Origin of the sequence: Pseudomonas sp. N040 (assembly GCF_015637705.1) — a bacterium.
Classification (GTDB): domain Bacteria; phylum Pseudomonadota; class Gammaproteobacteria; order Pseudomonadales; family Pseudomonadaceae; genus Aquipseudomonas.
Genome location: NZ_JADOBE010000008.1, coordinates 108,430 through 165,493, shown reverse-complemented (window position 1 = coordinate 165,493; position 57,064 = coordinate 108,430). Strand labels below are relative to the sequence as shown.

The following is a 57,064-nucleotide window of genomic DNA, read 5'->3' as shown; positions in this document are numbered from 1 at the left end:
TCGACAAGCAGCTCAGCCTGCATGGCGTCATGCCGCTGTTCGGCTGGGGCAGCCGGATGAAAAGCGGCGCCATGATGCCGACCAGCTACCACCTCAACCTCGCCACCTGGCACACCATCAACGCCGTGTATGCGCAGAAGAGCCAGCTGGCGCTGCAGAACATGCGTTATGACATCCTCGATGACACCGGCATCGACCGCCTGCTACGCCTGATCGAGCAACGTGCCGGGCACTGGCTGGCGATACAGATGGAAGCCGCCAAGATCGACCTCACGCACACAGAACAGCAGACCATCGACCTTGGCCGGATCGAAGCAGAGCTGCGTGCCGATCTCAGCCGGACACTGTTCGACAACGCCATCGAGCCGCTGCTGGAGCGCATCCGCGCCAGCGTCAGTCAGCTGCTGGAAGACGCAGGCATCAGCGCCGGACAAGTGGATACGCTGTTCTTCACCGGCGGCTCCAGTTCCATTCCGGCACTGCGGCAAAGCATTGCGGCCATGCTGCCGCAGGCACGACTGGTCGAAGGCAATCTGTTTGGCAGTATCGGCAGCGGGTTGGCGATCGAGGCGAAGAAACGCTACGGCTGAGCCTGAGAGTCCGCCACGAAGGACTAAACCTGCACTTGCAATGCGGGCAATTGAACGGCATTTCTTCTTTTTCGCGCAACCTTCGCGGCTGCACCATTAAAGACTCTACCATCGTGTAACAGCACCAAAACAAAGCCACCCTGCAGGGTTTTGCACCGCCTTGTTGGGCTTCGCTGCGCTCAACCCAACCTACACAAGCCAAGCCCGCACACCCCCGTAGGTTGCGGTTGAACCGCGCAGCGGTGAAGCCCAACGCTGGCACATGCGGTTTGGCAAGCCTCTTGCTGTAGTCCATGGCACAACACCACGGACATTCACCATGCTGGTCATCCATCAACGCATTGCCCCGCGAGACAACTGGGACGCCGAACTGCTGCTCGACTACGCGGCGCGCAGCAAGAGCCGGCTGCACTGTTTCAGCACCAGCGGCGAAGAGACCGGCCTGTTTCTCGAACGCGGCCAGCCGGCGCTGGCGGAAGGTGACTGCCTGCTGGCCAAAGACGGACGCATCGTGCGGGTGTTTGCCCGGCCGGAAAATCTGCTGCAGGTGACCTGCACCACACCGTTCGAACTGATGCGCGCGGCCTACCATCTGGGCAACCGGCATGTCGCCCTGCAGCTCGGTGACGGCTGGCTGCGCCTGCCCGAGGACTACGTGCTGCAGGCCATGCTCGAACAGCTCGGTGCGCGAGTCGAAGCCATCGAAGCGCCGTTCCAGCCGGAGGCCGGTGCTTACGGCGGCGGCCATCACCACTCGCATCAGGGCGGCGACGAATTCAACTACGCTCCTCGCCTGCACCAGTTCGGGGTGCGCCGGTGAGCAACGCCTGGGCCTTGCTGCGCCTGGCCAGTCCGCAGCTACCGATTGGCGGCTACAGCTATTCGCAGGGGCTTGAGCTGGCCGTCGACCAGCAACAGGTGCATAACGTCGACACTGGACGCCGCTGGCTGGCTGACCAGTTGCTACTGAATTTGGCGCGTTTTGAGGCCCCCTTGCTGCTGGCTCACTGCACCGCAGCCGCCGCAGCCGACTGGAACGAACTGACGCGCCTCGCCGCATTGCACCGGGCCAGCCGTGAAACCCGCGAGCTGGCATTGGAAAGCCGGCAGATGGGCTATTCGCTGCGCCAGCTACTGCGGGACTTACCGGAGCTGGACAGCAACGCGCGCAATCTCCTGCTTGAACAGCACGAACCCGGCTTGCCGCTGGTCTGGGCGCTGACTGCACAAGCATGGAGCATCCGCCCGAACGAGGCACTGGCCGCCTGGCTGTGGAGCTGGCTGGAAAACCAGCTGGCCGTGCTGATGAAAAGCCTGCCGCTTGGCCAACAAGCCGCCCAGCGCCTGACCTCCGAGCTGCTGCCATTGCTGGATCAGGCGCAACGCGACGCTGAATCCATCAACGAGGCCGACTGGGGCAGTGCGCCCTTCGGCCTGATCCTGGCCAGCATGGCGCACGAGCGCCAGTACAGCCGTCTGTTTCGCTCATGAACAAAGGAAAGCCCCCATGAACAACTATCCCCTGCGCGTCGGCATTGGCGGTCCGGTCGGCTCCGGCAAGACCGCGCTGACGCTGGCGCTGTGTCAGGCGCTGCGCAACCGCTACAACATCGCCGTGGTGACCAACGACATCTACACACAGGAAGACGCCCAGTTTCTGGTGCGCAACGAGGCGCTGACGCCCGACCGCATCATCGGCGTGGAAACCGGCGGCTGCCCGCACACTGCCATCCGCGAGGACGCCTCGATCAATCTGGAGGCGGTCGACCAGCTCAACCGACGCTTTCCCGGTCTGGACCTGATCATCGTCGAGTCCGGCGGCGACAACCTGTCGGCCACCTTCAGCCCGGAACTGTCCGACCTGACCCTGTACGTGATCGACGTTTCGGCTGGCGACAAGCTGCCGCGCAAGGGCGGCCCGGGCATCTGCAAATCCGACCTGCTGGTGATCAACAAGATCGATCTGGCGCCGCTGGTCGGCGCCTCGCTGGAGGTGATGGAGCGCGACACGAAGAAGATGCGTGGCGACAAACCCTTCGTCTTCAGTAACCAGAAGATCGGTCTCGGCCTCGACCAGATCATCGCCTTCATCGAACGTCACGGCATGCTCAACGCCGCCTGAACCTGTTCCGTCACGAGGAGAAACGCCATGACCCTGCGCAACTGCCTGATCGCCCTTGCCCTGCTGCTCACCCCGGCGCTGGCCTTCGCCCATCCCGGCCATCCCGACGCCGGCCTGCTGGCCGGTATCAGCCATCCACTCGGCGGCCTTGATCATCTGTTGGCCATGCTTGCCGTTGGCTTGTGGGCCGCACAACAAAGCGGCAATGCACGCTGGGTGCTGCCGCTGACTTTTATGGGCAGCATGCTGCTCGGCGGACTGCTTGGGTTCGCCGGCATCAGTCTGCCTTTCGCTGAAACCGCAATTGCCGGATCGGTGCTCGCCTTGAGCCTGCTGGTGGTGGTTGCCGCACGCCTGCGGCTACTGGTTGCGGCAAGCCTGACGGCCGTGTTTGCCCTCAGCCACGGCGTAGCCCACGGGCTGGAACTGCCCGTGCTGAGCAATGCCTGGAACTATGCCTGCGGCTTCCTGCTGGCCACCGGCAGCCTGCATGCACTGGGTTACGCGCTGATCCGTTTTCTGCCGCAAGCAGCCGTCCGGTTGGGAGCCGCCGGTTCAGCGGCTGCCGGTGCGTGGTTGCTGGTCAGCTGAGATCGCTTGCGGGCATTGTGTTGGGCTTCGCTTTGCTCAACCCAACCTACAAAACCCATGCCCGGCACTCGCCAGTAGGTTGGGTTGAGCGCAGCGAAGCCCAACGGGTCGGCGCACGGACGTGACAGCGCTCAGTTGCCGCCGCTGACCACCAGATTGACGCCCAGTGCCGCCGCCAGTGACAGCGGCAGCAGCAGGGTATCGAGCAGCAGGCTGAACGGCAGATCGATGCCCGGATACGCCGGCGGCCGGGCGCCGAAGCGCTCCTGCGGGCAACAGCCGTCGTGCAGCGCATACCAGTCCAGACGGGTGCCGGCATACACCAGCGGCGGGTCGACCTTGTCCGAATTGAGCGTGTTGACGGTGGCGCAGCCGCTGCAGCTCAGCGCCAGCAGCAGACACAGTGCGCGCCGGCTATTACTCATCAGCACCCAGGTGATGCTCGCCCCAGCGCGGCAACATGTCCTGTGGAATGTTCAGGCAATTGAGGATGCGCGCGACGACGAAGTCGACCAGATCATCAATCGTCTGCGGCTGGTGATAGAAGCCCGGTGAAGCCGGCAGGATAGTCACGCCCAGATTCGACAGCTTGAGCATGTTCTCCAGGTGGATGCTGGAAAACGGTGATTCACGCGGCACCAGGATCAGCTGGCGGCGCTCCTTGAGTGCCACATCGGCGGCGCGCTCGATCAGGTTGTTGCAGGCACCGCTGGCAATCGCCGACAACGTGCCGGTGGAACAGGGCACCACCACCATCGCGGTCGGTGCGCCGGAACCGGAAGCCGCTGGCGCCATCCAGTCTTCCTTGCCGAACACGCGGATCTGCCCGGCGGCCGCACCGGTGTATTCACTGAGAAAGGCCTGCATCGCCTGCGGCTTGCCCGGCAGGATCACATCGGTCTCGGTGGCCATCACCAGTTGCGCCGCCTTGGAGATCAGAAAGTGCACCTCGCGGTCTTCCTGCACCAGGCAGTCGAGCAGGCGCAGGCCGTACTGGGCGCCGGAGGCACCGGTCATGGCCAGGGTAATGCGTTCGGGACCGCTCATTAATTCACTCTCACTGCTGTTACGCTTGGTTATGCTGCGTTGAAAACCTGCTCAAAGTGCTCATTTACGCGCAGTAAACTGCGCTTTCTCGCAGGTTTTCGCCTTGCCTAACCTGCGCTCACGACGCATTGAGAGCGAATTTCTACTTTTTAGGCTTCCAAAGCCTTGGCCAGCTTGCCATGCAGGCCGCCGAAGCCGCCATTGCTCATGATCACTACCTGCGTACCTTCTGCGGCATAGGCTTTGACCCCGGCGATAATTGCCTCCAGCGACTCGCAGACCTGCGTCGGCACCGGCGAACTGGCCACCGTAGCCGCCAGATCCCAGCCCAGGTTGGCCGGTGCGTACCAGAACACCCGGTCGGCTTGGACCACCGAGTCGGGCAGACCCTGACGGTGCGCGCCAAGCTTCATCGAGTTCGAGCGCGGCTCGATCACGGCTATCACCTGTGCCTTGCCAACATTCTTGCGCAGGCCGTCGAGGGTGGTGGCGATCGCCGTCGGGTGATGGGCGAAATCGTCATAGATGGTGATGCCGCGCACTTCGGCAACCTTCTCCATGCGCCGTTTGACGCTGTGGAACTGGCTCAGCGCAGCGATGCCCAACTCTGGCACCACACCAACATGCCGGGCTGCCGCCAGCGTCACCAGCGCATTGGCCACGCTGTGCTGGCCGGTCAGGCTCCAGCGCACTTCGCCCTGCTCGACACCATCGAACAGCACGGCAAAATGCGCGCCGTCATCACTGAGCAAACGGGCCTGCCACTGTCCACCGGCACCGGTGGTCTGCACCGGTGTCCAGCAGCCCATGCCGATCACCCGCTGCAGCGCCTCTTCAGCCTGCGGATAAATGATCAGGCCTTCGCCCGGCACGGTGCGCAGCAGATGATGAAACTGCCGCTCGATGGCCGCCAAGTCAGGAAAGATATCCGCGTGGTCAAACTCAAGGTTGTTCAGCACCGCCGTGCGCGGGCGGTAATGCACGAACTTGCTGCGCTTGTCGAAGAACGCGCTGTCGTATTCATCTGCTTCAACGACGAAGAACGGCGTACCACCGAGGCGTGCGGAAATACCGAAATTCTGCGGCACGCCACCAATCAGGAAACCCGGACTCATGCCGGCATGCTCCAGCACCCAGGCCAGCATGCTGCTGGTGGTGGTCTTGCCATGGGTGCCAGCCACCGCCAGTACCCAGCGCCCCTGCAGCACATGGTCGGCCAGCCACTGTGGGCCGGAGACATAGGGCAGGCCCTGATTGAGCACATATTCCACCGCCGGATTGCCGCGGCTCAGCGCATTGCCGATCACCACCAGATCAGGTGCCGGCTGCATATGCTCGGGGGCGTAGCCCTGCATCAGCTCAATACCCTGCGCTTCCAGCTGAGTGCTCATGGGTGGGTAGACATTGGCGTCGGAGCCGGTCACGCGATGGCCGAGCTCTTTCGCCAGCACCGCCAGCGAGCCCATGAAGGTGCCGCAGATGCCGAGAATATGGATATGCATGATTTACCTTGGAGGTGTCCTCGTAAGCGGGCCGGCAGCGGCCCCGAAACTGGCCGCAGATTATCATGCAGGCCGGGCGATTGCCTGCAGCGGCGCAGGCGTTTATCGTCGGCAGCCCATTCCTCCTCCGGCCTTGCCCATGTGGTCGTTTCGCGCCTGGCGCCGCCAGCGAATTCTCCAGCGCCACCCGGTCAGCCCCGCCGAGTGGGCCGCGGTGTGCCGGCAGTTGCCGATCCTCGACGGCCTCAATGAACACGACCTGCAGCGCCTGTGCGAGGCCAGTGTGCTGTTCCTTCACGGCAAGCACCTGACCTGCCTGCCCGGAGTCGAACCAGGCAAGCACGAGCGGCTGCGCCTGGCGGCACAGGCGCAACTGCCTCTGCTGCAGCTGGACGACCTCGACTGGTACCAGGGCTTTCACGAACTGGTGCTCTACCCCGACGACTTCCTCAGTCCGCAGCGCCATCGCGACGCCAGCGGCGTCGAGCACACCTGGGAGGCCGAGCACAGCGGCGAAGCCTGGCAGCAGGGGCCGGTCATTCTCGCCTGGCCGGGGGTGCAGGCCAGCGGCCACTGGGATGGCTACAACCTGGTGATCCACGAACTGGCGCACAAGCTGGACATGCTCAACGGCGACGCCAACGGCCAGCCGCCGCTGCACCGCGACATGCGCAGCAGCGACTGGGCCGCGGCCCTGCAGGGCGCCTACGACCACCTGAACCAGCAGCTCGACCGCCACCCGCACCAGCACAGCCCGATCGACCCCTATGCCGCGGAAAGCCCCGCCGAGTTCTTCGCCGTCTGCAGCGAGTACTTCTTCAGCGCGCCCGACCTGCTGCACGCCGCCTACCCGGCGGTTTACCAGCAATTGCAGCTGTTCTACCGGCAAGACCCGCTGGCGCGCCTGCAACGCCTGCAGCAGGCACACCCGGGTTATCGGCATCAGGAGTTTTAAGCGCCTTAGACCAATGGTCAGGTGGCCTTCCCCGCGCAACCTGCCTATAATCGCGTCCACTTTTCGCGCCCCTGGCCGATTTGATCGGCATCTACGGAGTAATCCCCCATGAGCTACAGCAAGGTTCCGGCCGGCAAAGACGTGCCGAACGACATCTACGTCGCCATCGAAATCCCGGCCAACCACGCGCCGATCAAGTACGAAATCGATCACGACACCGACTGCCTGTTCGTCGACCGCTTCATGGCCACCCCGATGTTCTACCCGGCCAACTACGGCTTCATCCCGCACACCCTGGCCGACGACGGTGACCCGCTCGACGTGCTGGTGGTGACGCCTTACCCGGTAGCGCCTGGCTCGGTGATCCGCGCCCGTCCGGTCGGCGTCCTGCACATGACCGACGAAGCCGGCGGCGACGCCAAGCTGATCGCCGTGCCGCACGACAAGCTGAGCCAGCTGTATGTCGACATCAAGGAATACACCGACCTGCCAGCCCTGCTGCTGGAACAGATCAAGCACTTCTTCGAGAACTACAAGGATCTGGAGAAGGGCAAGTGGGTAAAAGTTGAAGGCTGGGCCGGCGCTGATGCCGCCAAGGCTGAAATCGTAAAAGCGGTCGCGGCGTACCAAAAATAAGCCAAGACCAAAACCTGAAAGCCGGCCCACAAGGTCGGCTTTTTTATTGGCAACCTACTGATTCCATTGGCTGCACCTCTCAGATACAGCGCCAGCCCCACAGCCAGCCCCAGACTTATCTTTCGCGTGACCTTCTTTCAGGCATTAAAAAGCCCAGCACGGTGGCTGGGCTTGTAAGTGTCGCTGATGCGGGCGCGATTCTTACCGCGACTAGTTTTGAATGCTAAGTGGGCATATTTCGACAGCCCCAATAGTTATCGCTGCCTGACTACCCATGCAGTTGTAGAAACAGATTTTATTCATGCCGCTAACTTGTTCTCCAGACTTAAAGCATGTTGTCGCAGCCAAAAGTAGCGGTTCGGAACCTTGAGCAAAGTTTGCAGTGAATATCGAATCATTATTTTGGGCAGGTGTTGATAAAGTATAAAATGACGGGAGCTTGGCAGCATTAGCCATACAAACGGTAAATGCCAATAGTAAACCGATAAATCCAAGTTTTTTGCTCATTTTGCATTTTCCTTAAGTTATAAGAACTTCCTGCAATGTTGATGGTAGAAAGCCATCAGTTATTTCTTCGGCTGGTACTTCTCGAAGTATTGCTTAGCTGAAATCTGGGCACTCTTGAGATCGGCAGCATCTAACTTTTTGGCGGCATCATCTCGATCAATAACCGCCTCCTTTTCGCCGTTTGCTGCAGAAACTGAAAACCACGCATAGGCTTCACTAAAGTTTTTCGGCACTGTTTCACCCATGGCGTATAAAAATCCAAGCATACGCTGAGCTTTCGCATCACCCTGCTCAGCAGCTTTTCGAAACAAATTAGCCGCCTCTTTTTGGTTTTGCTCAATACCTCTGCCAGCTGAGTACATAGTCCCTAATTGGTACTGCCCTCGCGCATACCCCTGATCAGCGGCTAACCGATACCACCTAGCTGCCTCTGAGTATTCCTGAGGCACCCCTAAACCCACCTCGTAATGAACACCAAGGTTGTATTGCGCCCAAGCAACTCCCTGCTCAGCGGCCTTGCGGAACCACTTAACAGCTTCCTTGCTATCCTGCTCAACACCTCTGCCATTTGCATACATTTGTGCAAGACTTGCTTGTGCAGAAGCGTCACCAAGCCAAGCACCTCTTTGATAAAACTTAACCGCTTTATTAAAGTCCTGCTCAACACCAAAGCCATTCTCGTAGATAGCCCCGAGCAAAAATTGCGCTCTTGCATCGCTTGTCTCAGCAAAAGGCTGCAACTCAGATAAGGCTGTTTTGAAATCACCTCTATCCAATGCGGCGAGGCCTTCATCTACTCCTGCATTTGAAGTGCTGGCAATTGCCAATAAGCTGATCGCTGCTGTCCAAAGTTGAATTTTCATACCGCTACCTTAATCGTGATCGAAAGTTATACCCTCACCAATGTTCAAAAGCATAGAGCCTCCCGCTAGGCGGCAGAACTGAAAGTTAAGCATGGCAGGTATGCAGCGCGGGCAAGTGACACAGGGCAATAGTTCTGTGTGCGCGGCCTCTCATTCGCTCATCTGTTCTAGAGCGTTACGGTGTTCCTTCAGCAGCTTGGACAGTTCGCGCATTAATGACCGCTGCCCGCCCTTGTAGCCGCGCATTGCTGACTTCGCTTTACCTTCTGGTGTTGTTGGCCCCGTGGATTTCTCACACGGCTTCCACTGCTTCACCATCTCAGCCCACAAGGTCGGCTTTTTTATGCCCGACAGAAAGTAACAAACCGTAGGTTGAGTTGAAGCGCGCAGCGGTGAAGCCCAACGCATGCACCTGCAGCGGATTGTTTGGCTTCCATTTGCTCAACCTGCGAGGCCCGACCCAACCGACACAATCAAGACTGCACACAACACCAATCACTTCGGGTTGAGCTTGAGCAACGCTCTGCGAGCTTGAAGCAGATAGACTTAAAAGACCGATCATCGCAATGGAGCCCTAACATGAGTAACACCCACCCGCTGGCAGGCACTCAGGTTTTGCCGTCAATGCTGGTCAACGTACCGCTGCTGGTCAGTGCCTATTACACCGGCCAGCCGGATCCGGCGATCAGCAGCCAACGGGTAGCCTTCGGCACTTCAGGCCATCGTGGTTGCTCGTTTGATCTGGGTTTCAATGAGGGGCATGTGCTGGCCATCAGCCAGGCGATCTGCGAATACCGCCAGGCGCAGGGCATCAACGGCCCGTTGTTCCTCGGCATCGACACCCATGCGCTGTCCACCCCGGCCAGCGCCAGCGCGCTGGAAGTGCTGGCGGCCAATGGCGTCGAGGTGATGCTGGCGGCGGAGGATGAATACACCCCGACCCCGGCGGTTTCCCACGCCATCCTCTGCTACAACCGCGGGCGCAGTTTCAGTAATAAAAATAGCGGCCTGGCCGACGGCATCGTCATCACCCCGTCACACAATCCGCCGGAAAGCGGCGGCTTCAAGTACAACCCGCCCAACGGCGGGCCGGCCGACAGCGACATCACCCGCTGGATCGAGAACCGCGCCAATGAACTGCTCGCCGCCGGCCTGCAGGGCATCAAGCGCATCGGCTACGCCCAGGCGCTGCGCGCTGCAACAACGCACCGGCATGACTACCTGAACAGTTATGTGCGCGATCTGGGCAATGTCATCGACATGCAGGCGATTGCCGCTTCCGGCCTGCGCCTGGGCGTCGACCCGCTGGGCGGTGCCGGCGTGCGTTACTGGCCGGCGATTGCCGAGCATTACAAGCTCGATCTGGACGTGGTCAACACCCAGGTCGATCCGACTTTCCGCTTCATGAGCCTGGACTGGGACGGGCGGGTGCGCATGGACCCTTCCTCGGCTTACGCGATGCACGGCCTGATCGCCCTCAAGGACCGCTACCAGGTGGCCTTCGCCTGCGACCCAGACCACGACCGCCATGGCATCGTCACCCCTGGGATGGGTCTGATGCAGCCGAACAACTACCTGGCGGTGGCCATCGACTACCTGTTCCAGCAGCGGCCGCAATGGCGTGCCGATGCGGCGATTGGCAAGACCGTGGTCAGCAGCGGGCTGATCGACCGGGTCAGCCGTAAACTCGGCCGGCGGCTGTATGAAGTGCCGGTCGGCTTCAAGTATTTTGCCGCCGGACTGTTTGATGGTTCATTGGGCTTTGGTGGTGAAGAGAGCGCCGGCGCTTCCTTCCTGCGCCGTGACGGCACGGTGTGGAGCACCGACAAGGACGGTTTGATCCCGGCCCTGCTGGCCGCGGAGATGACCGCTGTCAGCGGCCGCGACCCGGGCGAACGTTATCAGGCGCTGGTGCAGGAGCTCGGCGAGCCGGTCTCCACGCGCATTGATGCAGCGGCGACACCCGCGCAGAAAAAGCAGCTGGGCAAACTGGCGCCGCAGCAGGTGCGCTCGACCGAACTGGCCGGCGAACCGATCCAGAGCATCCTCAGCCACGCGCCGGGCAACGACGAAGCCATCGGCGGCCTGAAGGTGATCACTGAAAACGGCTGGTTCGCCGCGCGCCCCTCCGGCACCGAGGACATCTACAAGATCTACGCCGAGAGTTTTATCGGCCAAGCGCATCTGCAACGGCTGGTGGCCGAGGCGCAGCAGATCGTCGATGCGGCCCTCGCCCCGAACGCCGGCTAAGGCAGCAACCGCGCCCGGGCTGGCGGTCGCCGCTCAGCCCAGGGTTTTCAGTCCGGCCGCCAGCAGCACCAGTGCCAGCGCCACCTGCAGCCAGCGGCCATTTAGGCGGCGGCTCAGCAGGCTGCCGGCGATGACCGCCGGAATCGAGCCGGCGAGCAGGCTGAGCAGCATGTTGCCGTCGACCCGGCCGGCGAACAGGTAACCCAGCCCGGCCACCAGCGCCAGCGGGATGGCGTGCATGATGTCGGTGGCCACCAGCCGATGCGGGGTCATGCGCAGCGGATACAGGTACAGCAGTATCACGCTGCCCAGCGCTCCGGCGCCGACCGAGGTCAGTGCCACGCACAGGCCCAGCACGGCACCGGCGACCACGGTCATGGCCGGCTGCCAGCGCATGAACTGTCGCGGATTGCCGATCCGGCTGCGCGTGGCCAGCGCCCGCAGCCATGGCGCCAGCAGCATGCCCGCGGCGGTCAGCAGCACCACACCGCCGATCGCCTGGCCCAGCCAGTCGACCTTCTGCACGCTGGCGCCGGCACTCACCAGCAGCACGATCAGCAGCGCCAGCGGCAGGCTGCCCAGCCACAGGCGACGGACCACGGTCCAGTCGACCTGTTCGGCGCGACTGTGAATGCCGGCCGCGACCAGCTTGGTCAGGGCGGCAAACCAGAGGTCGGTCGCCACTGCAGTGATCGGGTTCACGCCGAGCAGCAACAGGATCGGCATCATCAGTGCACCCCCGCCGACCCCGGTCAGGCCGACGACAAACCCGGTCAGGGCGCCCGCGAGGGTGTAGCTACCGTCAAGCATGCTGGAGTCGTGCGGGCATCAGGGTGTACTCGCCAGGGAAATTTCGTCGCATTCTGTAATTTGAGCCGATTTTATGCAAGCAACCCATCTCTAATGGTGTATTTTAGGCGCCATATAAAAATAACCGCATATTGCGACAAGCAAAGGTACGCCATGGCCAACCCTGATCTCCTCGGACTGGACGCTCCCGTGATATGGGATACGCAGTCGGCATTTGTCCACCTGCAGCAGCTCGCGCAAGCCGACACCAAGCGCACCGCCGAGCGGCGCCTGCATGAACTCGCGCTGCTGCCGGCGGAATTGAGCGCGGCAAGCCTGACCGACGAACTGGGTCGTACCCCGACCCCGGCGGTGCTGGCCTGGGAGATTGAACGGGCCCGGGCCAAGCGCAAGCTGGTGCTGTTCGCCCAGTTGAGCAGCAGCGCGGACGGCCAGACATTCCTCCACGCCAACGATGCACGCGGCGCGCGCTACTGGCTGCCGCTGGGCCACGTGAGCCTCGATGCGGCACAACTGGCGAACGGCCTGCAGCAACTGCAGGCGCATCTGGGCAAGGACCTGGTGATCTTCCCCAGCGGGCGACTGACCGGCCTGTGCCGGCAGACCACCCCGCCAGACCGGGTCGAGCTGGGCCTGCTGGGCTACCCGGCACTGCTCGACGTCGGCACTCGCAGCGCCGCGGCCGGCACCCGGCGGCCACTCACGCCGCACCTCAAGCGCCTGGAAGCGGAAAGCCTGCAGATCATCCGCGAGGCCCTCGCCGAGTCGGAAAATCCCTGCATGCTCTACTCCATGGGCAAGGACAGCGCGGTGATGCTGCACCTGGCGCGCAAGGCCTTCTGGCCCTCCGTGCCGCCGTTCCCGCTACTGCATGTGGATACCCGCTGGAAGTTCCAGGAAATGTACCTGTTCCGCGACCTGATGGCGCGCGAGAGCGGCATGGACCTGCTGGTGCATGTCAACCCGGACGCCATCAGCAAGGACATCAACCCCTTCGACCACGGCTCGGCCCTGCACACTGACATCACCAAGACCGAAGGCCTCAAGCAGGCCCTGGACAAGTACCAGTTCGACCTGGTGTTCGGCGGTGCGCGGCGCGACGAAGAGAAGTCGCGGGCCAAGGAACGGATCTTCTCCTTCCGCACCCAGAGCCATCAGTGGGACCCGAAACAGCAGCGCCCCGAGCTGTGGAACCTGTACAACACGCGCAAGCACCGCGGCGAGAGCATCCGTGTGTTTCCGCTGTCCAACTGGACCGAGCTGGACATCTGGCAATACATCTACCTGCAGGACATTCCCCTGGTGCCGCTGTACTTCGCCAGGCTGCGCCCGGTGGTCGAGCGCAACGGCATGCTGCTGCTGGTCGACGATGCGCGCATGCGCCTGCTGCCGGACGAGAAGATCGAGGCGCGCACGATCCGCTTCCGCACGCTCGGCTGCTACCCGCTGACCGGGGCGGTGGAATCACAGGCCGGCTCGGTGGCCGAAATCATCATGGAGCTGCTCGCCTCGCGCAGTTCGGAGCGCCAGGGCCGCGCCATCGACAGCGACAGTTCCGCCAGCATGGAAAAGAAAAAGCAGGAGGGCTACTTCTGATGGCACGCAAGGCACCCATCGGCATGACCAGCATGACCACCCCGCAGCCCGCGACGATCGGGGCCTACCTGGCACAACAACAGGACCAGGACCTGCTGCGCTTCATCACCTGCGGCAGCGTCGACGACGGCAAGAGCACCCTGATCGGACGCCTGCTGTGGGACGCCCAACAACTGACCGACGACCAGTTGGCGACCCTCAAGGCCGAATCGAAGAAGCACGGCACCCAGGGCGACGGGATCGATTTCGCCCTGCTGGTCGACGGCCTGGCGGCGGAGCGCGAACAGGGCATCACCATCGACGTGGCCTACCGCTTCTTTGCCACCGCCAAGCGCAAGTTCATCGTCGCCGACACCCCCGGGCACGAGCAGTACACGCGCAACATGGTCACCGGCGCCTCGACTGCGGACATGGCGGTGATCCTGGTGGATGCCCGCCAGGGGGTGCTAACGCAGACGCGCCGGCACGCCTACCTGGTCTCGCTGATGGGGATCCGCCATGTCGTGCTGGCGGTGAACAAGATGGACCTGCTGGGCTTCGACGCCACCGCGTTCGAGCAGATCTGCGCGGACTTCCAGACCTTCGCCGGCGGCCTCGGCTTTGCCAGCATCACGCCCATCCCGCTGAGCGCCCTGCGCGGCGACAACATCACCCAGCGCTCGCCGAACACGCCCTGGTATGCCGGCCCGACACTGCTGGGTTGCCTGGAAACGATCGAGGTCAGCACCGCGCAGTCCGAGCGCCTGGTGTTTCCGGTGCAGTGGGTCAATCGCCCGGACGCCTCGTTCCGCGGCTTCAGCGGCTACCTCAGCGAGGGCCGGGTCAGCGTCGGCGACGAGATTCGCGTCACCCGTTCCGGGCAGACCGCGTGCGTTGCCGAGATCGTCAGCATGGACGGCCCGCGGCAGCAGGCCGTCTGCGGCGATGCCGTGACCCTGCGCCTGGACAAGGAGATCGACGCCTCGCGCGGCGACATCCTGGCGCTCAGCCAGAAGCCGCTGGAGACCACCGACCAGTTTGAGGCGACGCTGGTGTGGCTGCACGAGGACGCCGGGCTGATCGGCCGCAGCTACGACATCAAGCTGGCCACCCAGTGGGCGTCCGCCTCGCTCACCGGGATCAAGCACCGGGTCGATATCAACACCCTGGCGCATGACGCCAGCAAGCAGCTGGCGCTGAATGACATCAGCGTGTGCACCCTCGCCACCAGCAAGCCGCTGGTGTTCGACAGCTACCGGCAGTCGCGGGCGCTCGGCGGCTTCATCCTGGTCGACCGCATGAGCAACGCCACAGTGGCCGCCGGGATGATCACCCACAGCATGCGCCGTGCGCAGAACGTGCACAGTCAGGCGCTGTCGGTCAGCCGTCCTGACCGGGAGAAGCTCAATGGCCACAAAGGCAAGGTGATCTGGTTCACCGGCCTGTCCGGCTCGGGCAAGTCGACCATCGCCAATGCCCTGGAAGTGGAGCTGCATGCGCGCGGCTACCGGACCTACATCCTCGACGGCGACAACGTGCGCCAGGGCCTGAACAAGGACCTCGGCTTCACCGACGCCGACCGGGTGGAAAATATCCGCCGCATTGCCGAGGTGGCCAAACTGATGCTGGACGCCGGACTGATCGTGATGACCGCCTTCATCTCTCCGTTCATCCGCGAACGGCAGATGGCGCGGGAACTGATCGGCGCGGAGAACTTTGTCGAGGTGTATGTCAGCACCTCGCTGGCAGTCTGCGAGGACCGTGACGTCAAGGGCCTCTACAAGAAGGCCAGGGCCGGCCAGCTGCCCAACCTGTCCGGCGTCGGCAGCCCGTACGAAGCGCCGCCCGCGCCGGACCTGCAGATCAACAGCGACACGACCAGCCTGCGCGAGGCCATCGACCGGTTGCTGGCCGAGGCCATCTGAAGCGGATGCCCGCCAGCCCGCACCGGTGGTTGGCGAAAGCCGCCACAGCGGATCAGCGCTGGGGCAGGCGCGCTTGCAGCATGGGATCGTCCGGGTTGATCTCCCACAGGTCGCCGACCACCTGCTGGATCAGCTCGGCATTGCGCGTTTCCTTGGCGTAATTGACCAGTGCCATGCGCGCATTGCGGTTGTGCGGCTGGCGCTTGAGCATGGCCTGCAACTGGGCGATGGCTTTATCCGGCGAACCGCTGTCGTGCAGGGCAATCGCCAGTACATAACCGTATTGCGGGTTCTCCGGCTCCAGTTCGTCGGCCTTGGCAAAGGCGACAATCGCCGCCTGATAATCGCCCTGGCGCACCAGCGACAAGCCCTTGCTGTGATAGAGCAGGGCTTCCTGCGGGTTGCGCTGCAGCGCCTGATCAAGCAGTTGCGCCGCTTCCTGCGGATTGGTTTGTTCAAGCAACTGCGACAGGCTGACCAGCGCCGGGAGGAAATCCGGATCGCGTTGCAGCGCGGTGCGCAGCCGGGCTTCGACCTGGGCACTACGGCCACTTATCTGATACAGGCTGGCGAGGTTCATGTTGCCTTCGCCGCGTTCGAGCAATTGCAGCTGCACCTGCTCGTACTCGTCCAGCCGCTGCTGCCAGAACGCCGGCGTCAGGTTCTGCCGCGCTTCCGCTGGCTGCTGCGCCAGTTCCCAGATCGCTGCCAGGCGCACCGCGCGCAGGGGGTCACGCAACAACGGAGTGAGCAACTGACCGACTTGCTGCGGTGCGGCCATCGCCGGCAACGCCCTGACGGCAGCTTCACGCACTTCACCATCCGCGCTCTTCAACCCATTGCTGATCAGTGCCAATGCCTGGGCCGATGGGTAATTACCCAGTTCCGCCAGCAATGCGGCCCTACGGATGGCTGGCAGGTCGCTGCGCGCCAGTTGCGCCTGCAGCGCCCGTGCTGCGCCAGCAGCCCCCTTGCGTGCCTGATCCAGCGCCAGCGCATAACCGCCGTCGTGTGGTTTGGAATTCGGGAACAGGGCGTTGAACTGCTCGATCAGCAGGTCCGATTGGCTTTCGCGGTGGCAGCCCATGCAGGCATCCGGCGTGCCCAGTGCCTTGGATTGCGCCGGATTGGGCACGCTGAAACTGTGGTCATGGCGGAAGTCATTGCCCATGTAGAACTTGCCGGGCATATGGCACGCCGTGCACTGCGCCGCCGGGCTGCCCGCCGGGTGTTTGGTGTGTGCCGGGCTGTCGTAATCCATGGCCTGCAATCCGGCACCGTCGATGCCGGGTGCCGCCGTTTTGCCAGCCGGGTTATGGCACTGCGTGCAGACCGCGTTGCCTTCGAGTTTGAGCTGGGTGCTGTGCGGGTTATGGCAATTGGTGCAGGCCACGCCCTTGGCGAACATCTTGCTCTGGGTGAAGGAGCCGTACTCGAACACCTCGCCCTTGATGCGGCCATCCACTTCGTACTGGGTGGCATTCAGGCCGCTGGGCAGGTAGTCATCCAGTAATGCATTGCCATGTTTATAACCATCGCCGAGCGGGCTGCGCAGTGCATGGCAGCGGGCACAGGTTTCAACCTGAGCACGGTTGTTGGTCTGGCTGAGCAAGGGCTTAGCGAAACCTTTTCCCGGCTGATCCTTGTCGGCCTTGGCCGCCCAATTCAGGTGTTCGGAAGCCGGGCCGTGGCAGCTCTGGCAACCAACGCCGAGGGCCTGCCAATGGCTGGAAAAGCTGTTCTTGTTGTCATCGAAATTGCGTTTGAAGCCGGTGGTGTGACACTCGACGCACATGTAGTTGGCATTCTGCGCGGTCTTGGTCCAGTGCAGCGCATTGCTGGCATCGATGCCCTGACCGGGATACAGGTGGAACCACTGCTTCTTCTCGGTATCCCAGGCCACACCCAGCGGTTGCAGACGCCCACCGGGCAGCTCCAGCAGATATTGCTGCAGGGGTTCGACGCCAAAGGTGTAGGCCACCTGGAAGTCTGTCGGCTGACCATCAGGCCCCGGCGTATTGACCCAGAAACCGCCGTCCTTGCGGAAGAACCGCGTGGTTTCCTTGTCGCTGCTGAAGGTCACGTCGTTGAAGTCGCCGAGCACCGTCTGCGCGGTTGGCAGCTGCATGGCCTGCTGGTGGTGGGAGCCCTGCCACTGTTTGACCTCGGTGCCGTGGCAGCCCTGGCAGCTCTGCTCATCGACCAGCGCGGCGGCAGCCTGCGGGGCGCCGGCGGCGGGTGTCGGTGCAGAGGGCGGCAAGCGCCCGGGCATGGCCCACCAGAGCAGCACAGCGAGCAGCAGCAGAATCGCCACCAGCGGCAGCAGCCAGCTGCGCCAGGCCGGCGCCCCCGCGCTGGTTTCCGGCGCTGCCGCGACCTTGGCTGCGGGGGGATTCTTGCGGCTTCTTTTCGACATCGGACGTCCTTGGCGACTACAGGCTGTAGCGGGGCTACGAGGATCGCGGCGGGATAGTCGCGAGTCAACTGGAAATGCGCGTCACCCCGGTGACTGCGGCACCAGAACAGGCCGCCATTGAAATCCGTCGGGATGCGCGCGGTTCCGGCTTGCTCCGGCGCAGCAGCGCGAGTTCGTTCTCAAGGACAACAAGCAGCTGCCGGCGGAGCCAACCGGGCCACCCAGCGCGCCAGTTACTCGGCCCTGGTGCCGGGCAGCAGCTCGAAGTTCGGCGTGAAGGGCGTCATCGCCGCCATCAGCTGGGTGAACGGCTGGGGATCGCCGTCAAACCTGGCCTTGCCGGCAGCCGCCAGTTCCTTGAAGGTGGTCTGGCGCGCCATCACCTGCTCCAGGTCGCTGCGGTTGAGGGTAAGGGTCAGGTCGGCATCCTTGGCCTGCTGGCCCTTGATATTGGTCAGTGTCGAGTTGCTCAGCTCGACCACGAACTGCTCACCGTTGTCCGGGGTGTTCAGGTTGAAGACGAAGTGCTGGCCCGCCACCTTGCTGCCATCCAGGCTGATGCCGAGGAAGTTCAGCCACAGCTCTGTGCTCATGCCGCGGATCATGTCCGGCCCCAGGGTTTTGGGCGACACGCCCTTGGGCATTCCATGGCGCAACTCGTAGGCCGCCGCCAGGAAGCTGTTGCGCACGCTGGGGCTTTCCTTCTGGTAGCCGACCTGCTCGTAAACATCCGCCAGCAAGTCCTTGGCGGCCTGGTTCTGCGGTTCGGCATAGACCAGCTTGTTGAGGATTTCATAGGCTTCACGGTACTTGCCTTGATCGGCCAGGGCCTGGCCCTTGGCCATGATCTTCGCCGCGCCGCCCATCATTTCCACATACAAGGGTGCCGAGTCCCTGGGGGACAGTGGCATCAGCGTCGCCGGGTTGGCGTCCCAGTAGCCGAGGTAGCGGTTGATCACCGCGCGGCTGTTGTGCTCTTCCGAGCCATGGTAACTGTGCGCCGCCCAGTTGCTCTTCAGGCTTTCCGGCAGCTTGTAGACATTGTGGATCTCGTTGATGGTCACGCCCTGGTTGGCTGCATGCAGCACGGCGTTATTCAGGTTGGCATACACGTCGCGCTGGGTGCGCATCACCTCCTGAATCCGCGCGTTGCCGAACCGCGGCCAACTGTGCGAGGCAAACATCACCTCGGCAGTCTGGCCGTAGCGGTACAGCGCCGTGTTGATGTGCTTGGACCAGGTCAGCGCATCACGCACCAGGGCGCCACGCAGGGTGTAAATGTTGTGAATGGTGCCGGTGATGTTTTCCGCAGCCCAGAAGGCGTTGAACTGCGGGAACCAGGTGTTCATTTCCGCCGGCGCCTCAGTACCCGGGGTGCTCTGGAACTCCATCTCGACGCCGTCGATGGTCAGGGTCTCGAAGTCCTTGCTGATGTAGCGGTTCGGCGCGATCAGGCCCAGGTTGCCGGAGGCGGTGTTCTTGCCGATCGACTGGTCGACGTGGCCAAACGGGCTGCGCGGCAGCAACACGCCGTACTGGAAGAACAGCCGGCGGGTCATGGCATTGCCGGCATACACGTTCTCGGCAATTGCATGCTCCATGAAGCCGGCCGGGGCGATCACCGGCACCTTGCCGCTGCGCACATCGGCTTCATCCACCACGCCGCGGATGCCGCCGAAGTGGTCGGCGTGGGAGTGCGAGATCACCACGGCCACCACCGGACGCTTGCCCAGTTGCGCGTTGATGAAGTCCAGCGCCGCCCTGGCGGTTTCCTTGGCGGTCAGTACATCGATGATGATCCAGCCGGTATCGCCCTTGATGAAGCTGATGTTGGCCAGGTCATAGCCACGCACCTGATAGACCTTGCCCGGCACCACTTCATACAGGCCGTAGGCCATGTTCAACAGCGCCTGGCGCTGCAGGGACGGGTTGATGCTGTCGAAATGCTTGTCCTGCAGGAGAAACTCGTAGCTGGCCATGTCCCAGGCGACGTTGCCGGCTTCGGCCATGATCTGCTTGTACGGCGGCGCGGCGATAAAGCCTTGCCTGGCTTCCTCGAAGTCACGCTGGTCCTCGAACGGCAGGCTGGCGCGCAGGCCGTTCTGCAGTTCGACAGTGTATGTCGAGGGCGGCTTGCCCTTGGCGTCGAAATGCTTGCCCTGCAGGGCATTCGGGTCGCTCACGGCCGCGCCGCCGCCAGCGGCCTGTGCGCCACCGGTGAACCCGCCGGTCAAGCCCAAGGCCACTACCAGGCTGATGATCTTGCAGTTGTTCATGGATTCATTCCCTTCTTGCAGTCGACCGTCGGGTCTTGATTGGTTGCGGTAACGGGCAGCCCGCCCGCGACTACCGGGCGGCGCGAATCAGGTCGGCGGCCTTCTCGCCAATCATGATGGTCGGCGCATTGGTGTTGCCGCCGGTTACCGTCGGCATGATCGACGCATCGACCACGCGCAGGCCTTCCAGGCCGTGCACCCGCAACTGTGCATCGACTACCGCCAGCGGGTCGGAGGCCGGCCCCATCTTGCAGGTGCTGGTCGGGTGGTACTGGGTGTCGGCACGCGCCCGGATGTCGGCGATGATCCCGGCAACGTCGTCGCGCTGTACCGGGTAGAGCATCTTGCCGCGCCACGGCTGCAGCGGGCTGCTCTGCAGGATATCCATCTGCAGCTGCACGCCCTTGACCAGCAGGTTCAGGTCGCGCTCATCGGCAAGGAAATTCGGGTCGATCTTCGGTGCCACCCGCGGGTCGGCACTGGCCAGTTTGACCGTACCGCGGCTGTAGGGGCGCAGCACTTCGATATGCGAGGAGAAACCGTGGCTGGTGTGCATCTTGCGTCCGTGATCGTCGACCAGCGCAACCACGAACACCAGTTGCAGATCCGGCACCTCGACTTCGGGCGACGAGCGCAGAAAAGCACCAGCTTCGGCGATCGAGGTGGAGATCACCCCTGTGCGCTGCTTGCGCCACTCGAACACGCCCTTGGCCATTTTCACCGTGCCGCGTGGCGAGATGCCGAAGGTTTCACTGCGGCTGTCGGCGTAGTAACTCTGCACCTGATCAATGTGGTCCTGCAGGTTCTCGCCGACGCCGGGCAGGTCGTGCACCACGGGAATACCGAGGGCCTGCAGCTGCTGCGCAGGGCCGATGCCGGAGAGCATGAGCAGCTGCGGTGAACCGAAGGCGCCGGCACTGAGGATCACCTCGCGGCGCGCGCGGGCCTCCTTCAGTTCGCTGCCCTGGTAGTAGGCAATGCCGCGGGCGCGCTTGCCCTCCATGATGATTTTGGCCGACAACGCATGGGTTTTCACGCACAGGTTGGGCCGCGCCAGGTTGGGCGTCAGGTAGCCCTTGGCGGCACTGCAGCGCTCGCCGTTCTTCTGGGTGACCTGGTACATGAACGAACCACACTGATCCGCACCGTTGTAGTCGCGGGTTTCGGGAATGCCATTGAGCACGGCCGCCTCGACGAAGGCTTTGCTCAGCGCGCTCGGGCTGCGCAACTCGGCGACGTTCAGCGGGCCACCGGCACCGTGGTATTCGCTCTCGCCGTGGGTCTCGTTGTTCTCGGCACGCTTGAAGTACGGCAGCACGTCTGCATACGACCAGCCGGGGTTGCCCAGGCTGGCCCAGTGGTCGTAGTCCCAGCGGTTGCCGCGCACATAGAGCATGGCATTGATCGAACTGGAGCCACCGAGGGTCTTGCCGCGCGGCTGGTAACACACGCGGTTGTCCATGTGCTTTTGCGGCACGGTGTCGAACGCCCAGTTGTTGTAGGAGGTCGCGACCATGGCGACGAAGCCGGCCGGGGCATGAATGAACATGCTCTTGTCCGGGCCGCCGGATTCCAGCAGGCACACTGTCACGCCCGGATCTTCAGTCAGGCGACTGGCCAGTACGCTGCCAGCCGAACCGGCGCCGACGATTACGTAATCGAATTCTTCATGACTCATGCAGTTTGCTCTCTGATTGTTATGGGTAGCCCGTACCGCACGGGATAGCGCCATCAGCGCCGGGATGAACTGAACTTCTGCACCAGGCCGACCTGGCCATTGCGTTGACTGGTACTGATTAAAGTTACAAACCCGTAAATCTCAACCACTACGAGCTATCCGTCCAATGCATAATCATCAGACAGTCAATGCATGGGACGCATAAAGTGGATCTGAAGAGAATTCGTCACGCCCTGGCCCTGGCCCAGGAACTGAATTTCGCCCGCGCCGCCGAGAAGGTGCATCTGAGCCAGCCCGCCCTCAGCCGCAGCATTCAGGCCCTGGAGACCGAACTGGGCATGGTCCTGTTCGACCGCAGCAAGCAGGGCCTGGCCGTCACCGCCATTGGTGCCCGATTTCTTGCCCGCGCCCGGCAACTGGCGCAGGAAGCCAGCAATCTGGAGCGCGACATGGCGCTAACCCGCAGCGGCGAGATCGGCCAGCTCAGCTTTGGCATCGGTCCGCTGCCGGCCGCCAGCCTGGCCAGCCGGCTGATCCACCGCCTGCGCCAGGACCGCCCCGGACTTCGCGTTTCGCTGCAGGTGAGCAACTCCCGGAACCTGCTGGATCACCTGCGCAACGAGGATATCGAATTCTTCATCGCCGAGACCCGGGCAATCGCCAGCGACGCGGAGTTCCGCATCACGCCCCTGACCCGCGAGCGCGGGCCCTTCACCTGCCGTGCCGGGCATCCCCTGCTGGCACTGCCCGCACGCTCGCTACAGGACCTGCTGCCCTACGGCTTTGCCTGCATGACGATCCCGGCAGGCCTCGGCGCCCTGCTCCGGCAGGCCGCCGGCTTGGCACCGGACCAGCCTTTGCCGATCCTGTTCGAGTGTGATGACGTCAGCCTGCTGAAGGAGGTGGCGAGCAAGGAGGACCTGGTGCTGATCATCTCGCATGCGGCGCTGGCGAAAGAGTTCGCCGCCGGCGAGCTGCTTCCGCTGCCGGTACCCGGCCTGCCAGACCTTTATGCCGAAGTAGGCATCGTGCAGTTGCGCGGTCGTACGCTGTCACCGGCGGCGCAACTGGCACTGGCCACCCTGCGCGAGATGGTTGCCCCTACCGAAACGGTGACCTGACGCAGCGGTCCGTGACACCGCCGCGGGAACATCCCAGACCACTTCCCCTGCGGCGTGCCACGCGCCTCAGTCCAGCGGCGCGGCGCTGATCCGGTTGACGGTACCGTCATCCTCGAAGTGGAGGGTAATTGCCGGCTCGGTATCACCACGCACATAGACCCACTCGCCGTCCATTTTTTCCGTGGGCTCGCCGCACCACTGCAGAACTTCAGTCTTTGTGGATCCGAGGTCGACCAGCTGCTGGCCGCAGCGGAACTCCGAATCGCTGCCGTCGCCGGCCAGGGCTGCCGAAGCAGCGGTCAGCGTGATGGCTGCAAACAGAAAACAGGCACCTTTCATTTTCATTTTCCTTCTTGGTTGCTGGGCAGGATAAATCCCGGCTGGTTTGATACTGGAACAGCAGGCACTGCAGGACACGATAGTCGGTGAACCGCCCGGCGACCAAACTCCATTGCCGGCACAAGCACACGCCAGCCCTGCGCATTCGCCAACGTACTGGCGCTGGAGCGAACGCGGAAATGGTCTAGGGTCATAGCGAGGCCGGGGTTCCCGGCACACCCATGGCCCAGCAGGTAATTCCCATGTCCCGAGCAGAACCGATCCCGCGCGACAAAGACAACAACTACAGCGCCGAGGAAGCCAAACGCCGGCGCACCTTCATCACCCAGAAGACCGGCGCCAGCCTGGAGACCATCGGCCGTTACGCGATCGACCCGGAGCTCACCCGCGGCAATATCGAGAACTTTATCGGCTGCGTGCAGATGCCGCTGGGGCTGGCCGGACCGCTGCATATCACCGGCGAACATGCGCAAGGCGACTTCTACATACCCATGGCCACCACCGAAGGCACCCTGCTGGCCAGCTACAGCCGCGGCATGCGCGCCATCAGCGAGAGCGGCGGGGTGAAGACCACGGTGGTCAAGCACTCGATGCAGCGCGCACCGGTATTCCTGTTTGCCGATGCGCTGCAGGCGCGCGAGTTCGGCGCCTGGCTGGTGAGCCGCTTCGATGCGATCAAGGCGGCGGCGGAAACCACCACGCGCAGCGGCAAGCTGTTCGAGATCGAGCAGTACCCGGTGGCCAACATGCTCTACACGCGTTTCTGCTACACCACCGGCGACGCCGCCGGGCAGAACATGACCAGCAAGGCGACCTTCGCCGCCTGCGAGTGGATCAAGGCCAACCATCCGCTGCAGCCGCGCTACATCCTCTCCGGCGCGATCGACACCGACAAGAAACACTCGGCGATGAACATGATCCAGACCCGCGGCAAGCGGGTGATCGCCGAGTTCACCCTGAAGCGCGAAGTGGCCCGCGAACTGTTGCGCGTTGATACCGCACAACTCTATCGCTACCGGCAGATTGCTGCGGTGGGTGCGCTGCAGGCCGGCTCGGCCTACAGCGGTGCGCATGCCGCCAACGGCATTGCCGCACTGTTCATCGCTACCGGCCAGGATGCCGCCAACGTCGCCGAATCCCATGGCGGCATCACCTATGGCCAGCTGCTGGAGAATGGTGACTACTACTGGTCGGTGACCCTGCCGGCGTTGATCTGTGCCACCCACGGCGGCGGCACCGGCCTGCCGAGCCAGCGCGAATGCCTGGAGATGCTCGGTTGCGTCGGTACCGGCAAGGCCGACAAGCTGGCGGAGATCATTGCGGCGGTGGTGCTGGCTGGCGATGTCTCGCTGACCTCGGCGGTACTCGCCGGCGACTGGGTCACCAGCCACGAGGCGCTGGGGCGCAATCGCTAGGCCGTCAGTTGGCTGGACGCCGCAGGTAGGCCACCCAGTAGATGCCCGCCACCAGCAGGGTGCCGCCGACGATATTGCCGGCGGTCACGGCCAGCAGGTTCCAGGCAATCCCGGCGGGAGAAATCAGGCCCTGCGCGTCCAGCAGCAGCCCGTAGGGAAAGAAAAACCAGTTGGCGATCGAATGCTCGAAGCCCAGGGCGACAAAGGCCGTCACGGGAAAAATCACGGCAAGAATCTTGTCCGTCACGCTATGACCGCCCATCACCAGCCAGACCGCCATGCACACCAGGGCATTGCACAGAATGCCGCGACTGAAGGCTTCGAGGAGTGACAGATCCGCCTTGCTCGCGGCGATGCGGACCGCCATCTCACCCACCGCACCGTCAGCCAGGCCGCCGGTATTGGCACACACCACCAGCAACACCGTGCCCAGGCAACCGATGACATTACCCACATAGGACAACAACCAGTTGCGCAGCAGCGCACGCGTACTGATGCGCCGACTGGCCCAGGCCATGGCCAGCAGGTTGTTGCCGGTAAACAGTTCGGCTCCGGCAACCACTACCAACACCAGCCCCAGACAGAAACTGAGCCCGCCGATCAGGCGGGTGATGCCGTACCCCAGCTGACTGTCGGTCACCACCAGCGTGAACAACAGCGAGGCCAACGCGATAAACGCACCCGCCAACAACGCCAGCACGAAGACCGTCAGGGTGTCCGCGTTTGCCTTGGCCACGCCCATCCCCTCAACCTTGCGGGCGATTTCACTTGGCGAGTACGCGTCAATCAATGACGGCTGGTTATCCATAAGACGATCCTTGCAGTGGCTTGAACAGCGATCGAGCCGGGGTAATGAGCTGGCCGCAGACTGCAATACCAGCCGATCAATTGACCCTGAATGATGCCCGGGCAAGGGTAATGCAGAGTGGCATTGGCAGACAAAGAGGATTGGCCGACAACCAGTCCTCCTTGTGCACGTGCGCAGCTTAATCGACCTTGAGCACCAGCTTGCCGAAGTTCTCGCCGCTGAACAGCTTGAGCAGGGTTTCCGGGAAGGTTTGCAGGCCGCTGACGATGTCTTCCCTGCTCTTGATCTTGCCGCTGGCCAGCCAGCCAGCCATTTCAGCTGCCGCCTCGGCAAAGCGCGGGGCGTAGGTCATCACCACCATGCCTTCCATGCGCGCACTGTTGACCAGCAGGTTCAGATAGTTCGCCGGGCCCTTGATGGCCTGCTTGTTGTTGTACTGGCTGATCGCACCGCAGATCACCACCCGCGCCTTGAACGCCAGACGGGTCAGCACCGCATCGAGAATGTCGCCGCCGACGTTGTCGAAATACACGTCGACGCCCTTCGGGCATTCGCGCTTGAGGCCGGCGATCACGTCCTCGTGCTTGTAGTCGATGGCGCCGTCGAAGCCGAGTTCGTCGATCAGGAACTGGCACTTGTCGGCCCCGCCGGCAATCCCGACCACCCGACAACCCTTGAGCTTGGCGATCTGCCCGGCAATGCTGCCGACCGCGCCCGCCGCGCCGGAGATCACCACGGTTTCGCCGGCCTTGGGCTGGCCGACATCGAGCAGCGCGAAGTAGGCGGTCATGCCGGTCATGCCCAGCGCCGAGAGGTACAGCGGCAGCGGCGCACGGGTCGGATCGACCTTGTAGAAACCCTTGGGCTCGCCGAGGAAATAGTCCTGCACGCCGAGCGCCCCATTGACGTAATCGCCGACCGCAAAGGCCGGATTCTGCGAGGCGATCACCTTGCCCACCCCGAGGGCGCGCATTACTTCGCCGAGCCCGACCGGCGGGATGTAAGACTTGCTGTCGTTCATCCAGCCGCGCATCGCCGGGTCCAGCGACAGGTATTCGTTCTTGACCAGGATCTGCCCCGGCCCCGGTTCGCCGACGCTGGTCTCCACGTAGCTGAAGGTGTCGCGGCTGGGCAGGCCCTGGGGGCGCTGGGCAAGCAGGAACTGACGGTTGAGATGGGCAGACATGGCGAACTCCCGGTGGCGCAGTGAAATGAAGGGTGAGTTGATTGTGATAGCCCCATGCTCGCCCGAGGGCAAGCCTTTCCCGACCGCCGAATGGCAGGTGATCGATGCAGGTGATGCGCCGAATCGGCGCTGTGCACAGGCTGGGCAAGCCGTTCGCCGGGCTTGGCCGCCGGTTGCTGCTGCCGGCAATAGCCGTCCGGGCTGCGCGCGGTCTGCCCAATTTGCCCGGACTGCCCGGCTCTGCTAGTGTCGCGCCGGTTGCCCGCCTGCCGAGACCCTGCCCATGGCCCGCAAGAAGACCACACCCGATTTCGAACACGCCCTCGCCGAACTGCAAACGCTGGTTGAGCGCCTGGAAAACGGCGAGCTATCCCTTGAGGACTCGCTGACCACCTTCGAGCAGGGCATTCGCCTGAGCCGTGAATGCCAGTCGGCGCTGCTCCAGGCCGAACAGAAGGTGCAGCTGCTGCTGGAACGCGACGGCGAATTGAGCGAGGCGCCCTTCAGCACGGACGACGAGGCATGATTGACAGCTACCAGCAGCGCGCCCAGGCACGTGTCGATGCCGCCCTGGAACCACTGTTCATTGCCCCGCACGACGAACTGCAGCAACTCTACGCGGCCATGCGCTACAGCGTGATGAATGGTGGCAAGCGGGTCCGTCCGCTGCTGGTCTACGCGGCCTGCGAGGCGCTGGATGGCGCAGCGGCGCAGGCCGACGCCGCCGCCTGTGCGGTGGAACTGATTCACGCCTATTCACTGGTACACGACGACTTGCCGGCAATGGACGACGATGACCTGCGCCGCGGCCAGCCCACCACCCACAAGGCCTTCGACGAGGCCAGCGCGATTCTTGCCGGCGATGCCCTGCAGAGCCTGGCGTTCGAGGTGCTCAGTGCTAGCCGTGGCGACCCGCTGGACGCTGCCACCCGGCTGCGCATGCTTGGCACCCTGAGCCGCGCGGCGGGGCCGGCCGGCATGGTCGGCGGCCAGGCCATCGACCTCGCCGCCGTGGGCCGCAAGCTCGACCAGCGCGCGCTCGAGCAGATGCACCGGCACAAGACCGGCGCGCTGATCGAGGCCAGCGTGCAACTGGGCGCACTGGCCAGCGGCAAGGCCGACGCCGCGAGCCTGGACGCCCTGCAGGACTATGCCCGGGCCATCGGCCTGGCGTTTCAGGTCCAGGACGACATTCTCGATGTCGAGAGCGATACCGCCACCCTCGGCAAGCGTCAGGGCGCCGACATCGCCCGCGACAAGCCGACCTATCCGGCACTGCTCGGCATGGCTGCGGCCAAGGCCTATGCCCAGGACCTCTGCGCACAGGCCCTGGCAGCCCTGCAGCCGTTTGGCCCGCGCGCCGAACCGTTGCGCGAACTGGCGCGCTATATCGTCGCCCGGCGCAGCTGAACGCCGGCCGGTACAAACAAGACGAGCGTCCCGGCCAAAGGCCGGACGCCCGTTTGCATGAAGGCCCTCAGCCCGCCAGCAGCGCTATTCTTCGTCGAACTGGTAGCTGCCCGGCGCGAGGTTTTCGAAGCGCGTGTATTTGCCGAGGAAGGCCAGCTTGATCGCGCCAATCGGACCGTTCCGCTGCTTGCCGATGATGATCTCGGCGATGCCCTTGTACTCGGTCTCCGGGTTGTAGACCTCGTCGCGGTAGACGAACATGATCACGTCGGCGTCCTGCTCGATAGCACCAGACTCGCGCAAGTCGGAGTTCACCGGGCGCTTGTTTGGCCGCTGCTCCAGCGAGCGGTTGAGCTGCGACAGCGCCACCACCGGGCAGTTGAATTCCTTGGCCAGGCCTTTCAGCGAGCGGGAAATCTCGGAAATCTCGTTGGTGCGGTTTTCCCCGCCCTTGCCGCCGAGCTGCATCAGTTGCAGGTAGTCGACCATGATCAGCCCCAGCTCGCCGTGCTCGCGCACCAGGCGGCGGGTGCGCGCACGCATTTCCGACGGCGAGATACCGGCAGTGTCATCGATGAACAGCTTGCGATCCTGCAGCAGGTTGACCGCCGAGGTCAGGCGCGGCCAGTCATCGTCTTCCATCTGCCCGGAACGCACCTTGGTCTGGTCGATCCGCCCCAGCGACGAGAGCATACGCATGATCAGCGACTCGGCAGGCATCTCCAGCGAGTACACCAGCACCGCCTTGTCACTGCGCAACACCGCGCTCTCGACCAGGTTCATGGCGAAGGTGGTCTTGCCCATCGACGGCCGCCCGGCAACGATGATCAGGTCGGCCGGCTGCAGGCCGCTGGTCTTGGCATCCAGGTCGGTAAACCCGGTGCTGATCCCGGTAATCGAATCGTTGCTGTTGAACAGCGTATCGATGCGGTCGATCGCCTTGGCCAGGATCTCGTTGAGCGCTATTGGCCCGCCGGACTTGGGCCGCGCCTCGGCAATCTGGAAGATCAGGCGTTCCGCTTCATCCAGCACTTCGTCGCCGCTGCGCCCTTGCGGGGCATAGGCGCTGCCGGCGATCTCGTTGCTCACGCCGATCAGCTGGCGCAGGGTGGCGCGCTCGCGAATGATCTGCGCGTAAGCCTTGATGTTGGCCACCGACGGGGTGTTCTTCGCCAGCTCACCGAGATAGGCCAGCCCGCCGGTCTGTGCCAGCTGACCTTCCTTGTCCAGTTGCTCGGACAGGGTGACCACATCGAAGGGATGGTTGCGCTCGGCCAGCTTGGCGATGGCGCGGAAGATCAGCCGGTGGTCATGCCGGTAGAAGTCACCATCGGAGACCTGGTCGAGCACGCGTTCCCAGGCATTGTTATCCAGCATCAGGCCGCCCAGCACCGACTGCTCCGCCTCGATCGAATGCGGTGGCACCTTGAGCGCGGCGGTCTCGAGGTCGTACTGCTGGGGGCTGCTGATATCGTTCATGGCACTCGGGGTCCGCAAAGAATGACTGGCAAGGCCGCTCGCCTCAGCCGTGCCCGCCGGGAAACCGGTATATGGCGGGCATACAACAAAATCCGGGGCTAAAAGACAAAGGGCACGGCATCGCTTGCGCAATGACGTGCCCGATTGTCAGCAGGCCGGCGCTTGCGCGCAAGCCCGCTGGACGAATGACTTAACCAGCCACCACAACCACTTTGACGGTAGCCTCGACGTCAGTGTGCAGGTGCACATTGATATCGAATTCACCCAGGTTGCGAATGGTGCCATTCGGCATGCGTATTTCGCTTTTTTCTACTTCAACGCCAGCGGCAGTAATTGCCTCAGCGATGTCGGTAGTACCGATCGAACCGAACAGCTTGCCTTCATCACCGGCCACCGCCGGGATGCTGATTTGCAGTTCGTTCAGCTGGGCAGCACGCGCTTCAGCCGAAGCTTTCTTCTCGGCAGCAGCTTTTTCCAGCTCGGCACGACGCAGCTCGAAAGCAGCGATGTTTTCAGCAGTGGCAGCAGTCGCCTTGCGCTGTGGCAGCAGGAAATTGCGGCCATAGCCCGACTTGACGTTCACTTTGTCGCCCAGGTTGCCCAGGTTGGCGATCTTTTCTAGCAGGATGACTTCCATTTGAGTCTTACCTCTTAACTTTTAACCTTCACCATTCGCCGGACCTGCACCATTTTTTGGAGCCAGGCGCCGGCGAAAATCAATCAGACTGTCGACTACGGCCAACATCACCAGTAACGGAAAAACCAGCTGCATAAACAGCAGCAGCGATACATACAGCCCCACCAGCCAAAACCGGCCCGACTGACCCTGTGCCACCAGACCGTGCAGCAGCGCCAGACCGGCAAATGCCAGGGCGACACTGCACAGCGGCATCAGCATGGCCAGCTGGACGCCAAAATTCGGCGCAACCAGCATCACCAGCAGCAACCCGATCGCCAGCGGTGCGGGCAGCCTCAGTGCGCGAAATTCGCGACCAAAACCACCCGGGTTGTAGAGCAGCGCCTGCCAGTAACGCCCCAGTACCAGGGCCAGCAAACTCACCGCCTGCAACACCGCAGCCATCAGGCCGACCATCACCGGAGCCAGCAGGCTTTCCAGTTTGGCCCGTTCTGCCACCGACAGCTGCTCGTAGACACCTTCGAGCAGCTTCGGCAACAGCGCCTGTAACTCGCTAACCGTGGCGGCAATCAACTCGCCGAACAGTGATCCCAGCACCAGGCTGTAGACCACCCCCAGACCAACGCTGAGCAGCAACACCCGAGGCCAGGAGGCACTGCTGCGCAGCACCAGAGCCAGACCAAGCGTGCCGAGCAACACCAGCAGGGTGCGCGGTTCGCCGAAATACCACCAGACCAGTGCCGGCAACAGGGCCCAGACGAGGATGCCCAGGGCATCACTCAGGCCGCGCCGCAACAGCACCAGACTGCCTGCAGCAGCACCCAGCCAGAACAGCATCGGCAGGGCTGCAGCAGCCGCCACCACCAGGGTGGCCTGCATGCGGCCGCGCATGATGAACTCAGCCAGGGCGCGCATGCGTTTTATCCTTTACCTGTGTCGACCGTCAGCAATCAATGACCGTGGCTGTCGGTGTAGGGCAGCAGGGCCAGGAAACGGGCGCGCTTGATGGCGGTGCCCAGCTGACGCTGATACTTGGCTTTGGTACCGGTAATACGGCTAGGGACAATCTTGCCGGTTTCGGAAACATAGGCCTTCAGGGTGTTGAGATCTTTGTAATCGATCTCTTTCACGTCTTCAGCGGTGAAACGGCAGAATTTACGACGACGGAAGAAACGTGCCATAACAGTGGCTCCTCAATAGATCCTTGGATTACTCGTCAGCGTTGTCGCTGTCGCTATCGCTGTCGTCGCCATCATCGGCTACGTCAGTTTCAACGCGCTCACGGCGCTCGCGGCGATCGCTGCGATTTTCCTCAGCCTTGAGCATCTCGGACGGGCCGACAACGGCTTCATCGCGACGGATGACCAGGTTACGAAGAACGGCATCGTTATAGCGGAAGTTATCTTCCAGTTCAGCCAGGGCTTTGCCGGTGCACTCAACATTCAGCATCACGTAGTGAGCCTTGTGAATGTTGTTGATGGCATAGGCCAGTTGACGACGGCCCCAGTCTTCCAGGCGGTGAACTTTACCGCCGTCTTCTTCGATCAGCTTGGTGTAACGCTCGACCATGCCGCCGACTTGTTCGCTCTGATCCGGGTGGACCAGGAACACGATTTCGTAATGACGCATAATTGCTCCTTACGGGTTGTAGCCTGCCGGGACATCCGGTCAGGCAAGGAGTGAATGTTTCGTTTGACTTGCCGGCGGGAAGGCACAAAAGAGCCTGCCCGCACGGCAAGGGGCGCCATTCTAGAGAAGGCCCCCTGCCGACGCAAGGAAAACTGGCGATTATTTGTACAGCTGCGCGCGCCGCAACAAGCACCTGCGGCGAGCGTTCAGGCCTTGCCGACAGCCTGCTTGCGCTGGCGCAGCGCCTCGAACAGGCAGATGCCGGTTGCCACCGAGACATTCAGGCTGCTGACGCTGCCAGCCATCGGCAGGCGCACCAGGAAGTCGCACAAATCGCGCGTCAGGCGGCGCATGCCCTTGCCCTCGGCGCCCATCACCAGCACGATCGGACCGGTCAGGTCCTGCTGGTACAGCTCCTGCTCTGCCTCGCCGGCCGTGCCAACCAGCCACAGGCCACGCTGCTGCAGTTTCTCCAGGGTGCGCGCCAGGTTGGTCACGGCAACCAGCGGAATCACTTCAGCCGCGCCGCAGGCGACCTTGCGCACGGTGGCATTCAGGGTTGCCGACTTGTCCTTGGGCACGATGACGGCCAGCGCGCCGGCGGCATCGGCGGTGCGCAGACAGGCGCCCAGGTTGTGCGGATCGGTCACCCCGTCGAGGACCAGCAGCAAGGGCACGCCTTCGCGGCGGTCGAGCAATTCCTCGAGCATGGCCTCGCCCCAAACCTGGCTGGGGCTGACCTCGGCCACGACCCCCTGGTGCACGCCTTCCGCCCACTCATCCAGCTCGCGCCGATCCTTGTGCCCTACCGGTACGCGTGCCGGCCCGGCCAGCTCGAGCAGGGTCCTGACCCGCGGATCATTGCGGCTTTCCGCCAGCCACAGTTGCTTGACCCGCTTCGGGTGATGGCGCAGCAATGCCTCGACGGCGTGCACGCCAAAGACCTTCTCCAGGTCACTCATGGCTTGGCCTTGCGCTTGCGTGGCTTGCCCGCAGCCGGCGCAGCGGCTCCCTGGCGCGACGCCGACGCGCCCTTCTCCGCACGTGCCGGTGCAGCCTTGGCCGCGCCGGCCCTGCCAGGCTTGCCGCCACCCTTGGAGCCAGACAGCAGCGCCTTCTTGATCTCGCGACTTTTCTGCACATCGGTATTGCCGCCAGCCGGCTTGCCGCTGGCTGGAGCGCGCTCCACCTTGCCACGCCCGCCAGCCTTGCCGGTGGCCGCTGCGGCGCTGCGCGAACGCCCCTGCGGCGCAGCGCCTGCGGCAGCCTGCGACAACTCGAAGTCGATCTTGCGCTCGTCCAGATCGACGCGCATGACGGTCACTTCCACGCTGTCACCCAGGCGGAAGCTGCGGCCGCTGCGCTCACCCGACAACCGATGGTGAACCGGATCGAAGTGGTAATAGTCGCCCGGCAACGCGGTGACATGCACCAGACCCTCGACATAGATTTCGCGCAGCTCGACGAACAGGCCGAAGCCGGTGACCGCGGTGATGACCCCGGGGAAGCTTTCGCCGACGCGGTCCTTCATGAACTCGCACTTGAGCCAGTTGACCACGTCACGGGTTGCCTCATCGGCACGCCGCTCGGTCATCGAGCACTGCTCGCCGAGCTGCTCCAGCGCCGCTTCGTCATACGGATAGATGCGCGCTTTCGGGATTGCCGGCGCACCGGCGCGCTGCACATGCGGCGTATCCAGCTTGGAACGCACCACGCTGCGAATGGCGCGATGCACCAGCAAGTCGGGGTAGCGCCGGATCGGCGAGGTGAAGTGGGTATAGGCCTCGTAATTCAGGCCAAAGTGGCCATTGTTGTCGGCGCTATAGACCGCCTGGCTCAGCGAACGCAGCATGACCGTCTGGATCAAGTGGAAATCCGGTCGCTCGCGGATGCTCTCCAGCAGCTTCTGGTAATCCTTGGGCGACGGACCATCCTTGCCCCGATGCAACGACAGGCCGAGCTCGGTGAGAAAGGCCTTGAGTTTCTCCAGGCGCTCCGGTGGCGGGCCATCGTGCACCCGGTACAGCGACGGGATCTCGTGCCGGCGCATGAATTGCGCGGTGGCGACGTTGGCCGCCAGCATGCACTCCTCGATCAGCTTGTGCGCATCGTTGCGCTGGGTCGGCTTGATCTCGGCAATCTTGCGCCCGCTACCGAAGATGATGCGGGTTTCCTGGGTCTCGAAATCGATGGCGCCACGCTCGTGGCGGGCCGCCAGCAGCACCTGATACAGCGCATACAGCTGCTTGAGGTGCGGCAGCACTTCGGCATACTCGCCACGCAGGGCCTTGCCTTCACCGCTCTTGGGCTGCTCGAGCATGGCGCTGACCTTGTTGTAGGTCAGGCGCGCATGGGAGTGAATGACTGCTTCGTAGAACTGGTAATCCACCAGTTTGCCGAGCTTGGAGATGGTCATCTCGCAGACCATGGCCAGGCGATCGACGTGCGGGTTCAGCGAGCACAACCCGTTGGACAGCTCCTCCGGCAGCATCGGCACCACGCGCTCGGGGAAATACACCGAGTTGCCGCGGTTCTGCGCCTCCTCGTCCAGCGCCGAACCCACCTTGACGTAATGCGAGACGTCGGCGATGGCGACATACAGCTTCCAGCCACCGGAAAACAGCTTCCAGGCCGAACTGTTCCTTTCGCAATACACCGCGTCATCGAAGTCGCGGGCATCCTCGCCATCGATGGTGACGAACGGCAAATGACGCAGGTCGACACGCTTTTCCTTGTCCTTGTCTTCCACTTCGGGCTTGAGCTTGGCGGCTTCCTTGACCACCGCCTGCGGCCACACATGCGGAATATCGTAGCTGCGCAGCGCCACGTCGATTTCCATGCCCGGCGCCATGTAGTTGCCGACCACCTCGACGATATCGCCCTGCGGCTGGAAGCGCGGGGTTGGCCAGTGGGTGATCTTCACCTCGACGAACTGGCCGACCTTGGCGTTGCCGGCACGTCCCTGGGAGATCAGCACTTCCTGCTGGATCTTCGGGTTATCCGGGATCACGAAGCCAATCCCGCTTTCTTCGTAGTAGCGGCCAACGATGCTCTCGTGCGCCCGCACGATGACTTCGACGATCGCGCCTTCACGCCGGCCGCGACGGTCCAGCCCGGAAACCCGGGCCAGCGCGCGATCACCATCGAACACCAGGCGCATCTGCGCCGGGCCGAGAAACAGGTCTTCGCTGCCGTCATCCGGCACCAGAAAACCAAACCCGTCACGGTGCCCGCTGACCCGTCCGCAAATCAGGTCCAGCTTGTCCACCGGGGCGTAGGTGCCACGACGGGTAAAAATCAGTTGCCCGTCGCGCTCCATGGCGCGCAGTCGTCGGCGCAGTGCTTCCAGCTGCTCGTCCGTGGTCAGCCCGAATTCTTCCAGCAACTGCTCTCGACTGGCCGGCGCACCGCGCTCGCTCAGATGCTTGAGAATCAGCTCACGGCTGGGTATCGGATTTTCGTATTTTTCCGCCTCGCGGGCGGCCTCGGGATCGAGGGTTTGCCAATCGGCCATTAAGTAAATTCACCTTTGTTCATGGTTGGGACAATGCCCTGCGCGTATTGAAGCGCGAAAACGGCATTCAGGTCAGCTTTCCACTGACATTAAATTTTTTTGCAATCGGGGTTTACAAGCAAATATCGGATCCGTATATTGCGCCCCCACAGCGACGGCAACGTTGTTGTAGTTGAAAGCGGTGAGCAATCATCACTCTCAACGCCCAGGTGGCGGAATTGGTAGACGCACTAGGTTCAGGTCCTAGCGGTGGCAACACCGTGGAAGTTCGAGTCTTCTCCTGGGCACCAAATTCAAGACAAAACCGAGCTCCGGCTCGGTTTTGTCTTTTCTGCATCCGGAAAATCCAAAACCGCTTAACACTCCGCTGTTCCCGCATCCAGTTTGCCATCGCGCCGATTGCTGCACGGTTGCACGGCAACCCCACAGCAATCGGCAGCGGATCAGGCGTAAGGATGGCGCAGAACGATGGTTTCGTTACGGTCGGGGCCAGTCGACACGATATCGATCGGCGCTCCGACCAGCTCCTCGACACGGCGGATATACGCCCGCGCATTGGCCGGCAACTCTTCCAGCGTTCGCGCACCCACGGTCGACTCGCTCCAGCCGGCTATTTCCTCGTATACCGGTTGCAGACCCTGGTAGCTGTCGGCATCGGTCGGCGCATCGACCAGCAGATCGCCATTCTGATCCTGGTAGCCGGTGCAGATGCGAATGGTCTCCAGGCCATCCAGCACATCCAGCTTGGTCAGGCACAGACCGGAAATACTGTTGATCTCGATGGCGCGACGCAGGATTACCGCGTCAAACCAGCCACACCGGCGCGCGCGCCCGGTGGTCGAACCAAATTCATGGCCACGCTTGGCCAGGCGCGCGCCCACGTCGTCAAACAGCTCGGTCGGGAACGGCCCGGAGCCCACGCGCGTGGTGTAGGCCTTGGTGATGCCGAGGATGTAATCCAGGTACAGCGGCCCGAAGCCCGAACCGGTAGCCGTGCCGCCAGCCGTGGTACTGGAGCTGGTGACGAACGGGTAAGTGCCATGATCGATGTCGAGCAGGGAGCCCTGGGCCCCCTCGAACATGATGTAGGCCCCTTCCCGGCGCAGCTGGTGCAGGCGGGCCGTCACATCGATCACCATCGGCTTGATGATCTCGGCATAGCCCAGCGCTTCATCCAGCGTCTGCTGGAAATCGACTGCCGGCTCCTTGTAATAGTGCTGCAGGACAAAGTTGTGGTAGTCCAGCAACTCTTTCAGCTTGGCGGCAAAGCGCTCGCGATGGAACAGGTCGCCAATCCGCAAGCCGCGGCGCGCCACCTTGTCCTCGTAGGCCGGGCCGATACCACGCCCGGTGGTGCCGATTTTGGCATCGCCACGCGCCTTCTCGCGCGCCTGGTCGAGCGCCACGTGATACGGCAGAATCAGGGTACACGCGGAGCTGATCCGCAGGCGCTCGCGCACCGGCACACCTTTCTGCTCCAGGTTGGTAATCTCGCGCAGCAGCGCATCCGGCGCCACTACCACGCCGTTGCCGATCAGGCACTCAACACCTTCGCGCAAGATTCCGGACGGAATCAGGTGCAAAACGGTTTTTTCGCCATCGATAACCAGTGTGTGCCCTGCGTTGTGGCCGCCCTGAAAGCGCACCACGGCAGCCGCCTGATCCGTCAGCAGATCGACGATCTTGCCTTTGCCTTCATCACCCCATTGGGTGCCCAGGACGACGACATTCTTACCCATTACAGTTGCCCTCTTAGCAAGTTCAGCAGCCGGCTGTACCGGCAAATCTCTATCAGGACGCCACTGGCGCCAGTTGCCAGCGGCCATCTTGCAGCACCAGCTGGCGATCGCAGCCGGCCACGACGGCCGCCGCCAGGTCCTGTCCAGGCAACGCCTGCAGCACCTTCAAGCCCTCGCGGCGCAACCGTTGAATTTCTTTCCACAGGTACAGGTCATGCACATCCGGGGCCCAGACTCCCGGTAGCGGAGCATCTTCCGGGCGCTGGCCGAGCGTCACCAGGGTCTTCAGATCGGTGGAAAAGCCGGTGGCCGGACGGGCCCGGCCGAAGTCGGCGCCGATATCGTCATAACGCCCGCCCTGGGCAATCGACTGGCCAACCCCCGGCAGGAACGCCGCAAAGACCACACCGGTGTGATAGTGGTAGCCGCGCAACTCGCCGAGATCGAAATACAGCGGCACTTCGGGATAGCGCAACTCGAGGGCATCGGCAATCGCCAGCAGCTCGTCAAGCGCGCAATGCACCTCTTCCGGAGCCTCGACCAGGCACGCCTGCGCCAGTTCGAGCACTTCCCGGCCGCCGCACAACTCGGCCAGCGACTGCAGCATGTTGGCCAGATTCGCCGGCAGTCCGGCGGTCAGCTGCTCCACTTCATCCAGTGCCTTGCGCTGCAGGGCATCAAACAGCTGCTGCTCGGTTTCCCCCGAGAGCCCGGCAGCCTTCGCCAGGCCGCGGTAGATGCCGACATGCCCGAGATCTAGGTGCACGTCCGCCACCCGGGCCAGCTCCAGCACCTCCAGCAGCAGACTGATCACCTCGACATCGCTGGCCGGGCTGGGATCGCCATACAGCTCGGCACCCAGCTGGATCGGACTGCGCGAGGTCGAAAGCGCCCGCGGCCGCGCGTGCAGCACGCTACCGGCGTAGCACAGTCGACTGGGGCCTTCGCGGCGCAATGAATGCGCATCTATGCGCGCCACTTGTGGCGTGATGTCCGCACGAAAACCGATCAGCCGACCGGATTGCGGATCCGTCACCTTGAAGGTACGCAGGTCAAGATCCTGGCCGGCGCCACTCAGGAGTGATTCGATGTATTCAATGTGCGGGGTGATGACCAGCTCATATCCCCAGCACTGAAAAAGGTCGAGCACACGCCGTCGGGCCGACTCGATACTCGCCGCTTCGGGCGGCAGTACTTCTTCGATGCCATCTGGCAGCAGCCAGCGGTCTATCGTTGCCATAACGCCTTTTCCTCTATCGATCAGGGCGGCAAGCCTTCAGTGAAGCCAATACAGGGCGGCCGTGCCGAGCAACATGCAGGCCAGCCCGATGAGGCGCAAGTGTCGGTCTGGCAGTCGAGCCAGCTGCAGCACCGTTTCGCGCCAGCGGCGCGGGGCGAGAAACGGCAGGATGCCCTCAAGCACCAGCACCAGACACAGCGCTACGCCGACTTCCTGCCACATGCCAGCCACTCACATGAACCCCACAGACGCAAAAAAGCCGGGATTTTCCCGGCTGAGGAATGGTAACACAGTTTGCCTTGAGATCACCCCGACAGCCTTGCGGCTGCCAGAATGACTTCAGTCCGGTCAGGGCCTGGATTTTTCCATGTAGCGGAAGAACTCGTTGGCCGGATCCAGCACCAGCACGTCGGTCTTGTCCGCGAAGCTTTCACGGTAAGCCTTCAGGCTGCGGTAGAACGCGTAGAACTCCTGATCCTGGCCAAACGCCTTGGCGTAGATCTCGGAGGCGCGCGCATCACCGTCACCGCGGGTCTGCTCGGCTTCCCGATAGGCCTCGGCGACAATCACGCGCTTCTGCCGGTCGGCATCCGCCCGAATGCCCTCGGCCAGCTCGCGACCCTTGGCGCGGTGTTCGCGGGCTTCCCGCTCACGCTCCGAGGCCATCCGCTCGAACACGCTGCGATAGACCTCTTTGGGCAGGTCGATGGCTTTGACCCGCACATCGACCACCTCGATGCCCAGCTCCTTCTGCGCCATGCGGTTGAGGTTGGAGGTGATATCGGCCATCAGCGCATCACGCTCGCCGGACACCACTTCATGCAAGGTGCGCTTGCCGAACTGGTTGGACAGCCCGGAGACCAGACGCTGCGACAAGCGGTCATCGGCAATCTGCTTGAGCCCGGAAGTTGCGGTGTAGTAGGTCCCGGCATCGGCAACCCGCCACTTGGCATAGGCATCGACGATCACCGCCTTCTTCTCCAGAGTCAGCAGGCGCTGCGCGGGCGAATCCAGGGTCAGCAGGCGACCATCGAACTTGCGCACCTGGTTGACGTAGGGAATCTTGAAGTGCACGCCGGGCTGCACGTTGTCCTGCACGATGCGACCGAACTGCAGCAATACGGCCCGCTCGGTCTGGGCAATCACGTAGAAGCTGTTCCAGCCCACGATGGCCAGCACAACGCCGCCAATCAGCGCCAACAATGATTTATTGCTCATCAGCGACTCTCCCTGGCACGCGCATCACGCTGCAGATCAATCGTCGGGCGCGAGCTGCCATCGGCACCTGCTGCGCTATCCGCCGGATTGACCAGCGGCTTGCCGCGTCCATCCATCATCTTGTCCAGCGGCAGGTAGAGCAGGTTCTGCCCCTTGTTGCCACTCACCAGCACCTTGCTGGAGTTGCTCAGCACTTCCTGCATGGTGTCGATATACAGACGCTCACGGGTGACTTCCGGAGCCTTGCGATACTCGGCAACCAGCTTGCTGAAGCGCTGCGCCTCACCTTCGGCACGAGCAATGACTTCATCGCGGTAGCCACTGGCATCCTCGATGGCGCGCTGCGCCTGGCCGCGCGCCTCGGGAACCACGCTGTTGGCGTAGGCCTCGGCCTGATTCTTCTCGCGCTGCTCGTCTTCACGGGCACGGGTTACATCATCGAAGGCATCCTTGACCTCGGCCGGCGCCGCGGCCCGCTGGATGTTCACCTGGGTAACCTGGATACCGGTGCCATAGTTGTTGAGGAAGCTCTGCAGGCGCGCCTGCACCTCATTGCCCATCACCTCGCGGCCCTCGGTCAGCACCTGATCCATTTCGGTCGAGCCGACCACATGGCGCAGGGCGCTTTCGGTCGCCTGGCGAAGGCTGTTCTCCGGCGAGTCAACCTTGAGCACAAAGTCCTCCAGGTTGCTGATCTTGTATTGCACGGTCAGCGGAACTTCGACAATGTTTTCATCTTCGGTGAGCATCTGCCCGACCTTGGAGTAGGTGCGCTCGCCCTTGACGTTTTCCTGGAACTTCTTGTCGATCGGCGGGAAATAGAAATTCAGACCCGGTCCGACCGTCTCGTGATACTTGCCGAAGCGCAGCACCACTGCCTGCTCCTGCTCGTCGACGACATACACCGCGCTGTACAGCCAGATCGCCGCCAACAGGACCAGGCCGAGCAGCAGCAGGCTGTAACCGCCGCCCTGGGCTGCGTCGCCATTGCGCGGCTTGCCCCCGCCAAAAATATTGCCCAGGCTTTCCTGCAGCTTGCGAAACGCCTCATCCAGATCTGGCGGCCCCTGACGGCCGCCACCTTTGCGGCCACCCCAGGGGTCTTGATTGTTCGAGTTGCCACCGGGCTCATTCCAAGCCATAGCGCTCTCCATAGAATAAAAAGCTAAGACGTGTCGATGACACGCCGGCCAATGCTACCGAATGCCGGACCCCAGCGCCAAAGACGCTGCGCCAGGCATTATTGCAAAGTGTGTTGCTCGATGAATTCAGCGGGTTGCAGTCCTTCGCGGGTGATCAGGCGGTTCAACTCGGAGCGCGGCAGACGCACCTCCAGCAGCGACTCGCCAGCCTCGTCGTGCGACTCGCGCAGCACCGCCCCGGCGCTAAACAGCTGCGCACGCAAGCGGCCCAGGCGCTGCGGCAATTGCAGTGTACCGACAAACAGTTCCTCGCCGAGCAACTCGGCAATCGCCTGGCGCAGCAGATCCAGACCACGCCCGTCCCGTGCCGACAACCAGACCCGTTCGGGACGGCCACTGGCGTCGCGCTGGATATGCGGTTCGATCCCTTCGAGCAGGTCGAGCTTGTTGTAGACCTCGAGCAGCGGTATTTCAGCGGCACCCACTTCCGCCAGCACGGCCAATACCTGCTCGATCTGCAACTGCCGCTCCGGCTCGTGAGCATCGATCACGTGCAGCAGCAGATCGGCGTTGCTGGACTCCTCGAGTGTCGCCCGAAAGGCTTCGACCAGCTTGTGCGGGAGGTGACGGATGAAGCCGACCGTATCGGCCAGCACCACCGGGCCAAGATCGTCCAGATCAAGGCGGCGAAAGGTCGGATCCAGGGTGGCAAACAGCTGATCGGCGGCATACACCTCGGAGCCGGTCAGCGCATTGAACAGGGTGGACTTGCCGGCGTTGGTGTAGCCCACCAGCGACACTGCCGGCAGCTCTGCCCGGCGGCGGCCGCGACGCGCCTGCTCGCGCTGGCTGCGTACCGTCTCCAGGCGCTGCTTGATCTGGCGGATACGCACGCGTAGCAGACGCCGGTCGGTTTCCAGCTGGGTTTCACCCGGCCCACGCAGGCCGATACCGCCTTTCTGGCGCTCCAGGTGGGTCCAGCCGCGCACCAGGCGGGTGCTCATGTGGTCAAGCTGGGCCAGTTCGACCTGCAGTTTGCCTTCATGGGTGCGCGCGCGCTGGGCAAAGATATCCAGAATCAGGCCGGTTCGGTCAAGCACACGGCACTCGAGAGCCCGTTCCAGGTTGCGCTCCTGGCTGGGCGTGAGCGTGTGATTGAAGATCACCAGTTCTACCTGCGCCGCTTGCACCAGTTGGCGCAACTCGTCGACCTTGCCACTGCCGATCAGGTACTTCGCGGTCAGCTGACTGCGCGGCACCCGGAAAAAAGCCACCGCCTCGGCGCCGGCAGACAACGCCAGCTCCTGAAACTCCTGGGGATCTTCACGAACCCCGGGCTCCTGGCCCTCCAGATGGACCAGGACGGCCCGCTCACCACCACCCGGGCGTTCGAAGAACAACGCAGCCCCCTAAATCAGAAGTTGCCCGGCTCGACCGGGAGCTCGTCTTCCGTTTCCGGGCCAGCCGGCAGGCGCACCGGACGACTGGGAACCACGGTAGAAATGGCGTGCTTGTAGACCATCTGGCTGACAGTGTTCTTCAGCAAAATCACGAACTGGTCGAATGATTCGATCTGGCCTTGCAGCTTGATGCCGTTGACCAGATAGATGGATACCGGCACGCGCTCCTTGCGCAGGGTATTCAGGTAAGGGTCTTGTAGCGAATGCCCTTTTGACATGTGTTGCACTCCTCAAACAATCGAAAGTTATTGCAGCAAAAGCATGCTGCCGCCCCAAAGAATAGACGGCAAATCAGTGTTACCCAGCCAATATTGTGGCGGAATTCAGGTATTTCAAGGCGCGTGGCAGATTATCGTCAGCCAGGCTGTCGAGCCAGTGCAAGTCCTCCCAGCCGCGCAGCCAGGTAAATTGCCGCTTGGCCAACTGCCGGGTGGCAATGATGCCACGCAACTCCAGTTCTGCCAGGCTCAGGCGGCCCTCAAGATAATCCCAGACCTGGCGATAACCAACCGAACGCATGGAGGGCAGCCCGGGATGCAGGTCGCCGCGCTGGCGCAGTGCCTCCACTTCGGCGATGAAACCCTGCCCGAGCATGTGCCGGAAGCGCTGGGCAATCCGCTCATGCAGCAATTGCCGCTGCACTGGCGCGATGGCCAGCCGCGCAACGGCATAGGGCAGCCCGCCGGCAGCAGTGCCCTGCGCGGTTTTCTGCAGTTCGCGGTGCTGGGTCATGGTCAGACCGCTGACGCGATACACCTCGAGCGCACGAATCAGGCGCTGCGGGTCATTCGGATGGATACGCTGCGCCGACTGCGGATCAATGACCTGCAACTCCCGGTGCAGGGCCTGACATCCCGCGCTCGCGGCCAACGCCTCCAGCTCGGCACGCACCCCCGGATCCGCCGCCGGCATGTCCGCCAGCCCTTCTTCCAGCGCCTTGAAATACAGCATGGTGCCGCCGACCAGCAGCGGAATGCGCCCACGCGCGCTGATTTCCGCCATCGCCTGCAACGCATCGCGGCGAAAGTCCGCGGCCGAATAACTCTCCAGCGGGTCGCGGATATCGATCAGCCGATGCGGAAACTCGAGCAGCGTCTGCCGGTCCGGCTTGGCGGTACCAATATCCATGCCGCGATAGACCAGTGCCGAATCAACGCTGATCAACTCACAAGGCAGATGCCGCGCAAGCTCCAGCGCCAGGTCGGTCTTGCCGGCGGCGGTGGGGCCCATGAGGAAGATTGCCGGTGGCAACGGGCTGGACATCAGCGACCACGCAGGAACAGGCGATCCAGATCATCCAGGCCCAGTTGCGTCCAGGTTGGCCGGCCATGGTTGCACTGGCCGCTGCGCTCGGTCTGCTCCATATCGCGCAGCAGGCCATTCATCTCCGGAATGCTCAAGCGCCGGTTGGCCCGCACCGAGCCGTGACACGCCATGGTGCCGAGCAACTCGTTGAGGTGTGCCTGGATCCGGTCGCTACTGCCATATTCGAGCAGGTCGGCCAGCACATCGCGCACCAGCCCGGTGGCCTCGGCCTGCTTGAGCAACGCCGGAACCTGGCGAATGGCCAGGCTCTCCGGGCCCAGCCGCTGCAGCTCGAAGCCCAGGCGCTGAAACCACTGCGCATGCTCTTCGGCGCAATCCGCCTCGCGCTCGCTGAGCGCCAGCGCCTCCGGCACCAGCAACGGCTGGCCGCGCAGCCCTTCACTGGCCATCGCCAGCTTCAGGCGCTCATAGGTGATCCGTTCATGGGCGGCGTGCATGTCCACCAGCACCAGCCCATGGCTATTTTCCGCGAGAATATAGATGCCCTTGAGCTGGGCCAGGGCATAGCCCAGCGGCGGCACATCAGCCCCGCCCTCGGGCAGACTGGCTGGGTCCGTGGCTGGCAGTGGCGCGAAGAATTCACGGTAGGCACCCTGAGCCTCGGCCTGCGGCAGCGCAGCTGACGGTCGCTGCCCCTGATAGCCGGCACCCGCCCCCTGCCAACCGGCTGCAGTGGCTGGCCGCTCGGCCAGATTGGCCGCCAGGCCCATCTCGCCCTGCGGGCCGAACTCGCCTGCCGCCAGCCCGCTCGGCCGTTGCACCTGAACAGCCAGCGCCGGCGCCGCCAGCTGGTCATCCGGGCGTACATCGCCGAGCGCGCGGTGCAGGGTGCCGTACAGGAAGTCGTGCACCATGCGGCTCTCGCGAAAACGCACTTCATGCTTGGTCGGATGCACATTGACATCGACGACTGCCGGATCGACCTCGAGGAACAGCACGAACACCGGGTGCCGGCCGTTGTACAGCACGTCGCGATAGGCCTGGCGCACGGCATGCACGACCAGTTTGTCGCGCACCATGCGCCCGTTCACGTAGAAGTACTGCAGGTCGGCCTGGCTGCGCGAGTAGGTCGGCAGGCCTACCCAACCCCACAGATGCAAGCCATTGCGCTCGACCTCGATCGGCAGCGCCTGCTCGAGAAAGCCCGGCCCGCAGACTGCCGCCACGCGCCGCGCGCGCGTCAGGTCATCGGGGGCCTCGTGCAGGGCCAGCACGCTCTTGCCGTTATGCCGCAGGTTGAAGGCCACATCGAAACGCGCCAGGGCCAGGCGCTTGATGACTTCCTGCAGGTGATCGAACTCGGTTTTTTCGGCCCGCAGAAACTTGCGCCGCGCCGGCGTGTTGAAGAACAGGTCGCGCACTTCCACCGTGGTACCCACCGGGTGCGCCGCTGGCTGCACCCGCGCCGCCATGTCGCGCCCTTCGGTTTCGACTTGCCAGGCCTGCTCGGCCTCCAGGCTGCGCGAAGTCATGGTCAGTCGCGACACCGAACTGATCGAGGCCAGGGCTTCGCCGCGGAACCCCAGGCTCATGACCCGCTCGAGGTCTTCCAGGTCGCGGATCTTGCTGGTGGCATGTCGTTCCAGGGCCAGCGGCAAGTCTTCGGCCGGGATGCCGCTGCCGTCGTCACGCACTCGCAGCAACTTGATGCCACCCTGCTCGACATCCACGTCGATGCGCCTGGCGCCGGCATCCAGACTATTTTCCAGCAGCTCCTTGATGACCGAAGAGGGTCGTTCAACCACCTCGCCGGCAGCAATCTGGTTGGCCAGGCGCGGGCTCAGCAGGTGGATGCGGCGTGGCTCGGCAGCTGTCACGGACGGATTGCTCAAGGCTGGGCCGCCAATGCCGTGGCGGGAATGTTCAGTACCTGGCCGACCTTCACCGTATCGCTGCTCAGGCGATTGGCGCTGCGCAGCGAAGCCAGGCTGACCTGGTAACGCATGGCGATCAGCGACAGGCTTTCACCGGACGACACCACATGATCGCGCGGCCCCTGCGGCACCTTGCCGGAGTCGCGCAACCAGGCCAGATAGGTTCCCGGTGGTGGATTCTGCTGGAAGAACTGGCGCACCCCGGTGGTGATCGAGCGCGCCAGCGCTTGCTGGTGGCTTTGCGTGGCCAGCTTGCCCGACTCCTTCGGGTTGGAGATGAATCCGGTTTCCACCAGGATCGAGGGAATGTCCGGCGACTTCAGCACCATGAAGCCGGCCTGCTCGACACGCTTCTTGTGCAGCGGGGTGACCCGCCCCATGTTGACCAGCACCTTCTGCCCGACATTCAGGCTGGAGGACAGCGAGGCCGTCATCGACAGATCGAGCAGCACCCCCGCCAGCATGCGGTCCTTGTCATCCAGGCTGACATTGCCGGTACCGCCGATCAGGTCCGACTGGTTCTCGCTGTTGGCCAGCCAGCGCGCGGTCTCCGAAGTCGCCCCGCGATCGGACAAGGCATACACCGAAGCACCAAAGGCTGCCGCACGCGGCGCGGCATCGGCATGGATCGAGACAAACAGGTCGGCACCCTTGTTGCGGGCGATCTCGGTGCGCCGGCGCAGGGGAATGAAGTAATCGCCGGTGCGCACCAGTTCGCCGCGGAAGCCCTTTTGCGCATTGATCTGGCGTTGCAATTCCCGGGCAATCGCCAGCACCACGTTCTTTTCCCGCGCACCGCTGGGGCCCAGGGCGCCGGGATCCTCGCCACCATGACCGGCGTCGATGGCGATGATCACATCGCGGCGCCCCGCCACGGGCACGGCAGGCGGCACCGGCTTGGGCGGAGCGATCTGTGTCATCGGCGGTTGCACGCTGGCAACCGGCTGGCTGGCAAGCGCCGGCACAGCCCCGGGTGCGTTAACCGGGGCCGGGGCGGGGGCGACCACCGGCGCCGCAGCGTCCTCCGCATCGAACAGGTCGACGACCAGGCGATTACCGTACTGCTGGTTGGGTGCCAGGGAGAAACTTTTCGGCGTGACCGCGGCAGACAGGTCGATCACCAGACGCAACTCGTCAGGCGCTCTTTGCGCGGAACGCAGGCTGGTGATCGGCGTGTTGGCCAGGCTCAACTGTTCGAGGCTGGTTGCCAACTGGGCGCCCTTGAGGTCGACGACGATGCGATCCGGCGCGGAGAGAATGAACAGGCTGTGCTGCACCGGCCCGCTCAGGTCGAAAACCAGCCGGGTGTTATCCGGTGCCCGCCAGAGCCGCACGCTGCGCACTTGCGAAGCAGCCAGGGCATCGGCACTGCTCGCCAGCAGCAGCCACGATGCGGCCAACAACGCGCTCAAGCGCATACCCACCACCCCACTTTCTTATGTATTTGACGGGCCATTCAGCGCCTCGCACCAGATCAGGCCACGTTCGGTACCGGGCTGCAAGTGCAGGTCGCGGCCACCCGCATGCTGACTAATGGTAATGTCCAGGTCGGGCTTTGGCAAAACCCCGCTACCGCGCTCGGGCCATTCGATCAGGCACAGCGCGTCCTCGGCGAAATAATCGCGAATACCGAGAAACTCCAGCTCTTCCGGGTCCGCCAGGCGGTACAGGTCGAAGTGAAATACCCGCAACGCACCGATTTCATAGGGCTCGACCAGGGTAAAAGTCGGGCTCTTCACCGCCCCGACATGCCCCAGCCCGCGCAGCAGCCCCCGCGACAGCGTGGTTTTTCCGGCCCCCAGGTCACCGCGCAGAAACACGATGCCATGCCCGGCAGTCACCGCAGCCAGGCGCGCGCCCAGCGCCAGCATGGCCTCCTCGCCCGCTACCTGCAGCGTCAGGCCTGGCATGGCGAATGCGCCTCCAGTTGCTGGCGAATCACCGGTAACAGGTCGCTGGCCGCCAGGCCCCGCCCCAGCGGCGCCAGCTGCTCGCCGGCGCGGGCGTGCAGCCACACCGCCAGCCGCGCGGCGGCGAAGGCCGGCAAGCCCTGCGCCATGAGCGCGCCGATCAGGCCGGCCAGCACATCACCAAAGCCGGCACCGGCCATCGCCGGATGGCCATTGCTGCACACCGCCAGTTGCCCGTCCGGGCTGGCCAACAGGGTTCCCGCGCCCTTGAGCACGACCACCGCCTGATAGCGTTGCGCCAGGGCCCGCGCCGCCGCCGGCCGATCGGCCTGCACGGCGCTGGCGGCACAACCCAGCAGGCGCGCGGCCTCCCCCGGATGCGGGGTGATCACGCTGCCCGCCGGCAGCCGGACCGCGCCGCTCGCCAGCAGGTTCAGCGCATCCGCATCCCACACCTGCGGCAACCGACTGTTCGCCAGCGCACTCAGCAGGCTGCGGCCCCAGGCCGCCTGCCCCAGGCCGGGACCGACCACCAGCACAGCGGCCGCCGCCAGCAGGGGCCGCAACTGGTTGGCCGAGGCAACGGCCACGCACATCAATTCCGGCTGCCGCGCCAGCGCCGCCAGCACATGCTCGGCGCGTGTCGCCAGCGACACCAGCCCCGCCCCGGCACGCAGGGCACTTTCTGCGGCCAGCAGGGCGGCGCCGGCCAGCCCGCGGTCCCCGCCCACCACCAGCAGATGGCCGAGCTGGCCCTTGTGGGCAGTCCGCGAGCGCGGCGCCAGCGGCTGCAGGCTGGCGGCTGCCAGGCGCTGCGCCATTGCCGGCACCCGGGCGCGCAGCGCGGAATCGGCCTGCAACTCGGCGAACTGCAGCGCGCCCACCCGGTCCGGGCCGCTGCCGGTAAACAGCCCCAGCTTCAAGCCGATGAAGGTCACGGTCAGGCTGGCCCGGACCGCCACGCCCAGCTCACAGCCCGTGTCGGCGCACAGCCCGGACGGAATATCCACCGCCAGTACTGGCAAGCCGCTGGCGTTGAGCAGCCGGATGGCCTGTGCATAGGGTTCGCGCACGGCGCCCTGCAGGCCGGTCCCCAGAAGGGCGTCGACCACCACGCCGCGCAGCGTGGCGCACTCACTCCAGGGCTGCACGGTCACGCCAGCCGCCTGTGCCTCGGCACAGGCCTGCGCCGCATCGCCCTGCAACTGTTGCGGTTCGCCAACCGCCAGCAGCTGCACCTGCCAGCCGGCGCGCCGGGCCAGTGCCGCCACCAGGTAACCATCGCCGGCATTGTTGCCGCGCCCGGCCAGCACGCTGATGGCGCCCGCCTCCGGCCAGCGCTGGCGCAGGGCACGCCAGCAGGCATGCGCCGCGCGCTGCATCAGTTCATGGCCGGGGGTACCTGCCGCGATCAGCTGCGCATCCAGTTCGCGAACCTGTGCGGCACTGTATATCTGCAGGGGTAACTCATCAGGTGAATCTGGCATGCGTGGAAAGCTCCGATGTCTGGCAGAATTATACCCATCCCCGTTCCGGTTTCCGTACTGCAATGCCCGCACCGCACGCCGCTCTCGACGCCCCCGCCCTGGCCGACCTGGCCCGGGATATCCGTGACTGGGCCGGCGAGCTGGGTTTCCAGCAGGCCGGCATCAGTAATGTCGACCTGGGCGAACACGCCGCCCACCTGGATAACTGGCTGGCGGCCGGCTACCAGGGCGAGATGGACTACATGGCCGCCCATGGCCCCAGGCGCAGCCACCCCGCACGACTGGTCCCCGGCACGCTGCGGGTGATTTCCCTGCGCATGGACTACCTGCCGGGGGACACCCGCATGGCGCAGGTACTGGCGCAACCCGGGAAGGCCTACCTGTCACGCTACGCCCTGGGGCGCGACTATCACAAGCTGATCCGCAAGCGCCTGCAGCAACTGGCCGAGCGGATCCAGCAACGGATCGGCCCGTTCGGCTATCGCGCCTTTGTCGACAGTGCTCCGGTACTGGAAAAGGCCGTGGCCGAGCAGGCCGGGCTGGGCTGGATCGGCAAGAACACCCTGCTGCTCAACCGTCAGGCCGGCAGCTGGTTCTTCCTCGGCGAACTGTTTGTCGACGTGCCCCTGCCGGTGGATGCGCCGCATGCCGGCGAGCATTGCGGCAGTTGCCGCGCCTGCCTGGATATCTGCCCCACCGGAGCGTTCGTCGGGCCCTATGTGCTGGATGCGCGGCGCTGCATTTCCTACCTGACCATCGAGCTCAAGGGTGCCATTCCGCTGGAACTGCGCCCGCTGATCGGCAATCGCGTGTTCGGCTGCGACGACTGCCAGCTGGTCTGCCCGTGGAACCGCTTCGCCAAGCCAACCCGGCAGACCGACTTCCTGCCCCGCCACGCCCTGGACAACAGCGAGCTGGCGACGCTGTTTCGCTGGACCGAAGCGGAGTTTCTCAGCCGCACCGAAGGCTCACCGATCCGCCGCACCGGCTACCAGGGCTGGCTGCGCAACCTGGCCGTCGGGTTGGGCAACGCACCCGGCACCATCGCCGTGATCGAGGCCCTGGAGCTGCGCCGCGACGACCCCTCCCCAATGGTTCGCGAGCATGTGGCCTGGGCCCTGCAGCGGCATGGCCGAGCTACTTCTTAGACCTTGAGGAAGTGCTGGCGGTAGTGCTGCAGCTCGGCGATCGACTCGCGGATATCGTCCAGCGCCTGATGGGTGCCGCGCTTGACGAAGCTTTCCTTGACCTGCGGCGCCCAGCGCTCGGCGAGAATTTTCAGGGTCGATACATCCAGCGAACGGTAATGGAAGAACGCTTCCAGTTGCGGCATGTAGCGACACAGGAAGCGCCGGTCCTGGCCGATACTGTTGCCGCAGATCGGTGACTTGCCCCTGGGCACCCACTGCTCGAGGAACGCCAGGGTCTGGGCTTCGGCCATGGCCGTGTCGATGCGGCTTTCGCGCACGCGGCGGGTCAGCCCGCTGTCGCCATGGGTGCGGGTGTTCCACTCGTCCATCCCGGCCAGCGTGGCATCGCTCTGGTGGATGGCGATCACCGGCCCTTCGGCCAGCACGTTCAGGTCGCTGTCGGTGACGATGCTGGCCATCTCGATGATGACATCGGTCGCGGGCTCCAGACCGGTCATTTCCAGGTCGATCCAGATCAGGTTCAGGGGGTTCTGCATGCTCGGCGCTCCTTTATTCAGTGATCCAGTGTAATCAATTCGGCGCCGACCCTGCGGATTCAGGTTGCCGCGTGCGCCGCAGCAGGCCAGACCAACCCGCGTGCTAAACTCGGCGCCGATTCCCCATTCCGGACCCTTCCATGAGCAAGCGCCAACTCACCCGCCGCCAGAGCTGGCGTATCGACAAAGTCCAGGGCGAGAGGGCCGCCAGGGCCGCCAAGCGCGAATCGAAAGCGCTGGAGGAGCTGGAAGGTGGCGACCTGGGCCCGGAACAGACCGGCCTGGTGATTGCCCACTTTGGCGTGCAGGTCGAGGTCGAGGCGCTCGAAGGCGACAGCAGCGGCCAGGTCATGCGCTGCCACCTGCGCGCCAACCTGCCACAGCTGGTGACCGGCGACCGGGTGGTCTGGCGGGCCGGCAACCAGGGCACCGGGGTGATCGTCGCGCAACTGCCGCGCCACTCCGAACTGTGCCGGCCCGACACGCGCAACCAGCTCAAGCCGGTGGCAGCCAACGTCGACCTGATCGTGATCGTGTTCGCCCCGCTGCCCCACCCGCACGCCAACCTGATCGACCGTTACCTGGTAGCGGCCGAACACGCCGGCATCCGCCCCCTGCTGCTGCTGAACAAGGCCGACCTGGTGGATGAGGAGAACGCTGCGACGCTGGATCGCCTGCTCGACACCTATCGCCAGCTGGATTACCCGCTGCTGGAGGTTTCCGCCCATCAGGGTGCCGGAATGGAAACCCTCCGCCAGCAGCTGGACGGGCATATCAGCGTGTTTGTCGGCCAGTCCGGGGTCGGCAAGTCGTCGCTGGTCAACAGCCTGCTGCCGGGCATCGACACCCGCGTCGGCCCGCTGTCGGAAGTCACCGGCAAGGGCACGCACACCACCACCACCGCGCGGCTGTTCCACTTCCCCGGCGGCGGCGAGCTGATCGACTCCCCCGGCATCCGCGAGTTCGGCCTCGGCCATGTCAGCCGCGACGACGTCGAAGCGGGCTTCATCGAGTTCCGCGACCTGCTCGGCACCTGCCGCTTCCGCGACTGCAAGCACGATCAGGAGCCCGGCTGCGCGCTGCTCAAGGCCCTCGAGGAAGGCCTGATCCAGCCACAGCGCATGGCCAGTTACCGGCACATTCTCGCCAGCCTGCCGCAACCGGACTACTGAGCAGCCACCGCCCGGGGCAAGGCTTTCAGCTACAATCGCCCCCAACCTCTCGAGGATCGACAGCATGTCCGACTTTTCCAATCTGCCCCGAATCATTGAGCCGGAGGACCTGGCAGCGCGCCTGGAAGCCCCCGAGCTGATCCTGGTCGACCTTGGCAGTCTCGCCCGCTATAGCGAAAGACATATCCCCGGCGCCCGCCACCTGGATGTCATGCGCACCCACCGGAGCAATTCGCCGAGCCCCGGACTGCTTCCCGATAAAAACGAACTGGAACAGTTGTTCGGCGAGCTCGGCCACCGGCCAGACGCCGTCTATGTTGCCTACGACGATGACGGCGGCACCGCAGCCGGCCGCTTTCTCTGGCTGCTGGACGTCATCGGCCATCCACACTGGCATTTCCTCAATGGCAGCCTTGCCGCCTGGATGGAAACCGATCGCCCGCTGAGCAGCGCAGTACCGGAAACCACCAGCAGCAGACCCCAGCTGACCCTGCGGGACGGCCCGACCGCCTCGCGCGAATACCTGCAGGAGCACCTGGGCGCAGCCGACCTGGTGGTCTGGGATGCCCGCAGCCCGGCAGAATACCGTGGCGAAAACCTGCGCGCGGCGCGCGGCGGCCACATCCCCGGCGCCATCAATCTTGAATGGAACAGCGGGATCGACCCGCAACGCAACCAGCGGGTCCGCCTGGACATTGCCCAGCTACTGGCCAGCCAGGGCATCACACCGGACAAGGAAGTGATCACCCACTGCCATACCCATCGTCGCTCCGGCTTCACTTATATGCTGGCCCGGGCCTTGAACTACCCGCGAATCCGCGCCTATGCCGGCTCCTGGGCAGAATGGGGCAATCAGCCGGATACCCCGATCGAGTCCTGACCGGCCAGCGGTTGCCCGGCCGAGCATCGATTGCAGCGCAGCACTGCCGGTCACGCTAAACTGCGCCCCAGCCCCTGCCGGCAGCGCCATGCATGCCGGCAGATGAATGTTTGCCTTAGCGTTTGCAAGGATCCCCCATGAAAGACCGCCTGTTCATCCTCAGCCAGTACCTGCTGCCCCATCACCTGCTCTCGCGCCTGGCCGGCTGCATAGCCGAATGCCGCCTGCCCTGGTTCAAGAATGCCTTCACCGGCTGGTTTGCCCGGCGTTATCAGGTCGACATGCGCGAAGCCCTGGTCGAGGAACTCACCGAGTACGAGCACTTCAATGCCTTTTTCACCCGCGCGCTCAAGGATGGCGCCCGGCCCCTGGCGGAAGAAGCCGATGCCGTGCTCTGTCCGGCCGACGGCGCCATCAGCCAGCTAGGTCCGATCGAACACGGCCGCCTGCTGCAGGCCAAAGGCCATGACTTCAGCCTGACCGCACTGCTTGGCGGCGATGCCGAGCGCGCCGCGCCCTTCATGGGCGGCCAGTTCGCCACGGTGTACCTGTCGCCCAAGGACTATCACCGCGTGCACATGCCGCTGGCCGGCACCCTGCGCGAGATGGTCTACATCCCCGGCCGGCTGTTCTCGGTCAACCAGACCACCGCCGAGAATGTACCCGGGCTGTTTGCCCGCAACGAGCGGGTTGCCTGCCTGTTCGATACCGAACGCGGCCCCATGGCCGTGGTGCTGGTGGGCGCGATGATCGTGGCCAGCATCGAAACCGTCTGGGCCGGACTGGTGACACCGCCGCGGCGTGAGCTGAAAAGCGTGCGCTACGATGCCGCCGCACGTGCACCGGTGGTGCTGGAAAAGGGTGCGGAACTGGGCCGCTTCAAGCTGGGCTCGACGGCCATCGTGCTGTTCGGCCCGGAACAGGTGCAATGGGCAGCAGGACTCGAGGCCGGCAGCGCGGTACGCATGGGCCAGAAAATTGGCTGACAGGGCTTAATCCGCAACAAAATCACCACCACCGCCAAAGGACTGACAGCTACAATCGGCCTTGAAGGCCGCCAGGTCTTCCGCCAAAGCGCTCAACAGGAGCCAGCGATGCACACGGACAAACTGCGTCCACATCAGCAATTGCGCATTCCGACACCGGATCAGCGCGCCCTGTCCTTGTGCGAAGCCAGTCCCAAGGGACTCGCCGAATGGCTTGGCAATCTGCCCAAGGCCAACCTCGGCGAGAGCGCCCGCCTGCTCTATCAATGCCTGGTCGAACTCAACCAGCTGGAGACTTCCAGCAGCAGCCGCATGCGCCTGATGGAGCTGCTACGCCCGGAAGTCCTGTTTGTCTGCAAGCAGCTGGAACGGCATTTCCTCAACCAGTCGGTGGTTCTCGATGAGCGCCCGCGCAAGGTCGCCAACCTCTGCCAGGCGCTGCAGAGCCATCTGGCCAACGGCTACAAACTGATTGTCGTGCAGGATGCCAGCAGCTTTCGCAAGGAACACGCCCAGCAACTGGCTACTGCCCTGCAGCGCAGCCTGCACAGCCTGTTCGGACCACTGGTGCGCGCCTGCCAGCTTTACTGTGCTGTCGCAGACAGCGTGTGGCTGGAGATACACCTGCTGTATCAGACCGCCAGCAGCCTGAACCTGCAGCAGCTGCAGGTCAGCGATCCGCTGAGTCCGCCCGGCACGCTGCAGACTGTCGAGAACGCCTATCTGAGCGCCTTGCTGGTGGGCTGTGCCCGCACCAGCCAGATGCGCCAGAACGCCATTGCCAATCTGGCCGAGGTGATTCCAGCCTGGGCGCCACTGGCACGCCTGGTGGCAGCAGACAAACCCGGCGCATTATTCTGGGTGCCCACCACCCGGGATGCGCCGCCGCGACCGAAGTCGCGCTTCAGTGACACTGAAAAACAGGCCCTGCTGGGCATCGACCCGGCCCCCCTGGTGGACGCCATCAGCAGGTACCAGGAGGCTGCCGAGGACAGCCCCGCGCAGGCATGCCTGCCGGGCGCCAAACGCCTGCCCGCGGAGCAGCTGGAGCATCTGCGCACCGCCTGGGGTGACAGCACCGAGAGAACCTCCCAGCGCTTCCCGGCCCAGGGCAAGGTCAGCCTGTGCATCGGCATGACCTCCGTGCATTACTTCATGTCTGGCGAACAGGCCTTTGGCGATGTTCTGAAAAGTCCGGCCAGCGCCGCTTTCGGCCGCAGGAAAAAAAGCGATGACGGCACCGATGTCTGGGCCCGCTCCTTTGATGCCCAGGCCATTTCCACTTCAATGCGCGGCGAAGCAATGGAAGAAATCCAGTACAAGGCGCCGGCTGGCCAGCAAGGCAGCTTTGCCGGCACCAGTGAAAGCGAGAAGTATCCGCTTTATAGCCTGTCGCTGGTCAGCCAGAGCCCGGAAGGCTACTGCCTGAGCTGGTCACACGCGGTTCCCGGCCAGCTTCAGGCTGGTGAACTGCTCGGCATCCAGGACCCCAGCCGGAAAAACTGGAGCCTCGCCGTGGTGCGCTGGATACGCCAGGTCCGCACGGGCGGCACCCAGATGGGTGTTGAACTGATGGCACCCAATACCCAGCCCTGCGGCCTGCAACTGATCCGCAAAGGCGAGCAGAACAGCCAGTTCCTCCGCGCACTGCTGATCCCCGAGAGCGCAGCCCTCGGGCGAGCAGCCTCGCTGATCACCCCGCGCATCCCCTTCCGCGAAGGCAGCAAGGTCCTGATAAACCTTGACGGCATGGAAAAACGCGCCCTGCTGGGCAATCGCCAGGCAACCACCGGGAGCTTCAGCCAGTTCGAATACCGTGAGGACGCCCTGCGCGACCCGCTTGCCGACCCGGCACAAGGCGCCCGCAAAGGCCGCCCGGGGGAGGAAGATTTTGACTCCCTGTGGAAGTCGCTGTAGATTGCCCGACACCCCCTTTTTTGCCGCCACTTCTCGCGTATTCAGCGCGTTCTGACTATTCCAGATGCCCATCGAAAAAAAGACCATCCGCTTGCTGATCCTCGAAGATTCGCAAAATGAAGCTGAACGCCTCGTCAGCCTGTTCCGCAACTCGGGACGCTCCACCCGCGTCCATCGCCTGACGTCTGCCGACGATCTGCTCGAGGTTCTGCAGCAAAGCTGGGATCTGCTGATTGCCGCGCCGGCGAGCGCCAATCTGGAGCCTGGCGAGGCGCTGGCAACCCTGCGCCGTCAGGCCCTGGATATCCCGTTCATCCAGTTGGTCAGTGGCCATGACTTCGACGCCATCACCGAAGCCATGGCGCTCGGTGCCAGCGCCGCCGTTCCCCAGGACGAAGACGAACTGCTGGTACTGCTGGCCAATCATGAACTGGCGGGGCTTGAGCATCGCCGTGCCCGGCGCGCCGCAGAAATGGCCCTGCGCGAGGCGGAAAAGCGCTGCCAGCTGCTGCTCGAAAGCTCGATGGATGCCATCGCCTATGTGCACGAAGGCATGCATATCTATGCCAACCGCAGCTATCTGGCCCTGTTCAACTATGAGGATGCCGAGGAACTCGAAGGCATCCCCATGATCGACCTGGTGGCCAGCGAGCATCAGCTGGTGTTCCGCGATTTCATGAAGAGCTACCAGGAGCACGACAGTGCCAGCGACCTACTGTTCCAGGGCATGACCGCTAACGGTGACACCTTCAACGGGCGCATGAGCTTCTCGCCGGCGACCTATGACGCCGAACCCTGCATTCAGGTGGTCATCCGCCGCGAGGCCGAGGAGCGCGATACCGCGGCAGCCATCGAGGATCCGATCACCGGCCTGTTCAACCGGCACCATTTCATCGAGATCATGGATCAGGCCCTGGATAACGCGGTCCAGACCGGCCAGGCAGCGAGCCTGGCGTTCATGCGGATCGACCGGCAATCCACGCTGCTCGCCAGCATCGGTATTGCCGGTATGGACCTGCTGCTCGCCGAGCTGGCCAACCTGCTGCGCGAACACTTCCCGGACAGTGTGCAGCTGGCCTGCTTTTCCGATGATGCCTTCACTGCCCTGCTGCCAGACCAGACCCCGGAAAAAACCGAGACCCAGCTTCGGGCGCTGCTGAAAAAAGTTGAAACCCACCTGTTCGATGTCAACGGCCGCACCGTGCAGATCACCCTGTCGATCGGGGTTGCCGCACTGGATAAGCAGACCACCCACTCGCAGGAAGTCATCGACCGCGCGCATCGCTGCGCCGACGAACTGAAGGACGGCAATGCCCTCAAACTGTTCAACCCGGCGGATGAACTGAAGGCTGCCGCCAGTCGTGGCGACAAGGCAGCGATGATCCAGCACGCCATGGACAACAATGCGTTCAGCCTGCTGTTCCAACCGATCGTCAGCCTGCATGGCGATAGCGACGAGCACTATGAAGTGCTGCTGCGCATGCTCGACCCGCAGGGCAAGGAAGTAGCGCCGGCGGACCTGATCGAAGCAGTGCACTCGGGCGGGCTCAGCGAGAAGATTGATCGCTGGGTGATCCTCAACTCGCTCAAACGGCTCGCCGAGCATCGCAGCAAAGGCCATAACACCCGGCTGTTCGTCCAGCTGTCCGCGGCCAGCCTGCAGGATCAGACCCTGCTGCCGTGGCTGCAGGTAGCGCTCAAGTCCGTACAGGTGCCGCCTGACGCACTGGTCATCCAGTTCAGCG

The 57,064-nt window shown here is 63.7% G+C and carries 53 protein-coding genes and 1 tRNA gene (2 of these 54 running past the window's edge); 21 read left to right on the top strand and 33 right to left on the bottom strand.

What is annotated here, in order from left to right; genetic code table 11:
- From ISX93_RS13230 to ISX93_RS13210, 5 genes are all read left to right on the top strand, one after another.
- Positions 1-590, top strand: the final stretch of a protein-coding gene (locus tag ISX93_RS13230) for an Hsp70 family protein (RefSeq protein ID WP_195779201.1). 676 nt of this gene lie to the left of the window's left edge; only the last 590 of its 1,266 coding nucleotides appear in the window; its start codon lies off the left edge, out of view; the stop codon is at positions 588-590.
- Positions 591-909: 319 nt separating this feature from the next.
- The gene (gene ureE / locus ISX93_RS13225; RefSeq protein WP_195779200.1) at positions 910-1,410 is read left to right on the top strand and encodes an urease accessory protein UreE; all 501 of its coding nucleotides are present in this window, start codon (positions 910-912) and stop codon (positions 1,408-1,410) included.
- Entirely contained in the window at positions 1,407-2,081 is a 675-nt protein-coding gene (locus ISX93_RS13220) for an urease accessory protein UreF (protein ID WP_195779199.1), read from the top strand. Before ureE ends, ISX93_RS13220 begins: the two co-directional genes overlap by 4 nt.
- 16 nt (positions 2,082-2,097) lie before the next feature.
- A complete protein-coding gene (ureG, locus tag ISX93_RS13215; RefSeq protein ID WP_195779198.1) occupies positions 2,098-2,712 on the top strand; it encodes an urease accessory protein UreG in 615 nt (204 codons plus the stop codon).
- 27 nt (positions 2,713-2,739) lie between these two features.
- Positions 2,740-3,303, top strand: coding sequence for a HupE/UreJ family protein (locus ISX93_RS13210; protein ID WP_195779197.1), 564 nt, complete (start codon positions 2,740-2,742; stop codon positions 3,301-3,303).
- 131 nt (positions 3,304-3,434) lie between these two features.
- Here ISX93_RS13210 and ISX93_RS13205 read toward each other — a convergent pair whose 3' ends face one another.
- From ISX93_RS13205 to mpl, 3 genes are all read right to left on the bottom strand, one after another.
- Positions 3,435-3,728 (bottom strand): YceK/YidQ family lipoprotein, encoded by a 294-nt coding sequence (locus ISX93_RS13205; protein ID WP_195779196.1) that lies wholly within the window; start codon positions 3,726-3,728, stop codon positions 3,435-3,437.
- Positions 3,721-4,350 carry a flavin prenyltransferase UbiX gene (gene ubiX, locus ISX93_RS13200; RefSeq protein WP_195779195.1) on the bottom strand — a complete coding sequence of 210 codons (630 nt, stop codon included), beginning with the start codon at positions 4,348-4,350 and terminating at the stop codon, positions 3,721-3,723. Before ubiX ends, ISX93_RS13205 begins: the two co-directional genes overlap by 8 nt.
- 149 nt (positions 4,351-4,499) lie before the next feature.
- Positions 4,500-5,852: a UDP-N-acetylmuramate:L-alanyl-gamma-D-glutamyl-meso-diaminopimelate ligase gene (mpl, locus tag ISX93_RS13195; RefSeq protein WP_195779194.1), complete on the bottom strand. Its 1,353-nt coding sequence runs from the start codon at positions 5,850-5,852 to the stop codon at positions 4,500-4,502.
- A gap of 139 nt (positions 5,853-5,991) precedes the next feature.
- Between mpl and ISX93_RS13190 the strand changes: the two genes are divergently transcribed.
- Together ISX93_RS13190 and ppa are read left to right on the top strand one after the other, a co-directional pair.
- A complete protein-coding gene (locus ISX93_RS13190; RefSeq protein ID WP_195779193.1) occupies positions 5,992-6,807 on the top strand; it encodes a zinc-dependent peptidase in 816 nt (271 codons plus the stop codon).
- A 108-nt stretch (positions 6,808-6,915) separates the two neighbouring features.
- On the top strand, positions 6,916-7,443 hold the full coding sequence (ppa, locus tag ISX93_RS13185) for an inorganic diphosphatase (protein ID WP_195779192.1): 528 nt from the start codon (positions 6,916-6,918) through the stop codon (positions 7,441-7,443).
- Between the two features lie 210 nt (positions 7,444-7,653).
- Here the strand turns inward: ppa and ISX93_RS13180 are convergent, their stop codons facing one another.
- The 3 genes from ISX93_RS13180 to ISX93_RS13170 form a co-directional block, all read right to left on the bottom strand.
- Positions 7,654-7,950, bottom strand: a complete 297-nt coding sequence (locus ISX93_RS13180) for a hypothetical protein (protein WP_195779191.1) — start codon at positions 7,948-7,950, stop codon at positions 7,654-7,656.
- A gap of 59 nt (positions 7,951-8,009) precedes the next feature.
- Positions 8,010-8,813 carry a tetratricopeptide repeat protein gene (locus ISX93_RS13175; protein WP_195779190.1) on the bottom strand — a complete coding sequence of 268 codons (804 nt, stop codon included), beginning with the start codon at positions 8,811-8,813 and terminating at the stop codon, positions 8,010-8,012.
- 150 nt (positions 8,814-8,963) lie between these two features.
- Complete coding sequence (locus ISX93_RS13170) at positions 8,964-9,221, bottom strand: hypothetical protein (RefSeq protein ID WP_195779189.1); 258 nt, start codon at positions 9,219-9,221, stop codon at positions 8,964-8,966.
- Positions 9,222-9,392: 171 nt separating this feature from the next.
- Between ISX93_RS13170 and pgm the strand changes: the two genes are divergently transcribed.
- Positions 9,393-11,063, top strand: a complete 1,671-nt coding sequence (pgm, locus tag ISX93_RS13165; RefSeq protein WP_195779188.1) for a phosphoglucomutase (alpha-D-glucose-1,6-bisphosphate-dependent) — start codon at positions 9,393-9,395, stop codon at positions 11,061-11,063.
- Between the two features lie 33 nt (positions 11,064-11,096).
- Here the strand turns inward: pgm and ISX93_RS13160 are convergent, their stop codons facing one another.
- Complete coding sequence (locus tag ISX93_RS13160; protein ID WP_195779187.1) at positions 11,097-11,873, bottom strand: sulfite exporter TauE/SafE family protein; 777 nt, start codon at positions 11,871-11,873, stop codon at positions 11,097-11,099.
- A 153-nt stretch (positions 11,874-12,026) separates the two neighbouring features.
- Here ISX93_RS13160 and cysD point away from each other — a divergent pair, with 153 nt between their 5' ends.
- Together cysD and cysN are read left to right on the top strand one after the other, a co-directional pair.
- Positions 12,027-13,469: a sulfate adenylyltransferase subunit CysD gene (gene cysD / locus ISX93_RS13155; protein ID WP_195779186.1), complete on the top strand. Its 1,443-nt coding sequence runs from the start codon at positions 12,027-12,029 to the stop codon at positions 13,467-13,469.
- 23 nt (positions 13,470-13,492) lie between these two features.
- Positions 13,493-15,373, top strand: a complete 1,881-nt coding sequence (cysN, locus tag ISX93_RS13150) for a sulfate adenylyltransferase subunit CysN (protein WP_195779246.1) — start codon at positions 13,493-13,495, stop codon at positions 15,371-15,373.
- A gap of 52 nt (positions 15,374-15,425) precedes the next feature.
- Here the strand turns inward: cysN and ISX93_RS13145 are convergent, their stop codons facing one another.
- From ISX93_RS13145 to ISX93_RS13135, 3 genes are all read right to left on the bottom strand, one after another.
- On the bottom strand, positions 15,426-17,789 hold the full coding sequence (locus tag ISX93_RS13145) for a tetratricopeptide repeat protein (protein ID WP_229732199.1): 2,364 nt from the start codon (positions 17,787-17,789) through the stop codon (positions 15,426-15,428).
- Between the two features lie 233 nt (positions 17,790-18,022).
- Positions 18,023-20,065, bottom strand: coding sequence for an alkyl/aryl-sulfatase (locus ISX93_RS13140; RefSeq protein WP_195779185.1), 2,043 nt, complete (start codon positions 20,063-20,065; stop codon positions 18,023-18,025).
- Between the two features lie 70 nt (positions 20,066-20,135).
- Positions 20,136-21,743: a GMC family oxidoreductase gene (locus tag ISX93_RS13135; protein ID WP_195779184.1), complete on the bottom strand. Its 1,608-nt coding sequence runs from the start codon at positions 21,741-21,743 to the stop codon at positions 20,136-20,138.
- Between the two features lie 206 nt (positions 21,744-21,949).
- Between ISX93_RS13135 and ISX93_RS13130 the strand changes: the two genes are divergently transcribed.
- The gene (locus ISX93_RS13130) at positions 21,950-22,864 is read left to right on the top strand and encodes a LysR family transcriptional regulator (RefSeq protein WP_195779183.1); all 915 of its coding nucleotides are present in this window, start codon (positions 21,950-21,952) and stop codon (positions 22,862-22,864) included.
- A gap of 66 nt (positions 22,865-22,930) precedes the next feature.
- Here ISX93_RS13130 and ISX93_RS13125 read toward each other — a convergent pair whose 3' ends face one another.
- Positions 22,931-23,209: a DUF2845 domain-containing protein gene (locus ISX93_RS13125; protein ID WP_229732198.1), complete on the bottom strand. Its 279-nt coding sequence runs from the start codon at positions 23,207-23,209 to the stop codon at positions 22,931-22,933.
- Positions 23,210-23,445: 236 nt separating this feature from the next.
- On the opposite strand from ISX93_RS13125, the gene ISX93_RS13120 reads away from it, so the two are divergent.
- Positions 23,446-24,618, top strand: a complete 1,173-nt coding sequence (locus ISX93_RS13120) for a hydroxymethylglutaryl-CoA reductase (RefSeq protein WP_195779182.1) — start codon at positions 23,446-23,448, stop codon at positions 24,616-24,618.
- A gap of 4 nt (positions 24,619-24,622) precedes the next feature.
- On the opposite strand, the gene ISX93_RS13115 is transcribed toward ISX93_RS13120, so the two are convergent.
- On the bottom strand, positions 24,623-25,426 hold the full coding sequence (locus ISX93_RS13115) for a formate/nitrite transporter family protein (RefSeq protein WP_195779181.1): 804 nt from the start codon (positions 25,424-25,426) through the stop codon (positions 24,623-24,625).
- Between the two features lie 178 nt (positions 25,427-25,604).
- Positions 25,605-26,612, bottom strand: coding sequence for an NADP-dependent oxidoreductase (locus tag ISX93_RS13110; protein ID WP_195779180.1), 1,008 nt, complete (start codon positions 26,610-26,612; stop codon positions 25,605-25,607).
- 283 nt (positions 26,613-26,895) lie between these two features.
- Here ISX93_RS13110 and ISX93_RS13105 point away from each other — a divergent pair, with 283 nt between their 5' ends.
- Positions 26,896-27,138: an exodeoxyribonuclease VII small subunit gene (locus tag ISX93_RS13105; RefSeq protein ID WP_195779179.1), complete on the top strand. Its 243-nt coding sequence runs from the start codon at positions 26,896-26,898 to the stop codon at positions 27,136-27,138.
- Positions 27,135-28,022, top strand: coding sequence for a (2E,6E)-farnesyl diphosphate synthase (ispA, locus tag ISX93_RS13100; protein ID WP_195779178.1), 888 nt, complete (start codon positions 27,135-27,137; stop codon positions 28,020-28,022). Before ISX93_RS13105 ends, ispA begins: the two co-directional genes overlap by 4 nt.
- 84 nt (positions 28,023-28,106) lie before the next feature.
- Here the strand turns inward: ispA and dnaB are convergent, their stop codons facing one another.
- The 7 genes from dnaB to rnr form a co-directional block, all read right to left on the bottom strand.
- Positions 28,107-29,501: a replicative DNA helicase gene (gene dnaB / locus ISX93_RS13095; RefSeq protein ID WP_195779177.1), complete on the bottom strand. Its 1,395-nt coding sequence runs from the start codon at positions 29,499-29,501 to the stop codon at positions 28,107-28,109.
- A gap of 190 nt (positions 29,502-29,691) precedes the next feature.
- Complete coding sequence (gene rplI, locus ISX93_RS13090; protein WP_195779176.1) at positions 29,692-30,138, bottom strand: 50S ribosomal protein L9; 447 nt, start codon at positions 30,136-30,138, stop codon at positions 29,692-29,694.
- A 21-nt stretch (positions 30,139-30,159) separates the two neighbouring features.
- Entirely contained in the window at positions 30,160-31,053 is an 894-nt protein-coding gene (locus tag ISX93_RS13085; protein ID WP_195779175.1) for a hypothetical protein, read from the bottom strand.
- Between the two features lie 35 nt (positions 31,054-31,088).
- Positions 31,089-31,319, bottom strand: a complete 231-nt coding sequence (gene rpsR, locus ISX93_RS13080; protein ID WP_195779174.1) for a 30S ribosomal protein S18 — start codon at positions 31,317-31,319, stop codon at positions 31,089-31,091.
- 28 nt (positions 31,320-31,347) lie between these two features.
- Positions 31,348-31,767: a 30S ribosomal protein S6 gene (rpsF, locus tag ISX93_RS13075; protein WP_195779173.1), complete on the bottom strand. Its 420-nt coding sequence runs from the start codon at positions 31,765-31,767 to the stop codon at positions 31,348-31,350.
- A gap of 206 nt (positions 31,768-31,973) precedes the next feature.
- Positions 31,974-32,729 carry a 23S rRNA (guanosine(2251)-2'-O)-methyltransferase RlmB gene (rlmB, locus tag ISX93_RS13070; protein ID WP_195779172.1) on the bottom strand — a complete coding sequence of 252 codons (756 nt, stop codon included), beginning with the start codon at positions 32,727-32,729 and terminating at the stop codon, positions 31,974-31,976.
- A complete protein-coding gene (gene rnr / locus ISX93_RS13065; RefSeq protein WP_195779171.1) occupies positions 32,726-35,281 on the bottom strand; it encodes a ribonuclease R in 2,556 nt (851 codons plus the stop codon). The genes rlmB and rnr overlap by 4 nt, the downstream gene beginning before the upstream one ends.
- Before the next feature lie 203 nt (positions 35,282-35,484).
- Between rnr and ISX93_RS13060 the strand changes: the two genes are divergently transcribed.
- Positions 35,485-35,571, top strand: a tRNA-Leu gene (locus tag ISX93_RS13060).
- 153 nt (positions 35,572-35,724) lie between these two features.
- Here ISX93_RS13060 and ISX93_RS13055 read toward each other — a convergent pair.
- The 12 genes from ISX93_RS13055 to ISX93_RS13000 all read right to left on the bottom strand — a co-directional run bounded on the left by ISX93_RS13055 (position 35,725) and on the right by ISX93_RS13000 (position 48,677).
- On the bottom strand, positions 35,725-37,020 hold the full coding sequence (locus tag ISX93_RS13055; RefSeq protein ID WP_195779170.1) for an adenylosuccinate synthase: 1,296 nt from the start codon (positions 37,018-37,020) through the stop codon (positions 35,725-35,727).
- Positions 37,021-37,072: 52 nt separating this feature from the next.
- A complete protein-coding gene (locus ISX93_RS13050) occupies positions 37,073-38,260 on the bottom strand; it encodes an ATP phosphoribosyltransferase regulatory subunit (protein ID WP_195779169.1) in 1,188 nt (395 codons plus the stop codon).
- A gap of 36 nt (positions 38,261-38,296) precedes the next feature.
- Entirely contained in the window at positions 38,297-38,482 is a 186-nt protein-coding gene (locus tag ISX93_RS13045) for a DUF2065 domain-containing protein (RefSeq protein WP_195779168.1), read from the bottom strand.
- Positions 38,483-38,608: 126 nt separating this feature from the next.
- Positions 38,609-39,478: a protease modulator HflC gene (hflC, locus tag ISX93_RS13040; RefSeq protein ID WP_195779167.1), complete on the bottom strand. Its 870-nt coding sequence runs from the start codon at positions 39,476-39,478 to the stop codon at positions 38,609-38,611.
- Complete coding sequence (hflK, locus tag ISX93_RS13035) at positions 39,478-40,620, bottom strand: FtsH protease activity modulator HflK (protein ID WP_195779166.1); 1,143 nt, start codon at positions 40,618-40,620, stop codon at positions 39,478-39,480. Before hflK ends, hflC begins: the two co-directional genes overlap by 1 nt.
- 98 nt (positions 40,621-40,718) lie before the next feature.
- Entirely contained in the window at positions 40,719-42,020 is a 1,302-nt protein-coding gene (gene hflX, locus ISX93_RS13030; RefSeq protein ID WP_195779165.1) for a ribosome rescue GTPase HflX, read from the bottom strand.
- 14 nt (positions 42,021-42,034) lie between these two features.
- Positions 42,035-42,298: an RNA chaperone Hfq gene (gene hfq, locus ISX93_RS13025; RefSeq protein ID WP_195779164.1), complete on the bottom strand. Its 264-nt coding sequence runs from the start codon at positions 42,296-42,298 to the stop codon at positions 42,035-42,037.
- A 79-nt stretch (positions 42,299-42,377) separates the two neighbouring features.
- Positions 42,378-43,343, bottom strand: coding sequence for a tRNA (adenosine(37)-N6)-dimethylallyltransferase MiaA (gene miaA, locus ISX93_RS13020; RefSeq protein ID WP_195779163.1), 966 nt, complete (start codon positions 43,341-43,343; stop codon positions 42,378-42,380).
- Entirely contained in the window at positions 43,343-45,223 is a 1,881-nt protein-coding gene (mutL, locus tag ISX93_RS13015; RefSeq protein WP_308705340.1) for a DNA mismatch repair endonuclease MutL, read from the bottom strand. Before mutL ends, miaA begins: the two co-directional genes overlap by 1 nt.
- 11 nt (positions 45,224-45,234) lie before the next feature.
- Positions 45,235-46,698 (bottom strand): N-acetylmuramoyl-L-alanine amidase, encoded by a 1,464-nt coding sequence (locus ISX93_RS13010; RefSeq protein WP_195779161.1) that lies wholly within the window; start codon positions 46,696-46,698, stop codon positions 45,235-45,237.
- 18 nt (positions 46,699-46,716) lie between these two features.
- Positions 46,717-47,190 (bottom strand): tRNA (adenosine(37)-N6)-threonylcarbamoyltransferase complex ATPase subunit type 1 TsaE, encoded by a 474-nt coding sequence (gene tsaE, locus ISX93_RS13005; RefSeq protein ID WP_195779160.1) that lies wholly within the window; start codon positions 47,188-47,190, stop codon positions 46,717-46,719.
- Positions 47,178-48,677: an NAD(P)H-hydrate dehydratase gene (locus ISX93_RS13000; RefSeq protein ID WP_195779159.1), complete on the bottom strand. Its 1,500-nt coding sequence runs from the start codon at positions 48,675-48,677 to the stop codon at positions 47,178-47,180. Before ISX93_RS13000 ends, tsaE begins: the two co-directional genes overlap by 13 nt.
- A 62-nt stretch (positions 48,678-48,739) precedes the next feature.
- Here ISX93_RS13000 and queG point away from each other — a divergent pair, with 62 nt between their 5' ends.
- Positions 48,740-49,825 carry a tRNA epoxyqueuosine(34) reductase QueG gene (gene queG, locus ISX93_RS12995; protein WP_195779158.1) on the top strand — a complete coding sequence of 362 codons (1,086 nt, stop codon included), beginning with the start codon at positions 48,740-48,742 and terminating at the stop codon, positions 49,823-49,825.
- Here queG and orn read toward each other — a convergent pair.
- Positions 49,822-50,364, bottom strand: a complete 543-nt coding sequence (gene orn, locus ISX93_RS12990) for an oligoribonuclease (protein ID WP_195779157.1) — start codon at positions 50,362-50,364, stop codon at positions 49,822-49,824. The two genes, queG and orn, sit on opposite strands and share 4 nt — an antisense overlap.
- 140 nt (positions 50,365-50,504) lie before the next feature.
- Here orn and rsgA point away from each other — a divergent pair, with 140 nt between their 5' ends.
- The 5 genes from rsgA to ISX93_RS12965 all read left to right on the top strand — a co-directional run.
- Complete coding sequence (rsgA, locus tag ISX93_RS12985) at positions 50,505-51,536, top strand: small ribosomal subunit biogenesis GTPase RsgA (RefSeq protein ID WP_195779156.1); 1,032 nt, start codon at positions 50,505-50,507, stop codon at positions 51,534-51,536.
- Between the two features lie 64 nt (positions 51,537-51,600).
- Positions 51,601-52,416: a rhodanese-like domain-containing protein gene (locus tag ISX93_RS12980; RefSeq protein ID WP_195779155.1), complete on the top strand. Its 816-nt coding sequence runs from the start codon at positions 51,601-51,603 to the stop codon at positions 52,414-52,416.
- Positions 52,417-52,553: 137 nt separating this feature from the next.
- A complete protein-coding gene (gene asd / locus ISX93_RS12975; RefSeq protein WP_195779154.1) occupies positions 52,554-53,402 on the top strand; it encodes an archaetidylserine decarboxylase in 849 nt (282 codons plus the stop codon).
- 108 nt (positions 53,403-53,510) lie between these two features.
- Positions 53,511-55,319 (top strand): molecular chaperone, encoded by a 1,809-nt coding sequence (locus tag ISX93_RS12970; protein WP_195779153.1) that lies wholly within the window; start codon positions 53,511-53,513, stop codon positions 55,317-55,319.
- 64 nt (positions 55,320-55,383) lie between these two features.
- Positions 55,384-57,064, top strand: partial view of an EAL domain-containing response regulator gene (locus ISX93_RS12965; RefSeq protein WP_195779152.1) — the 5' portion only. It continues 374 nt past the right edge of the window; only the first 1,681 of its 2,055 coding nucleotides appear in the window; its start codon is at positions 55,384-55,386; its stop codon lies off the right edge, out of view.

Coding starts and splice junctions, on each gene's coding strand:
- ureE (WP_195779200.1), top strand. CDS start 910: ATGCTGGTCATCCATCAACGCATTGCCCCGCGAGACAACTGGGACGCC.
- ureG (WP_195779198.1), top strand. CDS start 2,098: ATGAACAACTATCCCCTGCGCGTCGGCATTGGCGGTCCGGTCGGCTCC.
- ISX93_RS13210 (WP_195779197.1), top strand. CDS start 2,740: ATGACCCTGCGCAACTGCCTGATCGCCCTTGCCCTGCTGCTCACCCCG.
- ISX93_RS13205 (WP_195779196.1), bottom strand. CDS start 3,728: ATGAGTAATAGCCGGCGCGCACTGTGTCTGCTGCTGGCGCTGAGCTGC.
- ubiX (WP_195779195.1), bottom strand. CDS start 4,350: ATGAGCGGTCCCGAACGCATTACCCTGGCCATGACCGGTGCCTCCGGC.
- mpl (WP_195779194.1), bottom strand. CDS start 5,852: ATGCATATCCATATTCTCGGCATCTGCGGCACCTTCATGGGCTCGCTG.
- ISX93_RS13190 (WP_195779193.1), top strand. CDS start 5,992: ATGTGGTCGTTTCGCGCCTGGCGCCGCCAGCGAATTCTCCAGCGCCAC.
- ppa (WP_195779192.1), top strand. CDS start 6,916: ATGAGCTACAGCAAGGTTCCGGCCGGCAAAGACGTGCCGAACGACATC.
- ISX93_RS13180 (WP_195779191.1), bottom strand. CDS start 7,950: ATGAGCAAAAAACTTGGATTTATCGGTTTACTATTGGCATTTACCGTT.
- ISX93_RS13175 (WP_195779190.1), bottom strand. CDS start 8,813: ATGAAAATTCAACTTTGGACAGCAGCGATCAGCTTATTGGCAATTGCC.
- ISX93_RS13170 (WP_195779189.1), bottom strand. CDS start 9,221: ATGCGTTGGGCTTCACCGCTGCGCGCTTCAACTCAACCTACGGTTTGT.
- pgm (WP_195779188.1), top strand. CDS start 9,393: ATGAGTAACACCCACCCGCTGGCAGGCACTCAGGTTTTGCCGTCAATG.
- ISX93_RS13160 (WP_195779187.1), bottom strand. CDS start 11,873: ATGCTTGACGGTAGCTACACCCTCGCGGGCGCCCTGACCGGGTTTGTC.
- cysD (WP_195779186.1), top strand. CDS start 12,027: ATGGCCAACCCTGATCTCCTCGGACTGGACGCTCCCGTGATATGGGAT.
- cysN (WP_195779246.1), top strand. CDS start 13,493: ATGACCAGCATGACCACCCCGCAGCCCGCGACGATCGGGGCCTACCTG.
- ISX93_RS13145 (WP_229732199.1), bottom strand. CDS start 17,789: ATGTCGAAAAGAAGCCGCAAGAATCCCCCCGCAGCCAAGGTCGCGGCA.
- ISX93_RS13140 (WP_195779185.1), bottom strand. CDS start 20,065: ATGAACAACTGCAAGATCATCAGCCTGGTAGTGGCCTTGGGCTTGACC.
- ISX93_RS13135 (WP_195779184.1), bottom strand. CDS start 21,743: ATGAGTCATGAAGAATTCGATTACGTAATCGTCGGCGCCGGTTCGGCT.
- ISX93_RS13125 (WP_229732198.1), bottom strand. CDS start 23,209: ATGAAAATGAAAGGTGCCTGTTTTCTGTTTGCAGCCATCACGCTGACC.
- ISX93_RS13120 (WP_195779182.1), top strand. CDS start 23,446: ATGTCCCGAGCAGAACCGATCCCGCGCGACAAAGACAACAACTACAGC.
- ISX93_RS13115 (WP_195779181.1), bottom strand. CDS start 25,426: ATGGATAACCAGCCGTCATTGATTGACGCGTACTCGCCAAGTGAAATC.
- ISX93_RS13110 (WP_195779180.1), bottom strand. CDS start 26,612: ATGTCTGCCCATCTCAACCGTCAGTTCCTGCTTGCCCAGCGCCCCCAG.
- ISX93_RS13105 (WP_195779179.1), top strand. CDS start 26,896: ATGGCCCGCAAGAAGACCACACCCGATTTCGAACACGCCCTCGCCGAA.
- ispA (WP_195779178.1), top strand. CDS start 27,135: ATGATTGACAGCTACCAGCAGCGCGCCCAGGCACGTGTCGATGCCGCC.
- dnaB (WP_195779177.1), bottom strand. CDS start 29,501: ATGAACGATATCAGCAGCCCCCAGCAGTACGACCTCGAGACCGCCGCG.
- rplI (WP_195779176.1), bottom strand. CDS start 30,138: ATGGAAGTCATCCTGCTAGAAAAGATCGCCAACCTGGGCAACCTGGGC.
- ISX93_RS13085 (WP_195779175.1), bottom strand. CDS start 31,053: ATGCGCGCCCTGGCTGAGTTCATCATGCGCGGCCGCATGCAGGCCACC.
- rpsR (WP_195779174.1), bottom strand. CDS start 31,319: ATGGCACGTTTCTTCCGTCGTCGTAAATTCTGCCGTTTCACCGCTGAA.
- rpsF (WP_195779173.1), bottom strand. CDS start 31,767: ATGCGTCATTACGAAATCGTGTTCCTGGTCCACCCGGATCAGAGCGAA.
- rlmB (WP_195779172.1), bottom strand. CDS start 32,729: ATGAGTGACCTGGAGAAGGTCTTTGGCGTGCACGCCGTCGAGGCATTG.
- rnr (WP_195779171.1), bottom strand. CDS start 35,281: ATGGCCGATTGGCAAACCCTCGATCCCGAGGCCGCCCGCGAGGCGGAA.
- ISX93_RS13055 (WP_195779170.1), bottom strand. CDS start 37,020: ATGGGTAAGAATGTCGTCGTCCTGGGCACCCAATGGGGTGATGAAGGC.
- ISX93_RS13050 (WP_195779169.1), bottom strand. CDS start 38,260: ATGGCAACGATAGACCGCTGGCTGCTGCCAGATGGCATCGAAGAAGTA.
- ISX93_RS13045 (WP_195779168.1), bottom strand. CDS start 38,482: ATGTGGCAGGAAGTCGGCGTAGCGCTGTGTCTGGTGCTGGTGCTTGAG.
- hflC (WP_195779167.1), bottom strand. CDS start 39,478: ATGAGCAATAAATCATTGTTGGCGCTGATTGGCGGCGTTGTGCTGGCC.
- hflK (WP_195779166.1), bottom strand. CDS start 40,620: ATGGCTTGGAATGAGCCCGGTGGCAACTCGAACAATCAAGACCCCTGG.
- hfq (WP_195779164.1), bottom strand. CDS start 42,298: ATGTCAAAAGGGCATTCGCTACAAGACCCTTACCTGAATACCCTGCGC.
- miaA (WP_195779163.1), bottom strand. CDS start 43,343: ATGTCCAGCCCGTTGCCACCGGCAATCTTCCTCATGGGCCCCACCGCC.
- ISX93_RS13010 (WP_195779161.1), bottom strand. CDS start 46,698: ATGCGCTTGAGCGCGTTGTTGGCCGCATCGTGGCTGCTGCTGGCGAGC.
- tsaE (WP_195779160.1), bottom strand. CDS start 47,190: ATGCCAGGCCTGACGCTGCAGGTAGCGGGCGAGGAGGCCATGCTGGCG.
- ISX93_RS13000 (WP_195779159.1), bottom strand. CDS start 48,677: ATGCCAGATTCACCTGATGAGTTACCCCTGCAGATATACAGTGCCGCA.
- queG (WP_195779158.1), top strand. CDS start 48,740: ATGCCCGCACCGCACGCCGCTCTCGACGCCCCCGCCCTGGCCGACCTG.
- orn (WP_195779157.1), bottom strand. CDS start 50,364: ATGCAGAACCCCCTGAACCTGATCTGGATCGACCTGGAAATGACCGGT.
- rsgA (WP_195779156.1), top strand. CDS start 50,505: ATGAGCAAGCGCCAACTCACCCGCCGCCAGAGCTGGCGTATCGACAAA.
- ISX93_RS12980 (WP_195779155.1), top strand. CDS start 51,601: ATGTCCGACTTTTCCAATCTGCCCCGAATCATTGAGCCGGAGGACCTG.
- asd (WP_195779154.1), top strand. CDS start 52,554: ATGAAAGACCGCCTGTTCATCCTCAGCCAGTACCTGCTGCCCCATCAC.
- ISX93_RS12970 (WP_195779153.1), top strand. CDS start 53,511: ATGCACACGGACAAACTGCGTCCACATCAGCAATTGCGCATTCCGACA.